41 protein-coding genes and 1 tRNA gene are annotated in these 43,135 nt (G+C 61.1%); 24 read left to right on the top strand and 18 right to left on the bottom strand.

Going from position 1 to position 43,135, the window contains the following annotated elements:
• Positions 1-13: 13 nt before the first annotated feature.
• The 5 genes from PH551_RS29695 to PH551_RS29675 all read right to left on the bottom strand — a co-directional run bounded on the left by PH551_RS29695 (position 14) and on the right by PH551_RS29675 (position 3,722).
• Positions 14-763: an electron transfer flavoprotein subunit beta/FixA family protein gene (locus PH551_RS29695; protein ID WP_285196108.1), complete on the bottom strand. Its 750-nt coding sequence runs from the start codon at positions 761-763 to the stop codon at positions 14-16.
• A gap of 184 nt (positions 764-947) precedes the next feature.
• A complete protein-coding gene (locus PH551_RS29690) occupies positions 948-1,730 on the bottom strand; it encodes a rhomboid family intramembrane serine protease (RefSeq protein WP_285196107.1) in 783 nt (260 codons plus the stop codon).
• A gap of 32 nt (positions 1,731-1,762) precedes the next feature.
• Positions 1,763-2,341, bottom strand: a complete 579-nt coding sequence (locus PH551_RS29685; RefSeq protein ID WP_097601620.1) for a cob(I)yrinic acid a,c-diamide adenosyltransferase — start codon at positions 2,339-2,341, stop codon at positions 1,763-1,765.
• Positions 2,342-2,666: 325 nt separating this feature from the next.
• Positions 2,667-2,870 (bottom strand): twin transmembrane helix small protein, encoded by a 204-nt coding sequence (locus tag PH551_RS29680; RefSeq protein WP_085779625.1) that lies wholly within the window; start codon positions 2,868-2,870, stop codon positions 2,667-2,669.
• Between the two features lie 18 nt (positions 2,871-2,888).
• On the bottom strand, positions 2,889-3,722 hold the full coding sequence (locus tag PH551_RS29675; RefSeq protein WP_285196106.1) for an SDR family oxidoreductase: 834 nt from the start codon (positions 3,720-3,722) through the stop codon (positions 2,889-2,891).
• 76 nt (positions 3,723-3,798) lie between these two features.
• Here PH551_RS29675 and PH551_RS29670 point away from each other — a divergent pair, with 76 nt between their 5' ends.
• Positions 3,799-4,722 carry a YihY/virulence factor BrkB family protein gene (locus tag PH551_RS29670; protein WP_285196105.1) on the top strand — a complete coding sequence of 308 codons (924 nt, stop codon included), beginning with the start codon at positions 3,799-3,801 and terminating at the stop codon, positions 4,720-4,722.
• On the opposite strand, the gene gluQRS is transcribed toward PH551_RS29670, so the two are convergent.
• Positions 4,687-5,568, bottom strand: a complete 882-nt coding sequence (gene gluQRS / locus PH551_RS29665; RefSeq protein WP_285196104.1) for a tRNA glutamyl-Q(34) synthetase GluQRS — start codon at positions 5,566-5,568, stop codon at positions 4,687-4,689. The two genes, PH551_RS29670 and gluQRS, sit on opposite strands and share 36 nt — an antisense overlap.
• Here gluQRS and PH551_RS29660 point away from each other — a divergent pair.
• Positions 5,567-6,259, top strand: coding sequence for a DNA-3-methyladenine glycosylase family protein (locus tag PH551_RS29660; protein WP_285196103.1), 693 nt, complete (start codon positions 5,567-5,569; stop codon positions 6,257-6,259). The two genes, gluQRS and PH551_RS29660, sit on opposite strands and share 2 nt — an antisense overlap.
• A 111-nt stretch (positions 6,260-6,370) precedes the next feature.
• On the top strand, positions 6,371-6,928 hold the full coding sequence (locus PH551_RS29655; protein ID WP_285196102.1) for an HNH endonuclease: 558 nt from the start codon (positions 6,371-6,373) through the stop codon (positions 6,926-6,928).
• 10 nt (positions 6,929-6,938) lie between these two features.
• Here the strand turns inward: PH551_RS29655 and PH551_RS29650 are convergent, their stop codons facing one another.
• Positions 6,939-7,454 (bottom strand): disulfide bond formation protein B, encoded by a 516-nt coding sequence (locus PH551_RS29650; RefSeq protein ID WP_285196101.1) that lies wholly within the window; start codon positions 7,452-7,454, stop codon positions 6,939-6,941.
• 22 nt (positions 7,455-7,476) lie between these two features.
• Positions 7,477-8,073, bottom strand: a complete 597-nt coding sequence (locus tag PH551_RS29645) for a YqaA family protein (RefSeq protein ID WP_183705388.1) — start codon at positions 8,071-8,073, stop codon at positions 7,477-7,479.
• Positions 8,074-8,268: 195 nt separating this feature from the next.
• On the opposite strand from PH551_RS29645, the gene PH551_RS29640 reads away from it, so the two are divergent.
• Positions 8,269-8,559: a hypothetical protein gene (locus tag PH551_RS29640; RefSeq protein WP_285196110.1), complete on the top strand. Its 291-nt coding sequence runs from the start codon at positions 8,269-8,271 to the stop codon at positions 8,557-8,559.
• Between the two features lie 15 nt (positions 8,560-8,574).
• Here the strand turns inward: PH551_RS29640 and PH551_RS29635 are convergent, their stop codons facing one another.
• The gene (locus PH551_RS29635; protein WP_285196100.1) at positions 8,575-10,320 is read right to left on the bottom strand and encodes a cation:proton antiporter domain-containing protein; all 1,746 of its coding nucleotides are present in this window, start codon (positions 10,318-10,320) and stop codon (positions 8,575-8,577) included.
• Positions 10,321-10,532: 212 nt separating this feature from the next.
• On the opposite strand from PH551_RS29635, the gene PH551_RS29630 reads away from it, so the two are divergent.
• Both PH551_RS29630 and PH551_RS29625 read left to right on the top strand, forming a co-directional pair.
• Entirely contained in the window at positions 10,533-10,814 is a 282-nt protein-coding gene (locus tag PH551_RS29630) for a hypothetical protein (protein ID WP_285196099.1), read from the top strand.
• A 163-nt stretch (positions 10,815-10,977) separates the two neighbouring features.
• Entirely contained in the window at positions 10,978-11,265 is a 288-nt protein-coding gene (locus PH551_RS29625; RefSeq protein ID WP_085779616.1) for a hypothetical protein, read from the top strand.
• 201 nt (positions 11,266-11,466) lie between these two features.
• Here PH551_RS29625 and PH551_RS29620 read toward each other — a convergent pair.
• Positions 11,467-11,551, bottom strand: a tRNA-Leu gene (locus PH551_RS29620).
• A 124-nt stretch (positions 11,552-11,675) separates the two neighbouring features.
• Positions 11,676-12,971 (bottom strand): MFS transporter, encoded by a 1,296-nt coding sequence (locus PH551_RS29615; RefSeq protein WP_285196098.1) that lies wholly within the window; start codon positions 12,969-12,971, stop codon positions 11,676-11,678.
• Positions 12,972-13,099: 128 nt separating this feature from the next.
• Here PH551_RS29615 and PH551_RS29610 point away from each other — a divergent pair, with 128 nt between their 5' ends.
• Positions 13,100-13,678 (top strand): TetR/AcrR family transcriptional regulator, encoded by a 579-nt coding sequence (locus tag PH551_RS29610; RefSeq protein ID WP_285196097.1) that lies wholly within the window; start codon positions 13,100-13,102, stop codon positions 13,676-13,678.
• Between the two features lie 65 nt (positions 13,679-13,743).
• On the opposite strand, the gene PH551_RS29605 is transcribed toward PH551_RS29610, so the two are convergent.
• The gene (locus PH551_RS29605; RefSeq protein WP_285196096.1) at positions 13,744-14,724 is read right to left on the bottom strand and encodes an aldo/keto reductase; all 981 of its coding nucleotides are present in this window, start codon (positions 14,722-14,724) and stop codon (positions 13,744-13,746) included.
• Between the two features lie 193 nt (positions 14,725-14,917).
• On the opposite strand from PH551_RS29605, the gene PH551_RS29600 reads away from it, so the two are divergent.
• Positions 14,918-16,546 (top strand): AMP-binding protein, encoded by a 1,629-nt coding sequence (locus PH551_RS29600; protein WP_285196095.1) that lies wholly within the window; start codon positions 14,918-14,920, stop codon positions 16,544-16,546.
• A gap of 16 nt (positions 16,547-16,562) precedes the next feature.
• Here the strand turns inward: PH551_RS29600 and PH551_RS29595 are convergent, their stop codons facing one another.
• The 3 genes from PH551_RS29595 to secA all read right to left on the bottom strand — a co-directional run bounded on the left by PH551_RS29595 (position 16,563) and on the right by secA (position 22,146).
• Entirely contained in the window at positions 16,563-17,840 is a 1,278-nt protein-coding gene (locus PH551_RS29595; RefSeq protein WP_285196094.1) for a GNAT family N-acetyltransferase, read from the bottom strand.
• The gene (locus PH551_RS29590) at positions 17,841-19,256 is read right to left on the bottom strand and encodes a lipopolysaccharide biosynthesis protein (protein WP_285196093.1); all 1,416 of its coding nucleotides are present in this window, start codon (positions 19,254-19,256) and stop codon (positions 17,841-17,843) included.
• A 175-nt stretch (positions 19,257-19,431) separates the two neighbouring features.
• Positions 19,432-22,146 carry a preprotein translocase subunit SecA gene (gene secA / locus PH551_RS29585; protein WP_285196092.1) on the bottom strand — a complete coding sequence of 905 codons (2,715 nt, stop codon included), beginning with the start codon at positions 22,144-22,146 and terminating at the stop codon, positions 19,432-19,434.
• 246 nt (positions 22,147-22,392) lie between these two features.
• On the opposite strand from secA, the gene PH551_RS29580 reads away from it, so the two are divergent.
• The 6 genes from PH551_RS29580 to PH551_RS29555 all read left to right on the top strand — a co-directional run bounded on the left by PH551_RS29580 (position 22,393) and on the right by PH551_RS29555 (position 26,521).
• A complete protein-coding gene (locus tag PH551_RS29580; RefSeq protein ID WP_085780207.1) occupies positions 22,393-23,274 on the top strand; it encodes a peptidylprolyl isomerase in 882 nt (293 codons plus the stop codon).
• Positions 23,275-23,388: 114 nt separating this feature from the next.
• Positions 23,389-24,630 carry a bifunctional glutamate N-acetyltransferase/amino-acid acetyltransferase ArgJ gene (gene argJ, locus PH551_RS29575; RefSeq protein WP_285196109.1) on the top strand — a complete coding sequence of 414 codons (1,242 nt, stop codon included), beginning with the start codon at positions 23,389-23,391 and terminating at the stop codon, positions 24,628-24,630.
• A complete protein-coding gene (locus tag PH551_RS29570) occupies positions 24,611-25,417 on the top strand; it encodes a GNAT family N-acetyltransferase (protein WP_085779609.1) in 807 nt (268 codons plus the stop codon). Before argJ ends, PH551_RS29570 begins: the two co-directional genes overlap by 20 nt.
• Complete coding sequence (gene mutT, locus PH551_RS29565) at positions 25,414-25,827, top strand: 8-oxo-dGTP diphosphatase MutT (RefSeq protein ID WP_085779608.1); 414 nt, start codon at positions 25,414-25,416, stop codon at positions 25,825-25,827. The genes PH551_RS29570 and mutT overlap by 4 nt, the downstream gene beginning before the upstream one ends.
• A 126-nt stretch (positions 25,828-25,953) precedes the next feature.
• Entirely contained in the window at positions 25,954-26,271 is a 318-nt protein-coding gene (locus PH551_RS29560) for a hypothetical protein (RefSeq protein WP_285196091.1), read from the top strand.
• Positions 26,272-26,353: 82 nt separating this feature from the next.
• On the top strand, positions 26,354-26,521 hold the full coding sequence (locus PH551_RS29555; RefSeq protein WP_085779607.1) for a Flp family type IVb pilin: 168 nt from the start codon (positions 26,354-26,356) through the stop codon (positions 26,519-26,521).
• Between the two features lie 15 nt (positions 26,522-26,536).
• Here the strand turns inward: PH551_RS29555 and PH551_RS29550 are convergent, their stop codons facing one another.
• Positions 26,537-27,421 (bottom strand): methyltransferase domain-containing protein, encoded by an 885-nt coding sequence (locus PH551_RS29550; RefSeq protein WP_285196090.1) that lies wholly within the window; start codon positions 27,419-27,421, stop codon positions 26,537-26,539.
• 77 nt (positions 27,422-27,498) lie between these two features.
• Between PH551_RS29550 and PH551_RS29545 the strand changes: the two genes are divergently transcribed.
• The 4 genes from PH551_RS29545 to PH551_RS29530 are packed head-to-tail and all read left to right on the top strand — an operon-like array spanning position 27,499 to position 29,859.
• Positions 27,499-28,275, top strand: a complete 777-nt coding sequence (locus PH551_RS29545) for a ComF family protein (RefSeq protein ID WP_285196089.1) — start codon at positions 27,499-27,501, stop codon at positions 28,273-28,275.
• 33 nt (positions 28,276-28,308) lie between these two features.
• Complete coding sequence (gene grxC / locus PH551_RS29540) at positions 28,309-28,566, top strand: glutaredoxin 3 (protein ID WP_085779605.1); 258 nt, start codon at positions 28,309-28,311, stop codon at positions 28,564-28,566.
• A 10-nt stretch (positions 28,567-28,576) separates the two neighbouring features.
• Complete coding sequence (locus tag PH551_RS29535) at positions 28,577-29,434, top strand: carbon-nitrogen hydrolase family protein (protein WP_285196088.1); 858 nt, start codon at positions 28,577-28,579, stop codon at positions 29,432-29,434.
• Positions 29,431-29,859, top strand: coding sequence for a DUF1178 family protein (locus tag PH551_RS29530; protein ID WP_085779603.1), 429 nt, complete (start codon positions 29,431-29,433; stop codon positions 29,857-29,859). Before PH551_RS29535 ends, PH551_RS29530 begins: the two co-directional genes overlap by 4 nt.
• A gap of 64 nt (positions 29,860-29,923) precedes the next feature.
• Here the strand turns inward: PH551_RS29530 and ubiG are convergent, their stop codons facing one another.
• The gene (gene ubiG, locus PH551_RS29525) at positions 29,924-30,670 is read right to left on the bottom strand and encodes a bifunctional 2-polyprenyl-6-hydroxyphenol methylase/3-demethylubiquinol 3-O-methyltransferase UbiG (protein WP_097601640.1); all 747 of its coding nucleotides are present in this window, start codon (positions 30,668-30,670) and stop codon (positions 29,924-29,926) included.
• Between the two features lie 294 nt (positions 30,671-30,964).
• Between ubiG and PH551_RS29520 the strand changes: the two genes are divergently transcribed.
• The 6 genes from PH551_RS29520 to clpB all read left to right on the top strand — a co-directional run bounded on the left by PH551_RS29520 (position 30,965) and on the right by clpB (position 40,487).
• Positions 30,965-32,239: an aspartate kinase gene (locus PH551_RS29520; protein WP_064686444.1), complete on the top strand. Its 1,275-nt coding sequence runs from the start codon at positions 30,965-30,967 to the stop codon at positions 32,237-32,239.
• Between the two features lie 89 nt (positions 32,240-32,328).
• Positions 32,329-34,596, top strand: coding sequence for a phosphoenolpyruvate--protein phosphotransferase (ptsP, locus tag PH551_RS29515; protein ID WP_285196087.1), 2,268 nt, complete (start codon positions 32,329-32,331; stop codon positions 34,594-34,596).
• Between the two features lie 28 nt (positions 34,597-34,624).
• Positions 34,625-35,704 carry a peptide chain release factor 1 gene (gene prfA, locus PH551_RS29510; RefSeq protein ID WP_097601642.1) on the top strand — a complete coding sequence of 360 codons (1,080 nt, stop codon included), beginning with the start codon at positions 34,625-34,627 and terminating at the stop codon, positions 35,702-35,704.
• The gene (gene prmC, locus PH551_RS29505) at positions 35,701-36,561 is read left to right on the top strand and encodes a peptide chain release factor N(5)-glutamine methyltransferase (RefSeq protein ID WP_285196086.1); all 861 of its coding nucleotides are present in this window, start codon (positions 35,701-35,703) and stop codon (positions 36,559-36,561) included. The genes prfA and prmC overlap by 4 nt, the downstream gene beginning before the upstream one ends.
• A 343-nt stretch (positions 36,562-36,904) precedes the next feature.
• On the top strand, positions 36,905-37,633 hold the full coding sequence (locus tag PH551_RS29500; RefSeq protein ID WP_285196085.1) for a DUF4167 domain-containing protein: 729 nt from the start codon (positions 36,905-36,907) through the stop codon (positions 37,631-37,633).
• Positions 37,634-37,886: 253 nt separating this feature from the next.
• Entirely contained in the window at positions 37,887-40,487 is a 2,601-nt protein-coding gene (gene clpB / locus PH551_RS29495; RefSeq protein WP_085779597.1) for an ATP-dependent chaperone ClpB, read from the top strand.
• Between the two features lie 55 nt (positions 40,488-40,542).
• On the opposite strand, the gene PH551_RS29490 is transcribed toward clpB, so the two are convergent.
• Positions 40,543-42,483, bottom strand: a complete 1,941-nt coding sequence (locus PH551_RS29490) for a M23 family metallopeptidase (RefSeq protein ID WP_285196084.1) — start codon at positions 42,481-42,483, stop codon at positions 40,543-40,545.
• Positions 42,484-43,135 lie beyond the last annotated feature (652 nt).

Below are 43,135 nucleotides of genomic sequence, written 5' to 3'. Positions count from 1 at the left end.
TGTTCCAGCCCGATTACAGCACGCCGGCTTCGTTCTTCAGCTTGTCGACGAGTTCGGCGACCGACTTGACCTTGACGCCGGCCTTGCGGCCGGACGGCTCCTCGGTCTTCAGCACCTTCAGCCGCGGCGCCGTGTCGACGCCGAAATCGGCAGGGCTCTTCTTGTCGAGCGGCTTCTTCTTCGCCTTCATGATGTTCGGCAGCGAGGCGTAACGCGGCTCGTTCAGTCTGAGGTCGGTGGTGATGACCGCCGGCAGCTTGATCTCGATCGTCTGCAGGCCGCCGTCGACTTCGCGGGTGACCTGAGCCTTGCCGTCACCGATCTCGATCTTCGAGGCGAAGGTCGCCTGGGCCGAGCCGAGCAATGCCGCCAGCATCTGGCCGGTCTGGTTCGAATCGTCGTCGATCGCCTGCTTGCCTGATATGATCAGCCCCGGCTGTTCGGCATCGGCCACACCCTTGAGGATTTTGGCGACGGCCAGAGGCTCGACCTGATCATCGGTTTCGACCAGGATCGCCCGGTCGGCGCCCATGGCGAGCGCCGTGCGCAGCGTTTCCTCGGCCTTGGCCGGGCCGATCGACACCACCACCACTTCCTCAGCCTTGCCGGCTTCCTTCAATCTCAGCGCCTCTTCCACCGAGATCTCGTCGAACGGGTTCATCGACATCTTCACATTGGCAAGCTCGACACCTGTGCCATCCGGCTTCACCCGGATCTTCACGTTGTAGTCGACAACCCGCTTGACGGGCACGAGAATCTTCATGGGAGCCTTCCTTCAAGAGAAACTGGTTTCACGAGTTTTTAGGAAAATGCGCGCTCAGGCGCCGCTTCGATTGTCGAATGGCGACATGGATACGCGTTTTTCCTCCAAATACAACGCTTGCATGATGCCGGCAGGGAATCGCCTCGGCAATATATGGACGTTTACGTACACGTCAATATATCGGTCAACGCCGGTCTCGACCCCAGGGAAGACGCTGCTCGTTGCGGCCGCCCGTGCCGGCCGCAACGGCGCCGGCTTCATCCCTTACGGCGCGGGGCGTTACGATTTCACGGTCGAAGAGCGGCACGCCTGGACGGCGCAGGACGAGAATCAGCAGGGCACCGGCAAGGATGCCGCCGACATGGGCGCCCCAGGAAACATCGCCATCCGGCGCAATCGCCAGCATGAAGAATTGTTGTCCGATCCACAAAAGCAGCGGCACGAAGGCCGGCAGGGGCAAGGGCACACGTAGGAACACCAGCACCCAGACCCTGACGCGCGGATGCAGCATGACATAGGCGGCAATGACGCCGGAGATCGCCCCGGAAGCGCCGACCAGCGGTGCTTCCGACGTCGCCGTCAGCAGCCCGTGGCAAAGGGCGCCGGCAGCGGCGCAGAGGAGGTAGAAAAGCAGGAAACGCATATGCCCCATCGCGTCCTCGACATTGTCGCCAAAGACCCAGAGGAAGACCATGTTGGAGGCCAGATGCCAGAAGCCGGTATGGACGAAGGCATAGGTGAGATAGGTGAGCGGTTCCGGCACGATTTCCAATCCCTGTGCCAATTGGGCGTGCCCGAAGGCGATCGCCGGGATGAAGCCGAGGCCGACCGTCGTCGCCTGGGCTGCCAGTTCGCTCTCCAGGCTGGTGAAGAGCCAGACCGCGACATTCAGGATGATCAAAGCCAGGGTCACCCACTGAACCTTGATATGCTTCAGCGTATTGGCATCATGAAGTGGTATGAACATAAGGCCCCCCGGCGATCGTGATCGCGGCAAACCTATCTGTTTTTTCCCGGAACCCAAAGCACATCCGCACGACCGCGTTCATTCGCGTGACGGGCCGCCACGAAGAGGAAATCCGAGAGCCGATTGACGTATTTCCTTGCAGGCTCGCTGACGATTTCACCGTCGCTGCGGGCAAGCGCCACCATCAGACGTTCGGCGCGCCTCGCAATCGTGCGGGCAAGATGCAGATGTGCGGCAGCGGGACTGCCGCCCGGCAGGATGAAGGATTTCAGCGGCTCGAGACCGGAGTTCAACTGATCGATGTCGCGCTCGACGCGGTCGACTTGGGTCTCGACGATCCGCAGCGGTTCGTAGGCCGGCGTCTCTCCGGTATCGGGCGTGGCGAGATCGGCGCCGAGATCGAAGAGGTCGTTCTGGATCGACATCAGCATGGCGTCGAGCTCGGGCAAGCCTGATGTGTGCAGCCGCGCCAGGCCGATCGCCGAATTGGCTTCGTCGATCGTGCCATAGGCTTCGACGCGCAGATCGTCCTTAAGCCGGCGCGGGCCGGAAACCAGCCCGGTCGTGCCGTCATCGCCGGTTTTGGTGTAGATCCTGTTGAGTTTCACCATGTAGCACCGTCCCCAGACGCGAAGGTGGCCGTGCCACACGACCCGCGGTCAGACTCGACGCGGGGTAAGTCAAAGGATTCCAATGCGCGTCCGCATCGTGGATACGTCCGGCCGCCCCGACCTCCGTCATGCTCGGGCTTGACCCGAGCATCCACGCGGCGCCCACCAGCAGCCGCGGCTTGGATCCTCGGCTCAAGGCCGAGGATGACGGAGAATGGAGTTCGCCCTTTCGACAAACCTGACGCTGCCTGGAGAGACACCTCATCCGGCATCACCTCGGCTCTGTCATTCCCATTCGTCATCAAGAACCTCCACTACGCTTTCCTCACGTCGGCCGGCCGCCGCCGGTGATCCAGAGGGTGATCATGATCAGGATGACGGCGATGGCCTGCAGCAGCACACGAAGCTGCATCAGCTTGTTGGAACGGTTGGCATCGCCGCCCTTCATCATGTTGAAGAGGCCGCGGATCAGCACGAGGGCGACGAGGCCCATGACGATGATCGCAAGGATATAGGTGGCCGTGGACATGGTATTCAACTTTCTCGGTCAATCGGTCCAGCGCATCAGATTGTAGAAGAGGTCCGCCGGAAGCAGCCGCTTCAGGAGCATGCCCTGTTTAGCCGGAGTCGTTACAGGATAATGTGGCCTTGGTCTTTTCGAGTTCAATGCGTGTTTCAATACCGAATAGACCGCGTCCGGGCCAAGTTTGTGGCGGTTGACCGGCCCGGAGCCGTCAAGTCTCGCCAACTGTCTGGCATAATCGGCTGCGTGCGGCGAATTCTCGAGGTCGATGTTTTCTTTGAACTTTGCGAGCGCATTGGCGGTGAAACGCGTGGCGATCGGCCCGGGCTCAATCAGGCTCACATGGATGCCGCTGCCGGAGAGCTCCATGCGCAGGGTTATGCTGAGGCCCTCGAGCGCAAATTTCGAGGCGGTGTAGGCACCGCGATAGCGATAAGGAACCAGGCCGAGAATGGAGGAGCATTGCACGATCCGTCCGCGACCATGTTTGCGCATCGACGGAATGAGCTGCCGCGTCAATTCGTGCCAGCCGAAGAAGTTCGCTTCGAACTGCGCTCGCAGCGCCGCCGTCGACAGATCCTCGACGGCACCAGGCTGGCCATAGGCACCGTTGTTGAAGAGCGCGTCGATGCGGCCGTCGCTGCGATTGAGGACCGCGGCTGCCAGGTCCGAGATGGTGTCGGCCCTGGCATAATCCATCACGAAGGCTTCGAAGCCGTCGGCTTCCAGTGCCGGCAGATCGTCCGCCTTGCGCACCGTTGCAAAGACGCGCCAGCCGTCGGCTTTCAGCGCCCGGGCGCAGTAAGCGCCGATGCCGGAGGAACAGCCGGTGACGACGATTGTGCGCTGTTCCGCCATGGAATGATTCCTGTACAAAATGCGACTCGTTTCCCATATTCGGCCAGAGGATACAATCTGGAAACCCGGAGACGGAATGCCGAAGGTGCTGCGCACGATCTACGACGTGGTCTATGACGCGATCTGTCACATGGTCGAGGATGACGGCTTTGCGATGGCGAGCCACGTGGCTTTGTCGAGCCTGCTTGCGGTCTTCCCTTTCCTGATCTTCGGCACGGCGCTTGCAAGCTTCCTCGGCGCCGATCAGTTTTCCTCCACCGCCATCCATCTGATATTCGACACCTGGCCGGAAGCGATTGCCAAGCCGCTCGCCGACCAGGTGCTCCAGGTCCTGACCATTCAGCGCGGCGGACTGCTGACGATCTCGGTGATGGCGGCGGCCTATTTCGCCTCGAACGGGGTAGAAGCGCTTCGAATCTCGCTCAATCGTGCCTACCGGGTGCAGGAAACGCGGCCGTGGTATTTCACCCGCCTCGCCAGCCTCGGCTATGTGCTGATTGCCGTCATCATCTTCGCGGCGATCAGCATTCTGCTGGTGGCCGTGCCATTGGCTCTCGACTATGCCCGGAAGTGGCTTCCGCTGTTTGCCGATACGCTCGAAGTCGTCTTCAGTTGGCGCATCTACGGCACACTTGTCGTCCTCACCGTCGGCCTGCTGGTCATGCATCTGTGGCTGCCGGCCGGCAAGCGGCGGGTGTTCGACGTCATTCCCGGCGTGCTGCTGACGCTGCTTCTGTGGCTCGCCGGCGCGTTGGTCTTTGCCTATTATCTCGCGACCTTCGCCAATTATACCGCGACTTATGCCGGTCTCGCCTCGGTGATGATCGTGCTGATCTTCCTCTACATGGTCGGCGTCATCTTCATCATCGGCGCAGAGATCAACGCGGCGCTGATCAAGTTCCGCGTCTTCCGGATGTTCTCCCACACACTTTCGATCGTCGGCAGAGAGCGTGTCGAGCGGCGGTCAGAGCCCGACAAGGCGGCGAATATCGGCCCCTGACATGCCCTGGGCACGTAATTCGGCAAGGCCGCTGTCACCTTCGCTTTTCGAAAGCTTGCGGCCATTGGCGTCGAGAATGAGACGATGGTGGTGATAGAGGGGCTGCGGCAGGCCGAGCAGCACCTGCAGCAGCCGGTGCACCGATGTGGCGTGGAAGAGGTCGAGCCCGCGTACGACATGGGTGACGCCCTGGAGCGCATCGTCGACGACTACCGAAAGATGATAGCTTGAGGGGGCATCCGAGCGAGACAGGATGACGTCTCCCCAGACCTCGGGTTCGGCGGCGATCTCGCCCGTCTTGCCGTCGCCGGTTTCGGTCCAGAACAGCAGTTCGCCGATCAGGTCGAGCGCCTTGCGCATATCGAGCCGCCAGGCATGTTTTTTCCCCGAGGAAAGGATGTCCCGCCATTCGGCCTCGGGCCGCTCGCGATCAATCGGCGGGTAATGCGGCGTGCCATCGGGGTCGCGCGGCCAGGATTGGCCTGTTGCCTCGTAGGCGGAGACACGCGCCTTCACCTCGCCGCGCGTCAGGAAAGCGGGGTAGACCAGGCCGCGCTCGATCAATGCGTGGAGCGCCGCCTGATATTCCGGGAAATGTTCCGATTGGCGCCGCACCGGGCTTTCCCAGTCGATGGCAAGCCAGTCGAGGTCCCTCAGAATGCCGGCCTCGAATTCAGGCGTGCAGCGCGTCTGGTCGATATCCTCGATGCGCAGCAGCAGCCGGCCGTTTTCGCTTTCGGCCATGTCGCGATTCAGAAAGGCCGACAGCGCGTGGCCGAGGTGCAGCGATCCGTTCGGACTCGGCGCAAAACGAAAGACAGGTTTTTGACGCTCGCTCGTGGTCATGCTTTCTTCTGCCACGGATTTTCGTTTCGAACCACTGGGAGGACGCGTGCAGATCATCCGCAACGACGATGACGTCAAGCTGGGGCTCGAAGCATTGCTGCGCCTCGATCCGCGGCTTGCACCGATCGCGGTGGATGCAGGGCCGGTTCCACTACGCTTGCGCGAACCCGGTTTTTCCGGCCTTGCCCATATCATCGTCTCGCAAATGGTTTCGCGCGCCAGCGCCGAGGCGATCTGGCGGCGCATGCTGCCGGCAGACGGCCCGCTGACGGCTGAAGATTACGTGATACTTGCGCCGGAGGCATGGCGGGAATTCGGCCTGTCGCGCGCCAAGGCCGACACGCTGTCGCGGGTCGCCGAAGCGGTTGTCTCCGGCCACCTCGATCTCGCCGGACTCTGCCTGAAGCCGCCGGACGAAGCGCTTGGCGAGCTGACGGCGCTGAAGGGCGTCGGCCCGTGGACGGCGGAGGTCTATCTGATGTTCTGCGGCGGCCATGCCGATGTCTTTCCGGCCGGCGATGTGGCGCTGCAGAATGCCGTCGGCGCCGCGCTCGGACTTGCGGCGCGGCCGCAAACAAAGGCGCTTGCCAAGCTTGCGCAAGTCTGGTCGCCATGGCGCTCCGTGGCGGCGCGGCTTTTCTGGGCCTATTACGCCACGAAAATGCGGCGCGACATGGTGCCGATCGGCTGATCGGCAACACTCTTCAAATTGCCTTTATCCTCTGAATTTATTGGACTTCACAATCCTGTAACAACCGGCCTAATATACAGGTGCAGATGCCGAATCGATCAGGAGAGTCCCTTGACGATTGCAGTCTCCCCGCAGGCCCTGCCGGCGCTCGTCCTGAACGCCGACTACCGGCCGCTGAGTTATTACCCCTTGTCGCTCTGGTCCTGGCAGGACGCGATCAAGGCGGTATTTCTCGACCGTGTGAATATCATCGCGGAATATGAACATTCGGTTTCCTCACCGAGCTTTTCGATGCGGCTTCCGAGTGTCGTATGCCTGAAGACTTACGTTCAGCCATCCCGCAATCCGGCTTTCACCCGGTTCAATGTCTTCCTGCGCGACCGGTTCGAGTGCCAGTATTGCGGCTCGAACGACGACCTGACTTTCGACCACGTCATCCCGCGCGCCCATGGCGGCGAGACGACCTGGGAGAATGTCGTGGCGGCCTGCTCGCCCTGCAATCTGCGCAAGGGCAGCAAGCTTCCGAAGCAGGCGGGCATGTTCCCGTCGCAGAAGCCCTATCAGCCGACGGTGCAGGATCTGCACAATAATGGCCGGCTGTTTCCGCCCAACTATCTGCATGAAAGCTGGCTCGATTATCTCTATTGGGATACCGAACTGCAGCCCTGATAGGCTCACCTCACGCAGATTTGCGGACGCCGACGAAGGCGAAAGCTGCGAGCAGAATGCCGGCGATCACGTTCCAGCCTGCGAAAGACAGGCCAAGCACCCTGAGCGCTGCATCGGTGCAGGATGGGCCTTTGATCGTATTGAGCTCGGTCAGCAGATCGCCGGCGTTGCTCGTCATGCTGTTTGCGGTCGTCGAGCAGGTCGCCGGCCCCGGCCAGAAATGCCATTCCACGCCGGCGTGATAGACGCCCATGCCGGCGGTCACCAGCATCAGGATGCCGGCAGCGAGCAGCATTGCACGGGAAATCCAGTTCGGCAGACCGGCAAGCTCGCAGATGGCAGCGAGAATGGCGATCGGGATGGCATAATAATAGGGCTGGCGCTGCAGCAGGCAGAGTGCGCAGGGAATATAGCCGCCGATATATTGAAATCCAAGCGCGGTGCCAACCACCGCCGCCATGCCGATAGCAAGCAATATGGAATAGATAAAGCCGGGGCGGGCGAGCGGCGAGGAAGTGGCAGTCATGGCGGAACTCCGCAAAGTGGGCCTAGTGAGCAAGTAGTTTGTAGGCGATACCGAGCATAATCAGCACGGCAGCACCGACACCTACGATCTGGCCGAGACGCTTCTCGATGAAATCGCGGATCGGTTCGCCATAGCGACGCAGCAGCCAAGCCAAAAGTAGGAACCGGGCGCCGCGAGCGACAATGGCGGAAATGACAAAGAAGCTCAGATTTATACCGATGGCGCCCGCCATAATGGTTACGACCTTGATCGGCGGCAGATGGGCCAAGCCGGAGGTCACCAAAAACAGAAGCAAAATTTCCCATTCGCCATGGATCGAGTTTCGCAGCTGTTCGAAATCATCGAATTTGCCGTAGAATTCGAGAATCGGCCGCGCCACCGTCTCGTAGGCGTAATAGCCGAGCGCCCAGCCGGCAATGCCGCCGAGCACGGAAGCAACGGTAGCGATTAGTGCATAGCGATAGGAGCGTTCCGGCTTGGCAAGTGCCATCGGCAGGAAAAGCACGTCGGCGGGAACGAGAAAGACGGAGCTTTCGACGAAGGCGATGACGGCGAGCCAGACTTCGGCCGATTTGCGCGAGGCCAGAGACATGGTCCAGTCGTAAAGTCTGCGAAGCATTCCATTCCTTTCCTATTGCGGTGCAAAAAGCTTTAGGGGTCGTATGCGGCGCTGTAAATGCTCGCCCGTGTCCTTCGTGCCACCGCCGTCTAAAAATTTTGTGATGCGGAGGCGTCGCCGCCTCTCCCAGGATTTCATGGGATTGCGAATCGGCCATTCTAGGGCAAGGTTTACGTGGTCGACGTGCAGGGTATCATGAGAATGTTCAAAGTGATTGAAGGCGGCCTTGGGCGGGCCGTGCAGATGAATGACCGGGCCGAAGCGGGTTCGGGACCGAGCCGGGAAGATGTGCGCCGGGAAGCGAACCGGCGGCTCAAGGAAAGTGGTTATCACCCGTCCCGCATTCGGGAATTTGCCACCGGCGTGCCGATGCTGGCCTCCCTGAAATACCTGTCGCTGCAGATCGATTTCGCAGCCGAGACCCTGTCGCGGCTCGACCCGATCCCGGACGATTTCCGCTCTGACGCCTATTGGCCGGCGGGTTGAGACGAGCGCCGCGCCTCAGGACAGATCCATCGACTTTTCCCATTGCTGACGCAGGACGTTCATTTCCGTGCGTTTTTGCGCCATTTCGCTGACGATGGCGCGCAAGTTGGGGTGATGCGACATGAACATATTGAAATCGCGCCGCTCAAGCACTTCGAACTGACAAAAGTCGACGGCGATGACGTCGGCCGTACGCCTTCCGCCGCTCAGCAATGCCATCTCCCCGAAGAAGGCGCCCGGCTCCAGGCGGATCGAGCCGCTGGCTAGGCGCACTTCGACCGCGCCTGAGGAGATGAAGTACATGCTGTCGCCGCGATCGCCGCGACGAATGACACGTTCGCCAGGGGGAGCCGACTTCGCCTTGAAGAGCAGCAGCAGCTCTTCCTGCGCATCCTCCCCGACCTGGGAGAACAGCGGAAAGGTTTCGATCAGCTGCTGCATCTTCAGCTGATGCTGGCGTTCGCGTTCCTCGCCGAGCGCCCTGATCTTTTCCAGTTCCTTGCCGAGCGTTATCTGCCTCTTTCTACCGAAGCTTTCGAAGACGGAGGGCCATTGCGCATGGATATAGTTCTTCAAGCCCTCGGATGCGATGATCACGATCGGGTTGAGCGTGATCGACAGGATCGCTGCAGCCAGGATGAGATCCTGGCCTTCATGCGGCAGCAGCCCGAGCGAGACGCCGAGGCCGGCGAGGATGAAGGAAAATTCGCCGATCTGGGCAAGGCCGCCGGCCAAGGTCAGCCCCATGCCGATCGGATATCGCAGCAGCATGACGATGGCGAAGGTGATGACGGCCTTGCCGACAATGACGAGCGCCAGGGCGCCGATCACCGCCAGCGGCTGGCGCACCAGGATCGAGGGGTCGAAGAGCATGCCGACCGAGACGAAGAACAGCACGGAGAAGGCGTTCTGCAACGGTAGCGAATCGGCCGCCGCTCTGTGGCTGAGCTGGGATTCGCTCATGACGACGCCGGCGAAAAACGCGCCGAGTGCGAAGGAGACGCCGAAAATCGCCGCCGAGCCGAAGGCGATGCCGAGCGCGATCGCCAGCACCGTCAGTGTGAAGAGTTCGCGCGAGCCGGTGCGCGCGATCATCGTCAGCAGCCAGGGCACGATACGGGGGCCGAGGAAGACCGCCATGGCGGCGAAGGCCAGCACCTTGAACAAGGTCAGTCCGATCGTCAGTGCCAGCGGCAGATCACCGAGGCCGTGATTGGTCTCGACGGCTTGGCCGCCGAGAAGCTCTGCCAGCGCTGGCAGCAGCACCAGCGCCAGCACCATCACCAGATCCTCGACGATCAGCCAGCCGACGGCGACGCGCCCGCTTGGCGCATTGACGAGATTGCGCTCCTCCAGCGCCTTCAGGAGCACGACCGTACTCGCCACCGAGAGGCTGAGCCCGAAGACGACGCCGGCGCCAAGGCTCCAGCCCCAGAGCATGCAGAGGCCGATGCCCAGCAGCGTGGCGAGGATAATTCGGCCGATCGCGCCCGGCACGGCGATCCCGCGTACAGCGAGCAGGTCGGAGGCGGAAAAATGCAAGCCGACGCCAAACATCAGCAGGATGACGCCCATTTCGGCGAGCTGGCCGGCAAGAGCGGTATCGGCGACGAAGCCTGGCGTGAACGGTCCCATCAGGATGCCGGCCATCAGGTAGCCGACGAGCGGCGGCAGCCGCAGCCGGTCGGCGCCATAACCGAGGACGGCCGCGAAAACAAAACTGACGGCGACCGTCGCAATGAGTCCCACTTCCTGATGCACGTCTGCCCTCGCCTGATGGTAACGGCCGCCACCTTGGACGAAGCGCAAGCAAAATTAAATAGTTGATTTGCGTTTTGCGGCTGCCGACGGGGGCATTATTCAGTCGGAAATAATGGGCCTGCGACTGCTCGCGGCATGAACGAGCTGTTGCTGATGCTGGAACCACTTGCGTCTTGGGTCGTTGCCTTTTCATCAAGAGAAGGAGAAAGGATATGCGGAAGATCATCCTGAACTGTGCTGTGGCGGCCCTTGCCGCGTGTTCGTTTGCGGCGCCGGTGCTTGCCGATAGCGTCTATGTCAGGGAGCGTTCCTATGACGACGATTATCGCCAGGAGCGGGTGCGGCCCGGCATCACCATCAGCGAGCGCGGCGTGACCTTTGGCGTTCGCGAACGCGAGCATCGCCGCTATCGACATGATGGCTGCGAAACCAGGAGCGTCACGCGCCAGACCGATGAAGGCGAGGTGACCAGGACGGTCAGGCGCTGCTATTGACGAAAATCCGCGGCAAAGACCACGCCCGGCTTCGACAAGCCGGGTTTTCGCCTTTCGCGGCACGGACAGCTCAATGCGGTGGCGGACGTGATCAGTCGATGTTATGAGCCCCTTCGCTCGGAGCGCATTCCAAGCGCAAAGAACCCGGCACAGGATTTTCGATATGATTGAGCTTACCCCATCCCAGATCACCGCACTCAAACTCGCCAGGGATGGCGATCTCTATCCTCAGCCGGCCAATAAATGGACGCATCAGAACGCGACGGTGACCTACGCAAAAACCGACCGGTGGAAAGAACGGCCGCAGAAAGTGAAATCGGTCACGGCAAAGACGCTCAGCGAGTTGAAAGAGCCGGGCTTCCTCGAGCGGCGGCACCTGGATGATGATGCATCAAAGGATGTCTACGGCATTACCATGGCCGGCAAGATGTGGCTGCTGAAGAACAAGTAGGCTTCACTCGGAGGCGAAACTTGCACCGTAGTCCCGCTTAGGTCTTTAGAGGTAGGGGCTACACAAAGTCATTTGAGACGATGGTGCAGCTAACCGGAGATTGTCGAACAGTCCGCCTTCGTTCCTGACGGAACTACGGCGCGACAGCCCCCGCTTGGCTGCTCTTCGGCTCGCCGAGCCGAAGCTCCGCAGCGCGAAGGCTGGTGCCCCATGCCGGGGTCGAACCAGCACTTCTTTCGAAACTCGATTTTGAGTCGAGCGCGTCTACCAATTCCGCCAATGGGGCAACGGATCCAGACGAGGCGGGTGTCTAACATGCGAGCGGGCGAGCGCGCAAGACGGGAGAGCGAAGTTATCGCGGCAATGCCGCGGGAAATCCGGCCTCGTTACGAGGCCGGATCCTGTCGATCTCAATGAGCGGCGGCGGGTGCCGCACTGGGCAGCCCGGACTTCTTCAGCGTAATCGCCAGGATCGAAGCCAGCAGGCAGAAGGCACCGGCGACGAAGAAGGCGGGCAGGTAGCTTGACAATTCCGTGCGCGACAGGCCGGCGCCATAGGCGGCCGTGGCAGCGCCCAGCTGGTGGCCGGCAAAGACCCAGCCGAAGACGAGACCGGCCTTTTCGCGGCCAAAGCGATCGGCGGCGATCTTGACGGTGGGCGGCACTGTGGCGATCCAGTCTAGGCCGTAGAAGATGGCGAAGATGGAGAGGCCGTAGAAGCTGAAATCGCTGAACGGCAGATAGAGCAGCGAGAGACCGCGCAGGCCGTAATACCAGAACAGCAGCCAGCGATTGTCGAAGCGGTCGGAGAGCCAGCCAGAGCCGATGGTGCCGAAGAAATCGAAAATGCCCATGACGGCAAGCACGCTGGTGGCGGCAACCGGCACGATGCCGAAATCGCCGCAGAGGGTGACGAAATGGGTCTGGATCAGGCCGTTGGTGCTGAGGCCGCAGATGAAGAAGGTGGCAAACAAGATCCAGAAAGTCGAGGTCGTCGAGATTTCACGGAGCGTGGTGATCGGCGTCATCAGCGCAGCGCCGAGCGTCGTTCGGGCCGGCGCCGGCGCCACATGGGCTTCTCCCAATAATGGCAGGTTCACATCCGAGGGGCGGTCGCGCATGAAGAGAAGGACGAGAAGAGCGGCCGCCATGATCATGGCGCAGACGAAGAACACGGTGGCGCGCCAGCCGTAACGTTCGGTGAGTTCCGCCATCAGCGGCAGGAAGACGAGCTGCCCGGTCGCCGAGCTTGCCGAGAGCATGCCGACGACAAGGCCGCGATGCTTGACGAACCAGCGCGTCGAAACCGTCGCCGCCAGCACCATCGCCGTCAGGCCGGTGCCGAAGCCGACGACGACACCCCACAGCGCCAGCAGATGCCAAAGCTTGGTCATGAACAGCGAGCCGACAAAGCCCGCGCCGATCAGCGCCAGCGCAAAGACAATTACCTTACGGACGCCGAAATAATTCATGAAGGCCGCAGCGAACGGACCCATCAAGCCGAAAAGGATCAAGCGAATCGCCAGAGCCGAGGAAATCTGCGACGTTTCCCAGCCGAACTCGTCCTGCAGCGGTTTGATCAGGACGCCGGGAGCGCCCATGGCGCCTGCCGTCACCAGCATGGTCAGAAAGGTCGCGGCAACCACGACCCAACCATAATGAATGTTGCGCCGCGCAAGGGAGGAGGCAAGAACTGTTGAAACCATGAGGGGATTCCATTCGAATTCAGATTGGGGAAGATACAGAACCAATTTACATGATGGTCATCATATTTCTTGCTTATTCATGATGGACATCATATATTTTGTCAAGCGACGATTTCTGGAGAATGAAGATGCGGGTCAGCCGCGAAAAATTTGCCGAGAACCGCGAGAGGATCCTCACTGTTGCCGGCGTGCTCTTTCGCGAGAACGGTTTCGACGGTGTCGGCGTCGCCGACATCATGAAGGCGGCGGGGCTGACGCATGGCGGCTTCTACGGCCACTTCAGTTCGAAGGACGAGCTGGCTCTGGAGGTCAGCCGCAAGCTGATCGACAAGGTCGAGAGGCGCTGGAAGGAACATATTGCCGAGTCTCCGGACAGGCCGCTGCAAGCGCTTCTCGATCATTATATCCACTGGCGCACTGTTGACGATCCAGGCGGCAGCTGCGTCTTCGCCACCTTGATCCAGGAGGTGAGCCGCAGCCGCGGCGCGGTCCGCGCGGTCTTCAGCGATGGGTTGTCCGTACTGGTCGACACGCTTGCCGATATCGTTCCCGGCGAGACCGAAGAGGAGCGCCGCGCCAATGCCGCGACGACGCTCTCATCGATGATGGGTGCCGTGATTCTTGCGCGGGCCGTCGAGGACAGGGGACTTGCCGAGCAGTTCCTGGTGACGATGCGTCGGCAGCTCGATCCCGCCAGCCGGGCATAATCCCGAGCGCCGATGCCGATGTTCCGATCCTCTCCACGCCAGTCTGCCGATCGAGATGCCGGCGGCTAATTGAAGCCTGCGATGGCGTGCGGGATGTAGGGCGCTTCGAGTGCCGCGATTTCCTCGGTGGTGAGTTTGACCGACAGCGAGGCAACGGCGTCCGTCAGGTGGTTCGGTTTGGATGCGCCGATGATCGGCGCAGTGACCACGTTCTTCTGCAGGATCCAGGCGGTGGCGACCTGGGCGCGGGAAATGCCGCGGGCTTCGGCGATTTCGGCGACGGCATTGACGATCTTGCGGTCGGCATCGACGGACTGCGTGTAAAGCGTCTTGCCGAATTCGTCGGTTTCGCTACGCGCCGTCGTCTCGTCCCAGTCGCGGGTCAGGCGGCCACGGGCCAGCGGGCTCCAGGGGATGACGGCGATCTTCTGGTCTTCGCAGAAGGGCAGCATTTCCCGCTCTTCTTCCCGGTAAAGCAGGTTCAGGTGGTTCTGCATGCTGACGAACTCGGTCCAGCCGTTCAGCCGAGAGATGTAGAGTGCCTTGGCGAATTGCCAGGCATACATCGACGAGGCGCCGATATAACGCGCCTTGCCCGATTTGACGATGTCATGCAGCGCTTCCAGCGTTTCCTCGATCGGCGTCGTATAGTCGAAACGATGGATCTGGTAGAGGTCGACATAGTCGGTGCCAAGACGGCGCAAGCTATTGTCGATCTCGTCGAAGATCGCTTTGCGTGACAGACCGGCGCCGTTCGGGCCCGGCCGCATGCGGTTAAACACCTTGGTCGCCAGCACGATGTCCTCGCGCTTGGCGAAGTCTTTGATCGCACGACCGACGATCTCCTCCGAGGAACCGTTGGAATAGGTATTGGCGGTGTCGAGGAAATTGATGCCGAGGTCGATCGCCTGTTTGATCATCGTCCGACTTTCCTCTTCCCGCAGGCTCCAGGCGTGATTGCCGCGGCCGGGATCACCGAAAGTCATACAGCCGAGGCAGATTTTCGAGACTTCGAGCCCGGTCTTTCCGAATTTGACGTATTCCATGAAAAACTCCAAGACTTGAGATAACCCCGCGCGGCGTTTCATGATCTAGTGCGCAACCGCGAAAGTCGCAGGGGCTGAATGAACAATCTGCGGACAATGCGCACACTGGTGCGTGATCTGCCGTTTTTCCCTGCAGCTTGCGTATCCGCGCCGCAAGGTGTTAGCTGGTGCAGCATTTCACCGGATTCCGACCATGCGACTGCCGTCCTTCGATCGTTATGGCGATTTCTACCGTGATTTTTCCTGGCGGATTCCGGAGGATTTCAATATCGGCCGCGCCGTCAGCGACGAATGGGCGGTGCGAGATCCGGAGCGCGTCTGTCTGGAGCATTTCAGTCCGGACGGCAATCATCGTTCGCTGACCTATGGCGAGCTTTCCGGTACTTCCTCCATGTTCGCCAATGCGCTGGCGTCGCTCGGCATCAAGCGCGGCGATCGTGTCGCTCTGCTGATGCCCCAGTCCTTCGAGACCGTGATTGCGCACGTCGCGATCTATAAAATGGGTGCAATCGCCCTGCCACTGGCGCTGCTGTTCGGCGTCGAGGCGCTTGAATATCGGCTCAGAATCTCAGGCGCGGCGGCAATCATTACCAATGATTTCGGCCTTGATCGGGTCCGGCAAATCCGTGATCGCCTGCCGGAGCTGCGACAAATGATCAGCGTCAGCGACGCTGCCGACGCCCTCTCCTTTGCCGATCTGATCGCCTCGCATGCGCCGGTCTTCGAGGGAGAGAAGACAACGCCCGACGATCCGGCGCTGATGATCTTCACCTCGGGCACGACGGGGTCGCCCAAGGGCGCATTGCATGGCCACCGTGTTCTGCCCGGGCATGCCCCCGGCATGCAGTTCGCCCATGAAGGGTTTCCCAAGGCGGGCGACAAGGTCTGGACCCCGTCCGACTGGGCCTGGGCCGGCGGGCTGCTCAACGCGTTGCTGCCGAGCCTTCTGCTCGGCGTACCCGTGGTCTCGTCGCCGGCGCAGAAATTCGATGCCGAGATGGCCTATCGGATCATGGCAGAGATGAAGGTGCGCAATGCCTTCATTCCACCGACGGCGCTTCGGCTGATGCGGTCGGTTTCCGACCCCAGGTCGAAATATGATCTGGTGCTGCGCACCATCGGCTCGGCGGGAGAAGCACTCGGCCGCGAGACCTATGATTGGGCGCAGCGCACACTCGGCATCACCGTCAACGAATTCTACGGCCAGACGGAATGCAATTTCGTGCTGTCGTCGAGTGCCGCCTTTGGCGTCACCAAGGCCGGCGCTATCGGACGCGCGGTGCCCGGCCATCGTGTCGCGATCGTCAGCGAGGCCGGCGACGAACTGCCGGCGGGCGAATCCGGTCAGATCGCTATCGCCAGTCCCGATCCCGTCATGTTCCTCGGCTATTGGAACGACGCGGCGGCGACCGAACGAAAATTTCTCCACGGCTGGCTGCTTACCGGCGACATCGGCCGGCAGGACGAAGACGGCTACGTCACCTTCGAAGGCCGCGACGACGACGTCATCACATCGTCCGGATATCGCATCGGCCCGGCCGAGATCGAGGATTGCCTGATCGGCCATCCCGCCGTGCAGCTTGCCGCGGCCGTCGGCAAACCCGATGCGGTGCGCACCGAGATCGTCAAGGCCTATATCGTGCTGTCACCCGATCATTCGCCGAGCGAGGTGCTGGCCGCCGAAATCAGGGAATGGGTGAAGATGCGGCTTTCGATGCACGAATATCCGCGCGAGGTGGAATTCGTCGAGTCATTGCCGTTGACGACAACCGGCAAGGTCATCCGCCGGCTGCTGCGGGAGAAGGCTGCGGCTGAGGGCTAAGCATCCCGGAGATGCTTTAGCCTCGGCCGGCGAGCGACATGATCTTCTCGCGCAGCATTTTCGCCATGCTGCGGGTGCTGTGATACATGTGCAGCTGGGCGGCGGCCTGGCGCATGTCGCGGTCGCCGTTCTGCGTCAGACCGATGACCAAAGTTCCCATCTCCTCGCGCTCCTGCCAGAAGCGGCTCATGATCGGGTGGTCGGAGACGGCGCAGGAATCCGAGCGCACGATATTGGAGTCTTCGAGATGCCATTCCGTGAGCTCGCTCATCAGGAGCTTGCCCGGCGAATAGCGGGCATAGTTCTCGTCATAGGCCGTCTTCCAGGTATAGGCCTCGCCGCCCATCATCAGAACGACGATGGCGGCGATCGCCTTGCCGTTGAGATCGATCGTATGGATGCGCACGGCGTCGACGGCGGCAAGGTTCGAGACGGCTTCGCGCGCGAAGGCGGTATGGTAGCGATCGGTGACGAGAGCACTTCGGCGTTTGCCCTTCCAGCCGCCGGCCTCCATTGCCAGGAATTCCTCGAAGCGGACGTGGACGTCGCGCGGCTGACGGGCGACGGCATAGACCGCCGTTCCCTGTTCCTCAAGCAGGCGCCACTGTCGGCGCATCTCGCGCATATGCGACGAGGATATTGTTTTGCCGAGATAGGCGGGCGCCTCTTCCTCACTCTGCAGCATCGGGCGCAGATAGGGATTGGCCACGGTGAGCGGCAGGTTGCGGCCGAGCGCCACGGCCTTGAGCATGCGCACGAAAATGCCGTTCAATCTCAGATCCGGCAAGACCAGCGTGCTCGGCAGGTTGAGGTCGGGAACGGTCAGTCCCTCGAAGAAATTGTCGAGGGTTTCGGCCGCATCTTCGCTGTCGACGAGCGGTGTGCCCAGCGGACCGAAGCTGTTCGACCAGCCGCGGATGATCGAGGGCCCGACGGCAAAGCCCGGTCTGTCGACGGAAAACGGCAGGAGGAAGCGCATGCGGCTGCGGCCGGCGCCGTGATCGCGGATGAGGGCGAAATTGACCTGCCGGTCTTCGATCCGCGGCATGGCGGGCGCAAGGAAGCGGCCGGAGAAAAAGACGTTTGGTTCCATCGCCCGGTTGGACAGGAAATCGAGCTCATCCTGAAGTTCGTAGCCGAGCTTGCCGGGATAGAGGCAGAGCTCGCGCCCCGGCCGGCCGATCTCGGCACGGGCCTCGGCCTGCGGCGCTTCGAAATGCAGCGCCGCGAGCTCATGGATCATGCGGTTGCTGATGCTGTCGGTGCTTGCGGTGACGGGGGGCAGGCGCACCATCTATCGAACTCTCATTTCTGGCGTTGCGGCGGAGGGGCTGGCGAAGGCGAAGAGGGCGATGCCGAGCGTGCGGCGCGCGGCGACATGCAGGAGGACAGCCTCGACCGCCATGGCCGAGGCCGTGGCGACGGCGGTGCCTTCGATGCCGTAGTGCGGGATCAAAGCAAGGTTGAGGCCGACATTGGCAGCCAATGCGCCGGCATAGAGCGCCACACAGAGGTTCTGCTTGCCCGCCATCATCAGCAGCGTTTCAGCCGGGCCGACCAGCGACTTGGCAAGTATGCCGGCGAGCAGGATCGCCATGACAAGATAACCTGACGTGAAGGCGCCGCCGAACAGCGACAGCAGCAGATGGCCGGCCGCGAGCACCGCAAGGCCGACCACCAGCGCCGGCCAGAAGGTCCAGCGGGCGGCGTCGGCAGCGGCGTTGGCGAGCTGGGATTGATCGCCTTCGGCAATGATCGAGGAAAAGCGCGGGCCGGAAGCGGCCTTGACCGAGAAATTGATGAAATGCACCAGCGCCATGGTCTTGGCGGCGGCGAAATAGACGGCGACGTCGTGCGGTTCAAGGAAAATGCCGACAACGATGACATCGGAATTGGTGAGCAGGAAACTCACGCCCTCAATGAGGAAGATCGGGAAGGCGACGCTCAGCCAGGCGAGGAAATTGACCTTGCGCGGACCTTCGTCATAATGCCGGCGGAGGCGCAAGAGTGTCGCGCCATACTGGCCAAGAGCGGTGACGAAGGTCGCGACAAGCGCTGCCTGCATGGCAGTGACAGCCGTATGCTTTGCGCCCATCGCAATCGCGATCAGCATGAAGGCGATAATAAGAATCGGCCGGACGATATAGACCGGGCTCAGCGCCATCACCGGCCAATGGTTCGCCCGCGACGTGCCCTCCAGAATATCGCCGAGCGCGATCATCGGCATGGCAAGCAGGCCGATGAAGATCGGGACGAGATAATAGGTTTCGATCCTATCGCCGAAGAAATGCAGCCCGATCATGCCGGCGGCGAGCATCACCGTGCCGGAAAGCATCGCAAAAATGCGTGCCGTGCCGGTCAGGCCGCGGATTTCGTCGAAGGCGCCCGCCGCCTTGTACTGCGGCAGAAAGCGGACGATCGCGGTGTGGAAGCCAAGGCAGGAGAGATCGCCGAAGACAACGATCAAAACCCAGACGAAAACGAAGATGCCATATTCATATTCGCCCATCAGCCGTGCGAGCACGATCTGCGAGATAAAGGCGAGCGCGGCGCTGAGGATACGGATCGAAAAGGCCGTCAGCGCCATGCGACGGGCATTGGCTTTTTCGCCGCGTTCGGTGAGCATGGCGGCTAACATGCGCAGCGTGCGGCCGCCGATCGGGCGCAGGCCCGCGGGCAGCAGTTTCTCCGCTGTTTCTATGACCGCCATGATGAACACGCAAAACTCTGAGGTCAGGCAAATCGTCTCTGAAGTCTTGACAGAGCAGGGTTAAGAAACGGTTCCGGATCAGGTCGCGATTCGGCTGCGAAGGCCGGGTTTCGGTGCTGCCGCAGAAAAGAAAATGCCGCCCGAAGGCGGCATTTCCAGTTTTTCGCGATTTGCCTCAGACCTGCTCGAAGGCGCCGTGGCAATGCTTGTATTTCTTGCCGGAACCGCAGGGGCAAGCCTCGTTGCGCCCGACTTTGCCCCAGGTGGCGGGATCGTCCGGATTCCGGTTCTCAGGTGAGACGAAGACTTCGGAAGCTTGGTAGATCGGGGCGAAATCGTCCTCCCCGGTCGTCGGATCCAGGTGATGAGCTTGCATCACCGGCGGTTCCGGCTCAGCCGGCGCCTGCTGCACCAGTTCGACGCGCATCAGCTGAGCGGTGACGGCCTCGCGCAGATTGTTGAGGAGGCCGGTGAAAAGCTCGAAGGCTTCGGACTTGTATTCCTGCAGCGGATCGCGCTGGGCATAACCGCGGAAACCGATGACGGAGCGCAGATGGTCGAGGTTAACGATATGCTCGCGCCAGAGATGATCGAGCGTCTGCATGACGATCGAGCGTTCGACATAATGCATGATGTCGTCGCCGAAGCGCTCGGCCTTTTCGGTAAAGGCGGCATTGGCGGCCTGCGTCAGGCGCTCGCGAATGTCATCCTCGCCGATGCCTTCTTCCTTGAACCACTCCTCGATCGGCAGATCGAGGTTCAGGATATTGGCAACGCCGGTCTTCAGGCCGACGGCATCCCACTGTTCGGCATAGGCGCGCTCGGGGATATGCTTTTCGACCAGATCCTCGATCACTTCGCGGCGCATGTCGGAGACGGTCTCGGAAATATTGGTCGATTCCATCAGCTCGAGACGCTGCTCAAAAATCACCTTGCGCTGATCGTTGAGGACGTCGTCATACTTCAGCAGATTCTTGCGGATATCGAAGTTGCGGGCTTCGACCTTCTTCTGCGCGCGCTCGAGAGCCTTGTTGATCCACGGATGGACGATCGCCTCGCCCTCCTTGAGGCCGAGCTTGGTCAGCATGCTGTCCATGCGGTCGGAGCCGAAGATGCGCATCAGGTCGTCCTGAAGCGAAAGGTAGAATTTCGAGCGGCCGGGGTCGCCCTGACGGCCGGAGCGGCCGCGCAGCTGGTTGTCGATACGGCGGCTTTCGTGGCGTTCGGTGGCGATGACGTAGAGACCGCCGGCAGCAAGCGCCTTTTCCTTGAGAGTTTTGATTTCCTCGACGATCGCCTGGACCTTTGCGTCGCGCTCCGGACCGGCTTCGACATCGCCGAGCTCGCGTTCGATACGCATTTCCAGGTTGCCGCCGAGCTGAATGTCGGTGCCGCGGCCGGCCATATTGGTGGCGATCGTGACGGCGCCCGGTACACCGGCCTGGGCGACAATATAGGCTTCCTGCTCGTGGTAGCGGGCGTTCAGCACCTGGAAGTCGTTGAAACCCTGCTTGCGCAGGCGCTCGGCAAGCAGCTCCGACTTCTCGATCGAGGTCGTACCGACGAGCACCGGCTGACCGCGCTTATGAGCATCGAGGATCTCGTCGATGATCGCCTTGAACTTCTCGTCGAAGGTCCGATAGACCTCATCGTCCTCGTCGATACGCTTGATCGGTAGGTTGGTCGGGACTTCGACCACGTCGAGATTATAGATGTTGGCGAATTCTTCCGCTTCCGTCTGCGCAGTGCCGGTCATGCCGGCGAGCTTATCGTACATGCGGAAGTAGTTCTGGAAAGTGATCGAAGCCAGCGTCTGGTTTTCCGGCTGGATCTGCACCTTTTCCTTGGCTTCGAGCGCCTGGTGCTGGCCTTCCGAATAACGCCGCCCCGGCATCATGCGGCCGGTGAATTCATCAATGATGACGACTTCGTCGTTGCGGACGATATAGTCCTTGTCGCGCTGGAAGAGTTTGTGGGCCTTGAGCGCATTGTTGATGTGGTGGACGATTGCGACGTTCTCGATGTCGTAGAGCGCGTTACCCTTCAAGAGGCCGGCCTGACGCAGCAGGTTTTCCAGCTTCTCGGTGCCCTCTTCGGAGAAGTTGGCGGAACGCTGCTTCTCGTCGATCTCGTAATCGCTGGGCGCGAGCAGCGGAATGAAGGCGTCGATCGTATTGTAGAGCTCGGAACGGTCGTCGAGCGGACCGGAGATGATCAGCGGCGTGCGCGCTTCGTCGACGAGAATCGAGTCGACTTCGTCGACGATCGCGAAATTGTGGCCGCGCTGGACCATCTGATTCTTCTCGTACTTCATGTTATCGCGCAGATAATCGAAGCCAAGCTCGTTGTTGGTGGCATAGGTGATGTCGCAGGCATAGGCCGCGCGGCGCTCCTCGTCGGAGAGGCCATGGACGATGACGCCTGTGGTCATGCCGAGGAAGCTGTAGACGCGGCCCATGGTCGCGGCATCGCGCTGGGCAAGATAGTCGTTGACGGTGACGACATGCACGCCCTTGCCGGAAAGCGCGTTCAGATAGACCGGCAGGGTGGCGACGAGGGTCTTGCCTTCGCCGGTCTTCATCTCGGCGATCGCATTCGAATGCAGGATCATGCCGCCGATCAGCTGTACGTCAAAAGGTCGCAGGCCGAGAACGCGGCGCGACGCCTCTCGGACGACGGCGAAGGCGGGAATCAGAATGTCGTCGAGCGTCTTGCCTTCGGCGAGAAGGGCGCGGAATTCGACGGTCTTTGCCGCGAGCTGCTCGTCCGTCAGCGCCTTCGTCTTCTCTTCGATGGAGTTGATCGCGGCGACGTTCGGCTGGTAGGACCGCACGCGGCGATCATTGGACGACCCAAATAACTTGCGGGCTATACCGCCAAAGCTGACCATGTGACTGGTCCTTTCTCAATATTCATCCGCGACGTTTCTTGTCCGTGGCCCAGCCGAAAAACGGGCGCACGCCTTGAAACGCCCGGAAACTGTTCTGGACGCGAGGTTGCGTGACAGATAAGAGGGGGGTCGAATGATGTCAACGGATTTGGCGGATACAGAAAGGCCACAATCCGGTGTTGATGGCTATTTTGAGCTGGAACAGGCGATGCTGAAGCCGGCGATGTAACTGTGAAGGGTTATTTGATGTTGAGCACCAATAAATTCGCCGTGCTGGCGTTTGCAACTTTTGTTGCATTCCAGGCTCCGGCCCATGCTGAGGACGCCGTCGTCGCCATGGTCGGCAATCTGGAGATCCACCAGTCTGAACTCGATCTCGCCGTTGCCAACCTCGATCCGCAGCTGGCGCAGCTTCCCGATGACCAGAAGAAGGTCGCGGCGCTCTCCGCAGCCATCGATGTGAAACTGCTTGCGACCGGCGCCACGACTGAGAAGCTCGACCAGACCGACGAATTCAAGAAGCGCATGCAGTATCTCACCGATCGTGAGCTTCACAACGCCTATTTCAAGAAGCACGTCGTCGACACAGTGACGCCTGACGAAATCAAGGCTCGTTACGACAAGGAAGTCGCAGCCCTGCCGAAGCAGGAAGAAGTCCACGCCCGCCACATCCTGGTCAAGACTGAGGACGAAGCCAAGGACATCATCAAGCAGCTTGACGCTGGCAAGGATTTCGCCGAACTCGCCAAGGAAAAATCCACCGACCCCAACAAGTCGGAAGGTGGCGATCTCGGCTATTTCTCGCGCGGCCGTATGGTGAAGGAATTCGAGGACGCGGCCTTCGCGCTCGAGAAGGGTGCCTATTCGAAAACGCCGGTCAAGACTGATTTCGGCTATCATGTCATCAAGGTAGAGGACAAGCGCGACGCTCCGCCGCCGCCTTTCGATCAGGTGCAGGACCAGGTTCGTCAGCTCGTCATGCGCGACAAGTATCTTGCCCTGCTCAATCAGGCGAAGTCTTCTGCCAAGATCGAGATCTCGGACGAGACTTTGCGTAAGGGTTACGACGAGGCCAACAAGCAGCCGGAGCCGGGCAGCGAGCCCGCCCAGCCGGCGCCGAAGCAGTAAATATTCGCATCAGGGCCCGGTTCTTCCGGGCCCTTCCGTATCGTTGTTGTCGCATTTCCGGACGGCGAGCCGGTTCTTTCAGTCGCCGGGAAATGCTCATTGGCAGGTTTCATCATGTCCGGTTCCGTTTCGCCGCTCGCCCCGAAATCCTTCGTTCCGATGCCTTCGCTGCGCGGCGTGCGCATGGCGACGGCTTCGGCCGGCATCAAGTACAAGAACCGCACCGACGTGCTGATGATGGTCTTCGATAAGCCGGCATCGGTCGCGGGCGTCTTCACCCGTTCCAAATGCCCCTCCGCGCCAGTCGATTTCTGCCGTGCGAACCTGTCCCACGGCACTGCGCGCGCCGTCGTCGTCAATTCCGGCAATGCCAATGCCTTTACCGGCATGAAGGGCCGCCAGGCGACCGCGCTGACGGCGAAGTCGGCTGCTGCGGCCGTCGGCTGCGGCGAAAACGAGATCTATCTGGCATCGACCGGCGTCATCGGTGAGCCGCTCGATGCCACCAAATTCGCTGGCGTTCTTGACAGGATGCAGGCCGAGGCGACCGGCGATTTCTGGTTCGAAGCCGCCAAGGCGATCATGACGACCGATACCTATCCGAAAGTTTCGACCCGCAGCGCCGAGATCGGCGGCGTGGCCGTGACGATCAACGGCATTGCCAAAGGCGCCGGCATGATTGCGCCCGACATGGCGACTATGCTCTCCTTCGTCGTCACCGATGCCGATATCGCCTCCGAAGCGCTACAGGCGCTTCTGTCCGATGGCGTCGGGCCGACCTTCAATTCCATGACCGTCGACAGCGACACGTCCACCTCCGATACGCTGATGCTGTTTGCGACGGGGGCTGCGGCCGAGGACGGCCAGGCCCACATCGAACGCGCCGACGATCCGCGCCTTGCAGCTTTCCGCGCCGCCCTGAACGAAGTGCTGAAGGACCTTTCGCTGCAGGTTGTGCGCGACGGCGAAGGCGCCACCAAGATGCTCGAAATCACTGTAACGGGCGCCGAGAGCGATGCCGCCGCCAAGCGCATTGCGCTGTCGATCGCCAATTCGCCGCTGGTCAAGACGGCGGCCGCCGGCGAAGACGCCAATTGGGGCCGTATTGTCATGGCCGTCGGCAAAGCCGGGGAGATGGCGGATCGTGACCGGCTTGCCATCTGGTTCGGCGATATCAGGGTCGCCGTCAACGGCGAGCGTGACCCGGATTATTCCGAGGCCGCCGCCTCGAATGTGATGAAAGCGCAGGACATCCCCGTTAAAGTCGATATTGGCCTCGGTACGGGGTCGGCAACCGTCTGGACCTGCGACCTCACCAAGGAATATGTTGCAATCAATGGCGACTATCGGAGCTGATCGTCCATTGGGCCAGGCATCCATATCTTCAAAGAATCTGCCGTTGGTCCGCAGGCTGGAGGCCGTCGGCTTTCGCGCCTGGCCGGCGGCTTCCGTGCAATATGACGGCAGCTGGCAGGTGCGGCTGACGGCGGGCCACCCGTCCAACCGGCTGAATTCCATTGTGCCGCTTGACCCCTCGGACCATCGCGACGTCGAGATCCGTCTGGAAAAGGCGAGCCGGAAGTTCGAGGCCTATGGCCGCGCCGCCGTGGTCCGTCAGACACCGCTCGCCTCGCCGGTGCTGATCGAGCTTCTCAGCGCCCGGAACTGGACACGGTTCGACGAGACTGTGGTGATGACCTGCGATCTCACCGAGGCCGAGCTGCCGGACACTCTCGATCATCTGCCGACCCACGATGTCGGTCGTTTCGTCGATGCCAACCTGGCGGTCGACGGGGCGCCAGTGAGCCTGAAACCGGCGCTTGCCGAAATCATTTCGGCGATCAAGCCGCCGTCGGGGCTTTTCCTCATCGAGAATGCCGTGGAGGGACCGCTCGCGACCGTGCTCTGCGTCCAGGATAACGATCTTGCCGGCATCATGTCGCTTTCGGTCTGCGAAACGCGACGGCGCGAAGGGCTCGGCACCGAAATCTTGACGTCAGCGCTACGCTGGGCGCGCATGCGTAGCGCCCGTTCGGCCTGGCTGCAGGTCAAGCTTTCCAATCGCCCGGCCATCGCGCTTTACGAGCGCCTCGGGTTTCGCGACGCCTATCATTATTGCTATTGGCAGCGAGGGTCGCGATGAGCGAGGCAGGCCGGAAGATATTGCTGGTCGCCGCCTGTGCGCTGATCGATGCCGACGGGCGTATCCTATTGGCACAGCGTCCTGAGGGAAAGTCGCTGGCGGGGCTCTGGGAGTTTCCCGGAGGGAAAGTCGAGCCCGGCGAGACTCCGGAGGAGACGCTGGTGCGCGAGCTCGAGGAGGAGCTTGGTGTGAAGACCAAGATCGCCTGCCTGGCGCCGCTCACCTTTGCCAGCCATTCCTACGAGACGTTCCACCTGCTGATGCCGCTTTATATCTGCCGGCGCTATGAGGGGATTGCCCAGGGCCGCGAGGGGCAGGCTCTGAAATGGGTGCGTGCGCAGGCGCTACGGGATTACCCGATGCCGCCGGCCGACGAGCCGCTGATCCCGATGTTGCAGGATTTACTTTAGCATTAGCTGATTATTGTCTCGCCGCGGCATTTTCGGCTGTGGATATTAATGGATCGTTTAACACCTTCTGCCAAAGATCGGCCTCAATCAAGCATCTGGCGTGCGTGTATTAAAAGGCTTGACGTCATGGACGATGATTTCTGGAAAGCTGTCCGGGAAAAGGAACGGGCTTCGTCTGCCTCGCGCAGGACCGGTGCGCTCAATATCGCCCTTCTGTTCGGCACGGCGGTGGTCGCGTTGACGTTGATTCTGACGCCCATGCTTGCGGATTCCTCGAAGAAAAGCGTCTTTGCGAACGCACCGGTCGATTTCGATACGATCACGACCGGATCGATTCCGAAGAACGAAAGCGGCAAGCACTATACGATTCGTCGTAGCGTGCTTCAGGACACGCCCGGCTCAGTCTGCGTCGTCCAAGGCTACGGCGTCGGCGCCGGTTGCTGAAGCCGGACGCTTGGAATGACGGCCATCGCTCGGTGGCTGCGGAATTGATCGATGCAGGCGGTTCACGCAGAAGGTTGGGGTAATGCGTCTTTGGAAAGCATTTCTTGCAGATGACATCGGCGCAACGGCGGTCGAATACGGCCTGATCGCCGCCATCATTTGCACGGCGCTTGTCTCCGGTCTCGGCATCTTCACCGGCAGCCTGCAGAACGTCTTCAACGTGGTCAGCAACAATATCACTGTCAATTGAAGAAGCTGCGGACGATCACTGCTTGAGCTTGTGTTCGTCCACTTTCAGCGCGTCGGCAAGGCGTGCTTTGGCCGAGCCCGGCTGGAGCGGCTTCTGTTGGCTCTCGTGCGGAGCCCATCCGGAGACATAGATGATCGAGAATGTCGCGCGAATGCGTCCGTCGGGATCGGAATATCGTTCGGCGTAGATCTCTGCGGCGCGCAGGAAGAAGGCGCGCGTCAGCGGCATGCGGCTGCGGGCTGCAAGCGGATTGCTCATGCCCATCCCCCTGAGATCGCGCATCAGCGGGAAGAGCGAGTCATATCGGACCGTATAGTTCTCTGCGTCGATCACCGGCAGGGTGAAGCCGGCGCGCTGCATCAGACTGCCGATATCGCGCACATCGGCGAAGGGAACGACACGGGGGCTTGCGCCGCCCGTCGTCTCGACCTCGGCGGCCAAAAGCACTTCACGCAGTTCCTGCAGCGTGCCGGCGCCGGGAATGGCCGCCAGGAACAGGCCATCCGGCTTCAGGGCGCGCCGAATCTGGATGAAAACGCCGGGCGTATCGTTGGTCAGATGCAGGCTGAGCGGTGCGAGGATGAGATTAGCCGATTGCGGCGGAAGCGGCACCTCCTCGAGCGGCGCCTCGATCAAGGTTTCGCCCGGGCCCGTATAGGCCCGTTCGCTCTCGACGCGGATCATCGCGCCGATCTTGCCCGTCGCCAGCGCCGCGCGGGCGGCTGCACCGGTCGTGCCATGCAATTCAACGGCGGTGTCGAAGCGCCGCTCGACGACATCAAGCCTCTCGGCCATTTCCTCGGCGGCGATGTCGAGCAGGAAAGCGGCTTTCAGGTCGTTGTTAACAAGCGCGCGATGGCGATGTGCGGCGATCAGGGCTCTGTCGAAGATCGTTTCCATGGGAATGTCCATAGTCCCGGCTCGCTGAAGCGGCAAGGCGATTTTCCTTTCGAAGAGAACAGGCTAGTCTCGACCTTATGAAACGGATCCAACCCGAATGGCCGGCAGATTTGCTCCGGGCGCATCTCCTGCGACCGTTTTCGGCGCTCGCCGATTTTCTCTATCCGCCCGCCTGTTCCGTCTGCGGCATTTCGACCGGCGACCATCGCGGACTATGTGCGAAATGCTGGTCCGGCATCCGATTCATCGAGCGGCCCTATTGCGAAGTGCTCGGCATTCCCTTCTCGCATGATCTCGGCGTCGGCATCCTCAGCGCCGAGGCGATCGCCAATCCGCCGCCTTTCGACCGGTTGCGGTCAGCGGCGACGCACGATCATGCCATCCGAGATCTCGTTCACGGGTTGAAATATCGCGATCGTACCGATCTGGCGCCGATGATGGCCGGCTGGATGCTGCGCGCTTCCGACGGCGCGGTGGAAAGCTGCGATGCGCTGATCCCGGTGCCGTTGCACCGCACCCGCATGCTGGCGCGTAAGTTCAACCAGGCTGCCGAACTTGCCCGCCATATGGCGAGCCTATCGGGCAAGCCGCTGCTTGCCGCAACGCTCATCCGCGTCAAGCGCACCAGTCAGCAGGTCGGCCTCGGCGCCAAGGCGCGCGAGGACAATGTCAGAGGTGCTTTCGCGATTGCCAAAGGCTGCGAGAACGACGTTTTCGGCAAGCGTATCGTGCTTGTCGACGACGTCTATACGACCGGGGCGACGGTCGCCGCCGCCAGCCGGACGCTGCGCAAGGCGGGTGCGGCCGAGATAACGGTTTTGACCTTTGCAAGGGCTCTCTCCGAGCCTATATGACAGAAAAATACCCGGCATTCGTCTGGAGATATCATGGTACCCGTCACGATCTATACACGGCAGTTCTGCGGCTATTGCAGCCGCGCCAAGTCCCTTCTCGAACAGAAGGGTGTCGACTATGTCGAGCATGACGCTACATATTCGCCGGATCTCCGCCAGGAGATGATCGGCAAGGCGAACGGGCGCACGACATTTCCGCAGATCTTCATCGGCACCAAACATGTCGGCGGCTGCGACGACCTCTTCGCGCTCGACCGGGCCGGCAAGCTCGATCCGATGCTGGCGGCCTGAGGACGAACCGATGAGCTTCAGGGCCGCCGCCGTCCAGATGTGCTCCGGGGTCGATCCGGAAAAGAACGCCGCAGCGATGGCGCGGCTGGTGCGCGAGGCTGCCGCTCAAGGCGCGACCTATGTGCAGACACCCGAAATGACCGGAATGTTGCAGCGTGATCGGGCGGCGGCACGCGCCGTGCTTGCCGACGAGACTCGCGATATCATCGTCAAGACCGGTTCGGCGCTTGCAGCGGAACTTGGCATCTACATGCATGTCGGATCGACGCCGATCGCGCTTGCCGACGGCAAGATTGCAAACCGCGGGTTCTTGTTCGGTGCCGATGGGCGGATTCTCAATCGTTATGACAAGATCCACATGTTCGACGTCGATCTCGACAATGGCGAAAGCTGGCGCGAAAGTGCGGCCTATACGGCCGGCTCGGAAGCGCGCGTCCTGTCGCTGCCCTTCGCAGAAATGGGCTTCGCCATTTGCTACGACGTTCGATTTCCGGCGCTCTTCCGTGCGCAGGCGATCGCCGGTGCCGAGGTAATGACGGTTCCCGCAGCGTTCACCAGGCAGACCGGTGAGGCGCATTGGGAAATCCTGCTGAGGGCACGCGCGATCGAGAACGGCGTCTTTGTCATCGCTGCTGCGCAAGCCGGCCGCCACGAGGACGGACGCGAGACTTTTGGCAATTCGATGATTATTGATCCTTGGGGAACGGTATTGGTGTCCGCCGGCGCGACCGGCGAGGCGATCATCCTCGCCGAGATCGATCCCGGCGCGGTCAAGGCCGCCCGTGACAAGATCCCGAACCTGAGGAATGGCCGGGAATTCTCGGTCGAGAAGATCGCGGGGGCAGTCGCAGGAGGCGTCGCCGCTTGATCCGCTATTCCCTTACCTGTGACAATGCCCATGAGTTCGAAGGCTGGTTTTCGGAAAGCGCCGATTTCGACCGCCAAGTCGCCAGCGGCTTCCTGACCTGCCCGGTCTGCCATTCCGCCGCCGTCTCCAAGCTCCTGATGGCGCCTTCGGTGTCGACCGCGCGCAAGAAGGACGAGCGGCAGACGCTGGCGATGGACGCCATGCGCCGCGAGGCCCTGGAAAAGCTGAAAGAGGCGGTCGCGGCCGTCAAGGCCAATTCCGAGGATGTCGGTGCGAAGTTCCCTGAGGAGGCCCGCAAGATCCACTATGGCGAGGCGGATGCCCGCGGCATCATCGGGCAGGCGACGGTCGACGAGGCCCAGGCGCTCGTCGAAGAGGGCATTGAGATCGCCGCCATTCCAGTGCTGCCGGAGGACGTAAACTAAGATGCAGTCAGTGCACCCGGCCTTCTTGGCGGGAGCATCCGCCGAAGTGTAGCCGGCTTATTGATTATGCCGGCCGCTTCGCCAGCAACATATAGTTCACATCCATATCTCGGGACAGATTCCACTGGTTCGACAGCGGGTTGAAGAAGACGCCGGTGCGGTCGGTGATCTCGAGACCGCTTGCCGCGAGCGGCTTTTCCAATTCTTCGGGGCGCACCAGCTTTTCATATTGATGCGTCCCGCGCGGCAGCCAGCGCAAGATGTTCTCGGCAGCGAAGATGGCAAGGGCCGCCGCCTTCATTGTGCGGTTGATGGTGGCGACGAAGATCAGGCCGCCGGGGCGGACCATTTTCGCGCAGGTCGTCATGAAGAGTTCGACGTCGGCGACGTGTTCGACCACTTCCATGTTCAAGACGATATCGAAGGTCTCGCCGGCATCTGCAAGCTCCTCGGCAGTGACGGCGCGATAGTCCACCGGGACGCCAGACGCCTTGGCGTGGGTCGAAGCAATGCCGATGTTCTTCTCGGAAGGATCGGCGCCGACGACGGAGGCGCCCATGCGCGCGACGGGCTCAGACAGGAGGCCGCCGCCGCAGCCGATATCGAGCACGCGCAGACCTTCGAGCGGCCGGGCGTTTTTCGGATCACGGCCGAAATTCTCGCAGGCCTTGTCTCTTATATAGGCGAGGCGGACGGGATTGAACTTGTGCAGTGGCTTGAACTTGCCGGTCGGGCTCCACCATTCCGCCGCCATCGCCGAGAAGCGGTCCACTTCGCCCTGGTCGATCGTGCTTCTGGCGGTTTCCGTCATGGTGTTCTCCATCGTTCATGTCATGTGAAGTCGGACGATCGGGGGCATAAGTCAAGGGGCGGCGCATAAGGGAGGGGCGAGCGTGCAAATGGCCGGCAATTGCTTTTATCGTGTACGCTTGCCTCCCCCCGCCAAACTCGCTAAGAGACGCCGCAACTTGGGGCCTTCAGGGGCCTGGGCTTTAGAGCGGTTCCAGAAATGGAAGCCCGGCTCTTTCGCCAAGCGGTTCGCCCCAGAGCTTTCGTGATGCCGGGTCGGGTTTCCGCTGTCCGGCGCCAGTCGTGGTAGAGGCATATGGCACGCATCGTAATGAAATTCGGCGGCACGTCCGTCGCTGACCTGGACCGCATCAAGAACGTTGCCCGCCACGTGAAACGCGAAGTCGATGCCGGCCACGAGGTCGCGGTGGTGGTCTCGGCCATGTCCGGCAAGACCAATGAGCTGGTCGGCTGGGTGCAAGGCATGCCGAAGGTGATCGGCGCCAATTCTCCCTTTTACGATGCGCGCGAATATGACGCGGTGGTCGCTTCCGGCGAGCAGGTGACGTCTGGGCTGCTTGCGATCGCATTGCAGGCGATGGATATCAATGCCCGCTCCTGGCAGGGTTGGCAGATTCCGATCCGCACGGACAATGCGCATGGCGCTGCCCGGATTCTGGAAATCGACGGCTCCGACATCATCAAGCGCATGGGCGAGGGACAGGTCGCCGTTATCGCCGGTTTCCAGGGATTGGGGCCTGACAACCGCCTCGCCACTCTGGGACGCGGCGGGTCGGACACATCGGCCGTCGCCATTGCCGCGGCTGTCAAAGCGGATCGCTGCGATATCTATACCGATGTCGATGGGGTCTATACGACCGATCCGCGTATCGTGCCGCAGGCGCGTAGGCTGAAGAAGATCGCCTTCGAGGAAATGCTCGAAATGGCCTCGCTCGGCGCCAAGGTGCTGCAGGTGCGCTCGGTGGAGCTTGCCATGGTGCACAAGGTGCGTACCTTCGTGCGATCGTCTTTCGAAGATCCCGATGCTCCGGGCATGGGCGATCTGTTGAACCCGCCCGGAACGCTGATTTGTGACGAGGATGAAATCGTGGAACAGGAAGTAGTCACCGGCATCGCCTATGCCAAGGATGAGGCTCAGATCTCGCTTCGCCGTCTTGCCGACCGGCCGGGCGTCTCCGCCGCGATCTTCGGGCCGCTTGCCGAATCCCATATCAATGTCGACATGATCGTCCAGAATATCTCCGAGGACGGATCGAAGACCGACATGACCTTCACCGTGCCGTCAGGCGACGTCGAGAAGGCGATCAAGGTGCTCGGCGACCATAAGGAGAAGATCGGTTACGATGTCGTGCAGAACGAATCGGGGCTGGTGAAAGTCTCGGTCATCGGAATCGGCATGCGCAGCCATGCGGGTGTTGCTGCCACCGCGTTTCGTGCACTTGCCGAAAAAGGCATCAACATCAAGGCGATCACCACCTCCGAGATCAAGATTTCCATCCTGATCGACGGTCCCTATGCAGAACTCGCTGTCAGGACTTTGCATTCCTGCTACGGTCTGGATAAGAATTGATTCCCAGTGGGCGGCCTGCCCCTTCAGGTTGAGTAGACGAGGGCCGGCCTGCCGGGACTGAGTGCGTTGTTTCGGGAGCTTGAGACGCCATGAGAGACCTTTCCGGCGGTCCGCGCGTGCTGCTCAGGCGGCTGCGCGAGTTGATGGCAGAGCCGCTGGAGCCGCAGGATCGTCTTGACCGGATCGTCCGCCAGATTGCCAGCAACATGGTGGCGGAAGTCTGCTCCGTCTACGTGCTGCGCGCCGACGGTGTGCTCGAACTCTATGCGACCGAAGGCCTGAACCGAGAGGCGGTGCACCTGGCGCAGCTGAAGATGGGACAGGGCCTGGTCGGCACGATTGCGGCCTCGGCGCAGCCGCTGAACCTTTCCGACGCGCAGTCGCATCCGGCCTTCCGTTACCTGCCGGAGACGGGCGAAGAAATCTACCATTCCTTCCTCGGTGTGCCGATCCTCAGGACCGGGCGCTCGCTTGGCGTTCTCGTCGTGCAGAACAAGGCGAGCCGCAACTATCGCGACGAGGAAGTGGAAGCGCTCGAAACGACGGCGATGGTGCTTGCCGAGATGATCGCCACCGGCGAGCTCAAGAAGATCACCAAGCCCGGCCTCGAACTCGATCTGACACGCTCGGTGACGATCGACGGCGACACCTATAATGACGGCATCGGCCTCGGCTATGTCGTCTTGCACGAGCCGCGCATCGTCGTCACCAACCTGCTGAACGAGGATACGGAGAAGGAGATCCGGCGGCTGGCGGAGGCCATGGGGTCGCTCAGGATCTCGATTGACGACATGCTGTCGCGCCGTGACGTGTCGATGGAGGGCGAGCATCGCGAGGTGCTCGAAACCTATCGTATGTTCGCGCATGACCAGGGCTGGGTGCGCAAGCTCGAGGAGGCGATCCGCAACGGCCTGACGGCCGAAGCGGCGGTCGAAAAGGTGCAGAGCGACACCAAGGCGCGGATGATGCGGTTGACCGACCCTTATCTGCGCGAACGCATGCATGATTTCGAGGATCTGGCGAACCGATTGCTCAGGCAGTTGACGGGTTATACCGGGCGCACGACCGCCGAAGGTTTTCCCAATGACGCGATTATCCTGGCGCGGGCTATGGGGGCGGCCGAGCTGCTCGATTATCCCCGCGCCAATGTGCGCGGACTGGTGCTGGAAGAAGGGGCGGTGACAAGCCATGTGGTGATCGTCGCCCGCGCCATGGGCATTCCCGTCATCGGCCAGGCGGCGGGCGTTGTGGCGCTCGCCGAGAATGGCGATGCCGTGATCATCGACGCCGACGAAGGGCATGTGCATCTTCGCCCGATGGCCGATCACCGGCGCTCCTACGAAGAAAAGGTGCGCTTCCGCGCGAGGCGGCAGGAGCAGTTCCGGGCGCTGCGTGCCATCGAGCCGGTCACCAAGGACGGCCAGCGGATTTCGCTGATGATGAATGCCGGCCTTCTGGTCGACCTGCCGCAGCTCTCGGAATCGGGTGCGGAGGGTATCGGTCTCTTCCGCACCGAGCTGCAGTTCATGATCGCTTCGACCATGCCGAAGGCGGAAGAGCAGGAGCAGTTCTACCGTAATGTGATCAAACAGGCGGCAGGCCGCGTGGTCACCTTCCGCACGCTCGATATCGGCGGCGACAAGGTGGTGCCTTATTTCCGAGGCCATGAGGAAGAAAATCCCGCCCTCGGCTGGCGCGCGATCCGGCTGTCGCTCGACCGGCCGGGATTGTTGCGCACCCAGCTGCGCGCCCTGCTGAAGGCATCGGCCGGCACCGAGCTGAAGCTGATGGTGCCGATGGTGACCGAGGTTTCCGAGTTGAAGATGGTGCGCGAGCTCCTGCAGAAGGAAGTGCAGCATCTATCGCGCTTCGGGCATGGGCTGCCGCGCAAGCTGCAATTCGGAGCGATGCTGGAGGTACCCGCGCTGCTCTGGCAGCTTGACGAACTGATGGAGGCGGTCGATTTCGTCTCGGTCGGTTCCAACGACCTCTTCCAGTTTTCTATGGCGGTCGATCGTGGCAATGCGCGGGTGTCGGATCGCTTCGACCCTCTTGGCAAGCCTTTCCTGCGGATCCTCCGCGATATCGTGCGTGGGGCGGATCGGAACAAGACGCCCGTGACGCTTTGCGGGGAGCTTGCCGGCAAGCCACTTTCGGCAATGGCGCTGCTTGGCGTCGGCTTTCGCTCGATCTCGATGTCGCCGGCCTCGATTGGTCCGGTAAAGGCAATGCTGCTCGGGCTTGATGTCGGGGCACTGGCGAAGGTGATGGACGAAGTGCTGGACGATCATCGCAGCACGGTGCCGATGCGCGAGGTGCTTGCCCGCTTCGCCGAGAGCCACAATATTCCCCTTTAGAGAAATATAAGAAGAATCGGAGTGCAGGGTGGCGAAGCTTCCCGTTGAAAAGATGCGCGAGCTGGAACGCCGTTTCGGCGAGATCGAAGCGCGCATGTCGGCCGGTCCAGCCGCCGATGTTTATGTGAAGCTTGCATCCGAATATTCCGAGCTGCAGCCTGTCGTGACGAAGATCCGCGCCTATGAAAAGGCTGTCGCCGAGCTTGCCGATCTCGAAACGCTGCTCGAGGACAAATCGGTCGATCGTGAGATGCGAGACCTCGCCGAACTCGAACTGCCCGAGGTGAAGGAGCGGATCGAGGCGCTGGAGCAGGAGATGCAAATTCTGCTTCTGCCGAAAGATGCGGCTGACGAGAAAAGCGCAATCCTCGAAATCCGCGCCGGCACCGGCGGCTCGGAAGCAGCACTTTTCGCCGGTGATCTCTTTCGCATGTACGAGCGTTTCGCCTCCGAGAAGGGCTGGAAAGTCGAAGTGCTCTCGGCAAGTGAGGGCGAAGCCGGCGGCTATAAGGAAATCATTGCGACGATCACCGGAAGGGGCGTCTTCGCCAAGCTGAAATTCGAATCTGGCGTGCACCGCGTGCAGCGCGTGCCGGAGACCGAGGCGGGCGGGCGCATTCACACGTCGGCCGCGACGGTGGCGGTGCTGCCGGAGGCCGAGGAGATCGACATCGAGATCCGGCCGGAAGACATCCGCATCGACACCATGCGCTCTTCGGGAGCCGGCGGCCAGCACGTCAATACCACGGACTCGGCAGTGCGCATCACCCACCTGCCGACCGGCATCGTCGTCACCAGCTCGGAAAAATCGCAGCATCAGAACCGCGCCAAGGCGATGCAGGTGCTGCGCTCCAGGCTTTACGACGCCGAGCGGCAGCGCGCCGACAGCGAGCGCTCGGCCGATCGCAAGAGCCAGGTCGGCTCCGGTGATCGTTCCGAACGCATCCGTACCTACAATTTCCCTCAGGGGCGCGTCACGGACCATCGCATCAATCTGACGCTTTACAAGCTCGACCGGATGATGGAAGGGGAGATCGAGGAGGTCGTCGACGCGCTGATGGCCGACTACCAGGCAAGCCAGCTGGCGCAGCTCGGCGAACAGCAGTGAGCGCCACGGTCGCCGATACGCTTGCCGAAGCGCGCCGTCGTTTCACCGAGGCGGGCATTGTCGATCCGGCGACCGATGCGCGGCTGCTTGTCGCAGGTCTTTTGAAGCTGTCGTCGACGGAGCTGTTGACGCGGTCGGCTGAGAGGCTTTCACCTGAGCAGATTGATGTGATTTTCAAGGCGGTGGAACGCCGGCTCGGCCATGAGCCGGTGCATCGTATTCTGGGCGAGCGGGAATTTTATGGCCTGCCGCTTGGCTTGTCGGCGGAAACTCTGGAGCCGCGTCCGGATACGGAAATCCTGGTCGATACGGTGCTTCCTTATCTGAAGGACCTTGCAATGGCGCAACGGCATCTCCATATTCTTGATATCGGAACCGGGACTGGGGCGATATGTCTTGCGCTTTTGAGCGAATGTCCCGAGGCGTCAGGTATCGGCAGCGACATATCGTCGGATGCACTTCGGACGGCAAAGTCAAACGCAGAAAGAAACGGGTTGCAGGATCGCTTTGAGGCCGTGCAGTCGAGATGGTTCGAGAACATCCAGGGCTCGTTTCACGCGATTGTCTCAAATCCGCCCTATATTGCCTCCAATGTCATTCACGATCTCGCTCCTGAAGTGACGAAATTTGATCCGGTTGCAGCGCTGGATGGCGGCCCGGATGGGCTTGACGCTTACAAAGCCATAGCCAAGGATTCGGCAAGGTTCATGAGGCCCGAAGGGGTCGTGGGACTGGAAATCGGCTACGATCAGCGAAACGATGTGACGGCGATCTTCGAAGCGGAAGGCTTCAGGTGCCTCAAATCCGTGAAAGATTATGGTCAGAACGACAGGGCGCTCGTTTTCGCGCTCGCGTAAAAGGCGATAATTGCGGCATTGGGCGGGACATTATTGCTATTGCGAAGAAAAGGCTTGGATTTCCCAGGGAAGCAATATAGGTTGCGGACACGTGTTGGGCAGATAGGAATGAACGAGATTCGTTCGGTACTTGGTTTGCCTCGGGGGTCCGCTCTTTTAAACGAGAGTTTCAACGGTTGAACACGACCCAACGCGTGAATCAGTCAAACTGACTTGAGAACCAAGCGGCAGGTCGGCGCAAAGGCGCAGTATGCTCGCGGCACAAAGGTCCTGACCCGGTTTTCCGGTCATGGCGGTTGGTGCCATGTATCCATCACAAACAGAGAATTCAGGTGAACGATCTATGAGGCCAGGACAGCAAAACAAGCGCGGTCGAGGGCGTGGTAACAACAATAACAATGGCGGCGGCGGAAATAACAATAACAACAATTTCAACCGCAAGGGCGGCAACCCGCTGACCCGGACCTATGACAGCTCCGGCCCCGATGTGAAGATTCGCGGTACTGCACAGCATATCGCCGAGAAATATGCGCAGCTTGCCCGTGATGCCCAGAGCTCCGGCGACCGTGTGATAGCCGAGAATTATCTTCAGCACGCCGAACATTACAATCGGATCATCGCCAGCGCTCAGGCGCAGATGCAGGAGCGGTTCCAGCGCGACGATCGCAGTGACTACAATGACCGCGACGCGACGGATCGCGACAGCGACGACATCGATGTCAGCGACAATGACGGCGACGATGTCGTCGTCGTCCAGCCGCCGCAGAGCAGACAGCATCAGCCGCCGGCGCAGACAAAGCCGGCGCCGGCACCAGTTGCGGCGCCTGCCCCGGCACCCCAGCCCGAAATCATCGACGGAACCGGCCCACAGCCGGAGATCGAAGGCATTCCAGCCGAGGTCGCCATGGACGAGGAAGGCTCTGCCGGCCAGTCACGCGAACGCCAGCCCCGTCGTCGTAGCCCCGGCAATCGTCCCCGTCGCCCGCGTCGCGGCGCAGACGGCGATGCAGCCCCCGAAGGCGAGGGTGCTTCCGCCGAGGCACCGGTTCTGGCTGATGCCGCATCGGAATAAGGGATCTGGCCGCTCCTTTCGGGGAGAGCCTGGTACTTATGCCATCTGTTCGAATTTCCTTGAAAATCCCCGGCCTTCGTACCGGGGATTTTCGTCTTATGGGCTCTTTAAACTCCCGGAACAGCGTACCATATTCTCTTCGACTGCTTCGCCCAAATCCCAGACGGGCCAAGCGCGACCTGCCTTTTCAGGGGGTCGATCTCAATCATCGGTCTGCGCCTCGTAAGGGCAGGGCGATCAATGGAGGTAGAATATGAATATCGAGAAATATTCCGAGCGGGTGCGCGGTTTCATCCAGTCGGCCCAGACCTATGCGCTGGCGCAGGGGCATCAGCAATTTTCACCCGAACACGTGCTCAAAGTTCTGCTCGATGACGATCAGGGCATGGCCGCGTCGCTGATCGAGCGTGCTGGCGGCGATGTCAAGGCTGCTCGCCTCGCCAATGACGCGGCTCTTGCCAAGTTGCCGAAGATATCAGGCGGCAACGGCAACATCTACTTAGCGCAGCCGCTCGCCAAGGTGCTTTCGACCGCGGAAGAGGCGGCCAAGAAAGCCGGCGACAGTTTCGTCACGGTCGAACGTCTGCTGCAGGCGCTGGCGATCGAATCCTCGGCTTCGACCTATTCGACGCTGAAGAATGCAGGCGTGACGGCCCAAGGCCTCAACCAAGTCATCAACGATATCCGCAAGGGCCGGACGGCGGATTCCGCCAGTGCCGAGCAGGGCTTCGATTCACTCAAGAAGTTCGCCCGCGACCTCACTGGCGAGGCCCGCGAGGGCAAGCTCGATCCGGTGATCGGCCGTGACGATGAGATCCGCCGCACCATCCAGGTCCTGTCGCGCCGCACCAAGAACAATCCGGTGCTGATCGGCGAGCCGGGCGTCGGAAAGACCGCGATCGTCGAAGGTCTGGCTCTGCGCATCGTCAACGGTGACGTGCCGGAATCGCTCAAGGACAAGAAGCTGATGGCGCTCGACATGGGCGCGCTGATTGCCGGCGCGAAATACCGCGGCGAATTCGAAGAGCGGCTGAAGGCCGTGCTCAATGAAGTGCAGGCGGAAAACGGCGAGATAATCCTGTTCATCGACGAAATGCACACGCTGGTCGGTGCCGGCAAAGCGGACGGGGCGATGGATGCCTCGAACCTTCTGAAGCCCGCCCTTGCCCGCGGCGAGCTGCATTGCGTCGGCGCGACAACGCTCGACGAGTATCGCAAACATGTCGAGAAGGATCCGGCGCTTGCGCGCCGCTTCCAGCCCGTCGTCGTCGACGAACCGACGGTCGAAGACACGATATCGATTCTGCGCGGACTCAAGGAGAAATACGAGCAACATCACAAGGTGCGCATCGCCGATGCGGCGCTGGTCGCCGCCGCGACGCTGTCCCACCGCTATATCACGGATCGCTTTTTGCCCGACAAGGCGATCGATCTGATGGATGAGGCAGCGGCGCGACTGCGCATGCAGGTGGATTCCAAGCCGGAAGAACTCGATGAACTCGACCGCCGGATCATTCAGATGAAGATCGAGCGCGAGGCGCTGAAGAAGGAAACCGACGTTGCTTCCGCCGACCGGCTGAAGCGGCTTGAGACCGAACTCACCGCGCTTGAAGAGGAGGCCGATGCGCTTACGGCCCGCTGGCAGGCGGAAAAGCAGAAGCTCGGCCTTGCCGCCGATCTCAAGAAGCAGCTCGACGATGCCCGCAACGAACTGGCGATCGCCCAGCGCAAGGGCGAGTTCCAGCGCGCCGGCGAACTGACCTACGGCGTCATTCCGGATCTCGAAAAGCAACTGGTCGAAGCCGAGAAGCAGGACGGCGAGCGCGGCGCGATGGTGCAGGAGGTCGTCAGCCCCGACAATATCGCCCATGTCGTTTCCCGCTGGACCGGCATCCCGGTCGACAAGATGCTGGAAGGCGAACGTGACAAGCTGCTTCGGATGGAAGACGAGCTGGCAAAATCGGTGATCGGCCAGGGCGATGCGGTTCAGGCCGTGTCGCGCGCCGTCCGCCGCGCCCGCGCCGGCCTGCAAGATCCGAACCGGCCTATCGGCTCGTTCATCTTCCTCGGCCCGACCGGCGTCGGCAAGACGGAGCTCACCAAGGCGCTCGCCCGCTTCCTCTTCGATGACGAAACGGCGATGGTGCGCATGGACATGTCGGAATACATGGAGAAACACTCCGTCGCCCGACTGATCGGTGCACCTCCCGGCTACGTCGGCTATGACGAAGGCGGAGCGCTGACGGAAGCCGTACGCCGACGGCCGTATCAGGTCGTGCTGTTCGACGAGATCGAGAAGGCACATCCCGACGTCTTCAACATCCTGCTGCAGGTGCTTGACGACGGACGGCTGACAGACGGCCAGGGCCGGACAGTCGATTTCCGCAATACGATGATCATCATGACCTCGAACCTCGGAGCCGAATATCTGACGCAGCTCCGGGACGGCGACGATAGCGATACGGTTCGCGAGCAGGTGATGGATGTCGTGCGTGGGCATTTCCGGCCGGAATTCCTGAACCGCATCGATGAGATCATTCTCTTCCACCGCCTCAAACGCGAGGAGATGGGTGCGATCGTCGACATTCAGCTGAAGCGGCTGGTGGCATTGCTGTCCGAACGCAAGATCGTCATCGACCTTGACGAGGACGCTCGTCACTGGCTGGCGAACAAGGGTTACGATCCGATTTACGGCGCAAGGCCGCTGAAGCGGGTTATCCAGAAGTTCGTGCAGGACCCGTTGGCCGAGCAGATCCTGTCGGGCCAGGTGCCGGACGGATCGACTGTCAAGGTGACGAACGGCTCGGACCGGCTGCAGTTCAGCACGCGGCAGACGGTCAGCGCTGCGGCTTAATTTAGTTTGCTTCGGAATGAGAAATGGCGGCTTGGGCCGCCATTTCGTTTAGAGATTACTTGCTCGCCACCTGCTCCGGCGTCGGGTTGTTCAGCAGCGTATCGATACGCTTTCGCTCGTCTTCGAATTTCGCCAGCGCCTCGCCCTGCAGCGACTTCCCGCCCGGAAGGCGGATGCGCAACGGATCGACCTTGGTGCCGTTGACGATCAGCTCGTAATGCAGGTGCGGGCCGGTTGATTCTCCCGTGGTGCCGACCCAGCCGATCACCTGGCCCTGACGTATTTTCGCGCCGGGAACGACGCCTTTGGCGATGGCGCTCTGGTGATTGTAGGAGGATTCGTAGCCATTGGCATGGCGGATGATCGTCTGATTGCCGTATCCGCCGGAATCCCAACCGGCTTTTTCGACTGTGCCATTGCCGGCGGCGATGATCGCGGTGCCACGTGGCGCGGCCCAATCGACGCCTGTATGCATTCGGGCGAAACCGAGGATCGGGTGGCGGCGCATGCCGAAGCCCGATTTGAAAATGCCGTTCGGAACCGGGTTGCGCAACAGGAACTGGCGAATGCTCTTGCCGTTCTCGTCGAAGTAATCGACCGTCCCGTCATCGGGATCCTGGAAGCGATAGAAGCGCGTTTGCGTATCGCCAAAACGAGCATTGACGTAGAGCAGTTCGGAATCCTCGGTCGCCTGTCCGCTGCTGTCGGCGACGGAGAAGAAAGCCTCCAGCTTATCGGTCGGTCTCAGCTGCGCCTGGAAATCGACGTTGCTTGCGAGCAACTTGATGATCAGCGCGGTCATATCCTTGGTCATGCCGTAGGAAAGGGCGGCACGATAGATTCCGTCATAGACGCGCGGCAGGTTCTGTCCAGGCGGCGGAGCGAATGTATTGTCATCGAAGGCCGTGGCGATCGCATCCAGCATCGGCGGCTCGCTGCCCGGCACATACTTGCCCTTGTCGTCCAGGGCCACGGTGACCAGATGGCGAGTGCCGCGGTAGACGCTGGCGCGGATGATCTTTGCCTGTTCGCCCTTCTGGATAATGCCGATGCGCAGCACGTCACCCTTTTCGAGATCGCTGGCGCCGAGTTGCTGCGAGATATAATTGGCAATGCCATCGGCATATTGCTGTGGATAGCCTGAGTCCGTAAGCGCCTTGGCGATCGATGTATCCGCGCGAACCGGAAGGATGTCGTCGGCGAATTCTTCGGTCTGCGGCGTGATCGATTCCGGCGCAGAGACCGTCATGTTCTGCTCGAGCACGCGGGCGGACAGGCCTGCGGTCAAATCGACATCGGTTTCCTCGTTGGAGAAACGACGCGGATCGACGTAATAGAGGGCCGCAAGCTGCGTATTGCCGTCGGTGAGCACGGAGCCGTTGGAGCGGACGTTTTCCTCGACCTCCTCAAACGACAGGCCAGAGGCCATTTTCATACTGGTCTTGGCGGTCGGGAAGGGAACGGTCTTCAGACTGACTTCGGATTCAACGTCGGAGCCATAGAGTGCGCCGGTGCGGCTCTGCGGGGCGGGCTGCGGTTCGTCGGCGGAAAATATCGCCAGGGGATCGAAATCGGGGTAGTCCTCGGTCGCCACGTGGTTGGCGGCCAGCGTCATCTTCACATGCGCGAAAGGCTGGCGGCGCACGACCTCCTTCTCGCCGTCGTGGACAACGGTCGATACTTCCATGATCGCCCGGTCCGAAGGTTTTGCGGCGATGGCGGGCGCGATCAGCCGACCGCCACGGACGACGCTCGTGTCCACATGCGCCTCTGCGACGGCACTCGCATAGGCCTCGGCAGGAATCGCAAGCTGCTGGCGGCCATCAAGCGCGGCAAAAAGGGCGACGCCCATCAGGACAGAGGATGTGATGCCGGTGAGGAACGTGCCCGAGAGCCAGCGCAAGGAAACTTCGCGCTTGTCAGGCGCACGCCTGCCGTCAGCCAGAAGCGGAGGCTCGTTGCCCAACGAGCGGATCATCATTTTCTCCGTCATCATGGCAGTCGGGTCCGCGTCCTTACATTTGACGTCTCTGGAAGCATGTCTCGGCCATCCTGGCTGGGGCGAAAGATGTGCATATTTTGGGCACCGAAGTCAAATCGTGCACTGGAAAGGCAGCCTATCTGCATTTGCCTGTGTGAATCATGTGTACGTAAAGACCAGCAGATTGTGATCATGTCGGGGCGCGAGAGACGAAAGGGCGCTCTTTCCACGAAAAGCCGACGAATGTTCACTTCTCCGGCTCGGTGGAGACAGCTCAGAAAACCGGAAAATGAGCGCACCGACAGGCTCCACAGAAATTTCTTATGAAAAAACAATGGCTTGAAAGAAAAATGATTTTTTTCGAAAAGCGCTGTTGACTTAGAAAAGGGGGTGGGATTATAAGCCCACTCACTGACGAGGGCGGCGGCGCTGCTGGCGACGAAGTCTCTCGTTCTTAAGAAACTCAAGCGAATTGGCGGATTGCTGGTTTGTTGCTTCGGGCTTAGGTTTGGAGCGGGTTTTGGTGACGGCTTTTGGTCGTCTGTTATTTGACAATTGAAGATTGGAAGAAAGAGAAACGTGGGCGGCGGAGCTTGCGGGATCTGAGAGATTGGATCCTTTGAAAGAGACTTTGGCGGTCACGTTTATCAAGAGAAGTTACACTGGT

This window comes from Rhizobium atlanticum (assembly GCF_030182485.1).
In the GTDB taxonomy this organism is placed as follows: domain Bacteria; phylum Pseudomonadota; class Alphaproteobacteria; order Rhizobiales; family Rhizobiaceae; genus Rhizobium.
This window is presented reverse-complemented; position numbering and strand designations above follow the sequence as displayed.

Coding starts and splice junctions, on each gene's coding strand:
- PH551_RS29670 (WP_285196105.1), top strand. CDS start 3,799: ATGCCGAAGGTGCTGCGCACGATCTACGACGTGGTCTATGACGCGATC.
- PH551_RS29595 (WP_285196094.1), bottom strand. CDS start 17,840: ATGGTGCGCCTGCCCCCCGTCACCGCAAGCACCGACAGCATCAGCAAC.
- PH551_RS29520 (WP_064686444.1), top strand. CDS start 30,965: ATGGCACGCATCGTAATGAAATTCGGCGGCACGTCCGTCGCTGACCTG.
- PH551_RS29605 (WP_285196096.1), bottom strand. CDS start 14,724: ATGGAATACGTCAAATTCGGAAAGACCGGGCTCGAAGTCTCGAAAATC.
- PH551_RS29545 (WP_285196089.1), top strand. CDS start 27,499: ATGAAACGGATCCAACCCGAATGGCCGGCAGATTTGCTCCGGGCGCAT.
- PH551_RS29685 (WP_097601620.1), bottom strand. CDS start 2,341: ATGGTGAAACTCAACAGGATCTACACCAAAACCGGCGATGACGGCACG.
- PH551_RS29660 (WP_285196103.1), top strand. CDS start 5,567: ATGCTTTCTTCTGCCACGGATTTTCGTTTCGAACCACTGGGAGGACGC.
- PH551_RS29490 (WP_285196084.1), bottom strand. CDS start 42,483: ATGATGACGGAGAAAATGATGATCCGCTCGTTGGGCAACGAGCCTCCG.
- PH551_RS29580 (WP_085780207.1), top strand. CDS start 22,393: ATGTTGAGCACCAATAAATTCGCCGTGCTGGCGTTTGCAACTTTTGTT.
- PH551_RS29675 (WP_285196106.1), bottom strand. CDS start 3,722: ATGGCGGAACAGCGCACAATCGTCGTCACCGGCTGTTCCTCCGGCATC.
- PH551_RS29560 (WP_285196091.1), top strand. CDS start 25,954: ATGGACGATGATTTCTGGAAAGCTGTCCGGGAAAAGGAACGGGCTTCG.
- PH551_RS29570 (WP_085779609.1), top strand. CDS start 24,611: ATGGCGACTATCGGAGCTGATCGTCCATTGGGCCAGGCATCCATATCT.
- mutT (WP_085779608.1), top strand. CDS start 25,414: ATGAGCGAGGCAGGCCGGAAGATATTGCTGGTCGCCGCCTGTGCGCTG.
- PH551_RS29615 (WP_285196098.1), bottom strand. CDS start 12,971: ATGGTTTCAACAGTTCTTGCCTCCTCCCTTGCGCGGCGCAACATTCAT.
- PH551_RS29630 (WP_285196099.1), top strand. CDS start 10,533: ATGCGGAAGATCATCCTGAACTGTGCTGTGGCGGCCCTTGCCGCGTGT.
- PH551_RS29695 (WP_285196108.1), bottom strand. CDS start 763: ATGAAGATTCTCGTGCCCGTCAAGCGGGTTGTCGACTACAACGTGAAG.
- PH551_RS29610 (WP_285196097.1), top strand. CDS start 13,100: ATGCGGGTCAGCCGCGAAAAATTTGCCGAGAACCGCGAGAGGATCCTC.
- PH551_RS29590 (WP_285196093.1), bottom strand. CDS start 19,256: ATGGCGGTCATAGAAACAGCGGAGAAACTGCTGCCCGCGGGCCTGCGC.
- PH551_RS29680 (WP_085779625.1), bottom strand. CDS start 2,870: ATGTCCACGGCCACCTATATCCTTGCGATCATCGTCATGGGCCTCGTC.
- PH551_RS29600 (WP_285196095.1), top strand. CDS start 14,918: ATGCGACTGCCGTCCTTCGATCGTTATGGCGATTTCTACCGTGATTTT.
- argJ (WP_285196109.1), top strand. CDS start 23,389: ATGTCCGGTTCCGTTTCGCCGCTCGCCCCGAAATCCTTCGTTCCGATG.
- PH551_RS29640 (WP_285196110.1), top strand. CDS start 8,269: ATGAGAATGTTCAAAGTGATTGAAGGCGGCCTTGGGCGGGCCGTGCAG.
- PH551_RS29555 (WP_085779607.1), top strand. CDS start 26,354: ATGCGTCTTTGGAAAGCATTTCTTGCAGATGACATCGGCGCAACGGCG.
- clpB (WP_085779597.1), top strand. CDS start 37,887: ATGAATATCGAGAAATATTCCGAGCGGGTGCGCGGTTTCATCCAGTCG.
- PH551_RS29625 (WP_085779616.1), top strand. CDS start 10,978: ATGATTGAGCTTACCCCATCCCAGATCACCGCACTCAAACTCGCCAGG.
- ptsP (WP_285196087.1), top strand. CDS start 32,329: ATGAGAGACCTTTCCGGCGGTCCGCGCGTGCTGCTCAGGCGGCTGCGC.
- PH551_RS29650 (WP_285196101.1), bottom strand. CDS start 7,454: ATGACTGCCACTTCCTCGCCGCTCGCCCGCCCCGGCTTTATCTATTCC.
- PH551_RS29550 (WP_285196090.1), bottom strand. CDS start 27,421: ATGGAAACGATCTTCGACAGAGCCCTGATCGCCGCACATCGCCATCGC.
- grxC (WP_085779605.1), top strand. CDS start 28,309: ATGGTACCCGTCACGATCTATACACGGCAGTTCTGCGGCTATTGCAGC.
- ubiG (WP_097601640.1), bottom strand. CDS start 30,670: ATGACGGAAACCGCCAGAAGCACGATCGACCAGGGCGAAGTGGACCGC.
- PH551_RS29690 (WP_285196107.1), bottom strand. CDS start 1,730: ATGTTCATACCACTTCATGATGCCAATACGCTGAAGCATATCAAGGTT.
- secA (WP_285196092.1), bottom strand. CDS start 22,146: ATGGTCAGCTTTGGCGGTATAGCCCGCAAGTTATTTGGGTCGTCCAAT.
- gluQRS (WP_285196104.1), bottom strand. CDS start 5,568: ATGACCACGAGCGAGCGTCAAAAACCTGTCTTTCGTTTTGCGCCGAGT.
- PH551_RS29500 (WP_285196085.1), top strand. CDS start 36,905: ATGAGGCCAGGACAGCAAAACAAGCGCGGTCGAGGGCGTGGTAACAAC.
- PH551_RS29535 (WP_285196088.1), top strand. CDS start 28,577: ATGAGCTTCAGGGCCGCCGCCGTCCAGATGTGCTCCGGGGTCGATCCG.
- PH551_RS29645 (WP_183705388.1), bottom strand. CDS start 8,073: ATGCTTCGCAGACTTTACGACTGGACCATGTCTCTGGCCTCGCGCAAA.